This is a genomic window from Marinobacter sp. MIT930201 (assembly GCF_047122665.1).
Lineage (GTDB): Bacteria > Pseudomonadota > Gammaproteobacteria > Pseudomonadales > Oleiphilaceae > Marinobacter > Marinobacter salarius.
On sequence record NZ_CP138916.1, the window covers coordinates 1725606 to 1780658 of the forward strand.

Below are 55053 nucleotides of genomic sequence, written 5' to 3' on the forward strand. Positions count from 1 at the left end.
AAACCACTCATAAGTAAAGGCATCAACACGTTCTAGAAATCCTGTATTCCTATAGCCCGAAGAGGGTTTCCAGCCCGGCGTTGAGACAACCTCTGAACTAGCGACAACGCTACCTTTCAAGCGAGCACGGTAATTTCCGTCCATTTCACCTCCCAACTCGTGAGAGACTGTATACGCCAAAAAGTCGGCTCTTAGATCCAGATAGTGGACAACGACTATCCGATTCCCACCGTCCTCGGCGTAATCTCCTGCTTCAATTCCAAATTCGCCAAAACTGGTCATATGGGCAAATTTCGGATAATACTGAACACAATCCGGATCTGGATCCAGACTACTGTAGCATATGATTTTTAATTCAGTATTTGGTATGAGAGATTCTCCATTGACCTCCAACCATCTCTCCGCCGATAGTCTAAGCTCCACGCTCTCTGACTTGATGAAATCAACTGCAAGCACAGCTGACCCCATTGAGCTTGCCTGCGTATTAGAACTCAAGTTCGCGCCTAAAACCCCCCTCTCAGAAGCCGCTACTTCGACAGACAGCTTATTCACAACACTGACATAAACGTCATATTCATCGCCCCAGTTTGTGATCGTCGTTTCGACCCAGCGTACCGACTTAGCTGCCGTGCCTGCTTGATCAAAAAACCATCCCCCACTAATTTCTCCATTTTGAGGCTGGCTCAGTATTTCACGCCAGCCATCAGGGTTGGTCCCTGCGTCATATAAATCGGGTGAAGTGGAAAGAGTATTTGGGCGAACATAAAGTGTGTCGGTGTAAGATTCATTCACCATAGCCACAAGCCATTCGTCACCAACGCCATCTTCAATGATTGCGGCACCATGTACGTTCCCTGGTGCCACAGCAAACAACTTGCCGCCACTATAAATCTGGCTGGAAAAGCCCTCCTCTCCAAAATACCTTGAGGAAGGTCCATGCCAACTTAATATACGTGTGGGTGTACCGCCTACGTATTGTCCCTTCCAATCAATATTACCGAACGCCGCATTATCGGTATTTACCGCGTTCCAACTGCCATCATGAGTCAGAAACTTTGCCGCCGTTGCAGTTTGTGCAACCAGCCCATGGTCACCCTGTTCCTTGAGTTCAACCGTTTTAGCTTGGACTACCTGTCCTTTCGTGCCTATCGCCTGGATCGAAAGGAAGACCCGCTCATCGGATAAGCCGGATACCGTTGCCTCTCTTTGCGTACGCCCAAATTCCGCCAACTTCTCCCAGGCGTCATTTTCGTGTGTGTTTTCATCTTGCTGAGCCAAAACTGGGTCATCAGTGAGATACGCATCAAATCGCTGAATGAACGCTTCATCAGCCTGCTCAACCGACCACTCGATATCAGCGCTTGTAGGGTCGTTCGACTTCCGAAATGCCTTTACTATCTCGGGAGGAGATATCTTTTTCGGGACCACGCTCACATCGATTCTTCGAATCGGTACTGCAACCCCAGGTGACGTATTCCCTACCTGAGAAATCTGGACGACATCTCTATATTCCCTAACTTCTCTTGAGCCCTGGTTATTGAACGTCATCGAGAGTGTTTGAGTCTCACCCGGCTCCAATTCACCTCTGTCCGGATACACCATCAGGTAACTGTCGGCCTGGTAATCCGCTCTCCAGCTCAGTGACTGCCCGCCCACATTTTTGACGGAAATAGTTCGAACAATATTCTCACTGCTTCCCTCTTCAATAATTTCGGATATGCCACTACCGTTGACAAGCATGGCTGCAGGAGCAGGGCCGCACATATTTAGTTTATTCTCAAAAATCTTGCCTTCTTTCGAACCGATTTTGACTTGAAGGCCCGGAGGCGTAATCCCAACAACCTCAAAAAACTTTTTTCCGCCTGTGGTTTCCCACTTTAAGACGCTTTCCAGCCCCGCATAAATGCCATATGTGAGCGATTCATTACACGCTGATGTTAAGTCGTACGATGATCGCATCTCGGAATAGCCCTGAATATCAATCGCGGGGCCCATTAAGTCGTATATCTGAACCGTAGGTTGCGCGCCCACATACATCCGGAATCTTGCCTGGCTTTCAACAACGGGTTCTCCGGGGCTCCAGTCACTGCTGTAGCCGCTCGAATACTCAAACCCCACCCCTTTTGAGTAGTAGATGCCAGCGAAAACCGACGATGTCAGGTTGGATTCAAGTCCCAACTGTCCCGTCACCTCACCATTCGCACCCAGGTATACGTCAACATAGGGATTCAAATAAACGGGCACAAAACCTATTAAGAAACTCGTTCTAGCAAAATTTATACGACCGAGCTTTCTCCGTACAACGTCATTTCCACCTGCACCCTTCTGAGTCTTCAAAGACCCACTGGCCATAAGCGTAATGTTTGCCTCATTACTGATGGAGGGAGAGACCTTAAAGAACTTAAGCCCCTCCTCATATTCGAATGAGGCGCTCACATCGAGCTCAAACTTCACATCAAGGCTGCCAGAGAGTTCCAGCAATTGGCCATCGACGTCCCAGGTTCCACTGTCTTGTAGCGTTGATTTAGTATTGGCTTCGGCTGGCTCTACCGACAAACTAATAACAGACGGGTCATTGCTTGACTGGGCCAATAATTTATAGGGCTTTATAGTTATTGATTGAGAGGCGGGAGAGGTTGGGTATTCAATCGACTCTATATCGTCCGCAGAGAACGCCTTACTGAACGTACCCGTTCCTTTTTGAATGACATCAGTAAGTTTCGCCTGCTGATATCCAAACTCGACCGAGTCCCCATGGCTGATAACATCCTGCACACTGACCAAGAGCGGCTTATCGTTGACTACGAGGGATACCTGGTCACCCGACGACAGGTTGATCAATCGGTTTTTCAGGGTCTCATCAGCAGGCAGGTCAACCGTTATTCTATCTGGCGAGACTTGGCCAGTGAGTCCTTCCCCGAGGCCTACATAGTTAGCCGAAATGGCTACTTCTGTGTATCCAAAGTTGATTTCCACGACCCGATCGCGCAGAAAGCTCTTTATTTCACAGCGAGTCCCATCTGCACTGACTTTATCGCAGCCATCCCATCCCAGCATTCTGCTCCCGGAGTCCGGGTAGGCAGTTAGATAGTAACTATTGGAACGACTTTTGGAGACATGAAAGCGTGTTTTTATTTGCTCCGGGTCGTATACCCTTTCACCATTTTCATCCAGCACGTACCCGGCACCGAAACCAACCACGGTAATACCCGCGTGGCTGGAGATTGTTTCATCCTGAGCTAACGAAACGCTTCCACCAAACAGATTTTTGATTTCCACATCGATCTCGTCGGTGGAAGCGCCCGAAAGAACGAGTTCAACATACGTCTGCATGTCACAACATACGGTTGAAAAATCAAAAGCCAGACTGGCCGTGTGCTGAGGATCATTCGGATTAAAATCGAGAACGTCTTGATGGTTAACCGCCCCATCCCCATTCAAGTCTTCCTTGAGAAATAGGCCTGCGAGGTAGTTTAAATAGTTAACAGAGTCAGACCGTTCCGACCTTTGTAGGTATGCGCTCGAAACTCGCCACACCAGGTCAGATAAAGGACTTACATTGATTCCGTTACGAACATCTTCGACAGCGGCTACTGCAAACACTTCTGCATTTTCAGAAATCGCCAATGATTGGCCGCTAACGTCGGCACCGCCGGTCACCCTCACAACAACCAGTTCCTCGGACTGAGGTGCCGTAAGATCCACTGCCCACTGACTTACCTTCAAGCCATCAGAACCATCACTCACTGATGTGTGGGCGTAGGTTTCCGAGCCTAAAAGATCAGTAACAGCAACATCACCTCCCGCATTTTGCAAGAAGTAGGCGTGGCCGATTTCAGGAGGCGCATTCGTGTCTGAAGATGAGTTTCCGCGACAACCAAGGAGAGTTAAAAACAGTGCGAGCAGTACGAAAAACTTCGAAGATAATCGTAGCATTATGATCAATCCTTTAATCCACAACAAAAAGCATTTCCTTTTGACGCTGCGACCTTAACATAATTTAATGTAAACAAACATGAAACAGCTTGCGACTCCTTCTGCCCGGCGGAGGTGATGAAAAAGGTCAACGACAACATCATATCCTGGGGCGAAATCGGCGAACTGTGCACCCGTGGCTACAGCGTAATGCTGAAGTACTGGAACAACGACGAGAAAACCCGCGAAGCCATCGACGACGCCGGCTGGATGCACACCGGCGACCTGGCCACCATGGACGAAGACGGCTACATCCAGATTGTCGGCCGCATCAAGGACATGGTCATCCGCGGCGGCGAGAACATCTACCCGAAAGAAATCGAGGAATTCCTCTACACCCACCCCGCCATCGAGGAAGTGCAGGTGACCGGCATTCCCGACGACAAGTACGGTGAAGAGCTCATCGCCTGGGTGAAACTACGCCCCGACGCAGACCCGGTCACCGGCGACGAGCTGCGGGAATTCTGCAAAGGCAAAATAGCCCACTTCAAGATCCCCAGGAACTACAAGTTCGTGGACGAATTCCCGATGACCGTCACCGGGAAGATCCAGAAGTTCAAGATGCGGGAGATTTCGATTGAGGAGATGGGGTTGAAGAAGTAACGCCCCTCCTCCAGTCCGCTCTTACCTCAGACCCCAGCCATGTGCTGGGGTTTGTGCCTGGTGTATTCTGTGTATACGCTTTTGGAAATGTCGGAATCATGCGGGGGGCCTGTAGCAGTCTGGAGTTATACGAACCGGATCGAAAAACTCCGGCGGTAGCCGTTTTGGACTCCGATTACCATTTGATTTTAAATAGTTTTCTGGGTCAGAAAGGGACGGCTACAATTGGAATTATACGAATGCGTGTTATGCGAACGCGTTCGTGTAACACGCTGTTAAATTCTTTTGCCGCACCCTCGCTAACTATGATGTAATACCTTGTAGTAATCCGCATTGAGGGTACAGTTATGAGTGTCACTACCGTTCGTCTTCAGGCAGAAGTTGAACAGCACCTGGAAGTAATTGCCGGCAGACTCCACCGAAGTAAAGGCTGGGTGATTAATCAGGCGCTATCAGAATACATTGAAAAGCAACAGCGTGAGCAGGAGCGTTGGCAGCAAACGCTAGAGGCAATGGAATCGGCCGCCCAAGGAAAGGTAGTTGATGCTAGCGAGGTCCATGGTTGGCTCAACAGTTGGGGAACCGAAAACGAGCAGGATGCGCCGAGGTCAGGTAAGTGAAACTGGTTTACACGGACGAAGCCATTGAAGATTTGAAGCGCCTCTGGGAGTTTATCGCAGTTCACAATCCTCCTACGGCAGGCAGGATAGCCGCAGAACTGGTTAGCAAAATCGAATTACTCCCAGACTTCCCCAGAATGGGAACACCGGTTGAATTGGCGCCGGTACCTGATTCCATCCGCGACATGGTTTTTGGCAAGTACGTTGTCCGCTATTCCGTACATGTGAGTACCATCATCATTCTAAGGGTATGGCACGAGCTAGAAGGCGAACGATAGCCATTTAACCAGTGGCTCTTGTCGGACGTGCCTACGCTGGCGCTCCGGCACGTCGCAAAGCCAAGGCGTTACAAAGCAAGGGAGAGTGTGCGGTTATGATCGCCAGGGAATGGAAGTGCCGAGTGCCTGAAGCCCACAGTGCGGGGTTCACGGGCTATCTTTACGAAACCGGCATCAAGGATTCGTCTGCAACACCAGGCTTTCTCGGTGCTCAAATCTTCCGTCGATCATTGCCCGCCAAAATAGAACTTACCCTCATCACTTACTGGGACAAGCTGGAGTCCATCAAGGCGTTTTCTGGCAACGATATTTCGCGGGCACGCTTGTACCCAGAGGATGAGGTTTATGAGCTTGAGCCTGACCTTTCGGTGCAGCACTATGAGGTCATTGAGCATCAGTTTTCGGCAGAGCAGCGGGGGTAAACGGCCGCTGTCCCGGTTTATAGGTGCGACACCGACCAGTGCCAGTGCTGCAATCTCTTTTCGGTTCAATGATCGGAGTTCCGGGAGCTCACTGAGGAGGGTGTAGGCGAGCACGCCGATGGCTTGGGCGTAGCGCATTGGAGAGCGATATCAAGGTTCGAGTTATCGCTTGAGAGTCATGCAGCGCTACGCACTTGTTACCGGTCTCTCGAATGAGGAGCCTGCCATCATCGAGCTGCTGCATGAAGGCCCCCAGCGGCCACTGGCATCAACAATCTCTACAATTCAAATACACTCAGGCGTTGAGGGTTCGCCCCGGTTCCCGAGCAGCACATTCCGCCAACGGCCCGGAAAACTGCTTCATTATCGCAGAATCGAAATCACCCATCCTGTGTGCCAGAGACTTGTCGGTTAACCCACATATTTCCTTCGAAGATTGCCCGCCGCTGGACTACCTCTTGGTTCCAGGTGGGCGGGGGACGCAGAAAGAAGTCTACAACGAAGCCCTAACAGGTTTTGTGCGACGGCAGGCTGAACACTGCCAGGCGCTGTTATCGGTGTGTACCGGGTCTTTCATTCTCCATGCTGCAGGCCAGTTGTCTGGTAAAAAAGCGACCACCCATTGGGCGTCACTTGAACGCCTGAGAGCCTTGGGTGATGTTGAGGTCATAGAAGAGCGCTTTGTTGAGGATGGCAGTATCTGGACATCGGCCGGTATCTCGGCGGGTATTGATCTCATGCTGGCGTTTATCGCGCGCACTTTCGGAGAGCAAATAGCGGGTGACGTGCAGTTCAGTTCTGAATATTTTCCTGCTACAACCCGTTATGGAAAGGTTGAGCAACACCCTGATGCGCCGACGTACTTGAGGCGTAGCAGACTCCATTGTCGTAACCACTAATGCTCGAAGCAGTTCGCGGGCGTCATACACAAAATGCATCAAGGACAGACGCGTGCTCATAACTGAAACACCCAGATTGTTACTGCGTGAGTTTTCATCCGGTGATGTGGACGCACTTGCGGAGATTATTGGTAACCCGAAGGTCATGGAGTTTTCGACCAATGGACCATGCACCGAGGATGATACCCGGCAGTTTATCGACTGGTGCCTGGACTCATACCGGGATAATGGTTTTGGTCAGTGGGCTGTTGTTGATCGTCTTTCCGGGGCGGTTATTGGTTTCTGCGGATTGAGCCACGTAGAGCTTGATGGCGCTCAGGAAATAGAGGTCGGCTATCGCCTTGCACCAAGCGTTTGGGGGCAAGGCCTGGCGTCAGAGGCTGCGGAGGCGGCGTTGGAGTACGGCTTCTCGCACTGTGGCATTGACTCGATCATAGCGATCATCGCAACCCGCCACGTCGTTTCTGCTGGTGTGGCGGAGAAGGTGGGGTTCAGAATTGATACCCGCACCAAATACCGTGGCTGGGACGTTATCATTTACCGCAAACGCCATGCGGCGAGTGCCTGAGCCACATAGCCCTTACCGGCCCTAAGGAAGCGAGCGCGCACAATGGAATTGGTGACGAGAAGGTTTGTTCTCCGCGATTTCGGGGATGGGGATACGGCCGCTTTTGAGGCATACCACAACGATCCTCGCTCTCAGGAATTCTATGGGGCCGAGCAAGCCAATCCCGAGCATGCTCGCGAGCTCATTGACCTATTCAAGGCATGGGCGGCTGAGCAGCCACGGCTGAACTATCAACTCGCCATCATTTTACGGGACGCCCCCCAAGTGCTTATTGGCTGCTGTGGGCTGCGATGTGCGAATGCGGAAGCAGGAACTGCGGAATTGGGAATCGAACTAGCGCCGGAATACTGGGGGCGATACACGTATGCCTTGGAGGTCATGCAAGCCTTGGCGGTGTTTGGCTTTAACTCGCTGCAACTGCATACAATCTATGGTGGCACGGTCGGCGCAAACTCACGCATAGCGAGGCTGGTAGAAGCGTTTGGCGCGACGGCCGTCACACGACCGGCCCCCGACTGGATGTCAAACAAGGGCTGGGCAAATGGTTGAGTTAGCTACCCACCAACTGGGCTTCTTGGGTATTGGATCGGCCTGAGAGAATCTGGGCATTACTGCGTCTTACTGGAAGAGCCTTGACCTGTACAAACTTTGACCACCCACCCTAAAGACCTAAACTAACTAGTGACTCTGATTCGAGCTGGAGAGTCTTGCCCCCGGAGATTCACAAGGCGGTGTTGCTGCGCTGGTCATCGTCGGTTTTTGCTGGATGCATACAGAACCGGGGCAGGTTCAGCGCTGGCCTCGTCTGGCGCTGGAAGCCATCGTTTAGCATTGAAAAAGGAACTTCAAAATGGCTAGCAAAGATAAAGCGAATGATGAATCACCTCTCTCTGCCTCCCAGGTTGCCGAACGTTTCGACAGAAGTCCGAAGGGCACAATACCGAAAGACCTGCAGTCCATGCTGCTGCCGGAACCAAAGCCCTACAAATATAAAGGGCTTGAAGCCAAACGAGACGCAAGGTCTGACGAAAAACCTACCGCGCCAATGATGCCCAAGTGGTTTGGGGCAAGCTCCGTACCTTGCAGGGACAAGCTGGCAAAACCGCCTCGTGTTCTTCTGAACGGAAAGGATCTTAGGCCTCTTACGGTTTTCAATCCGGAGGACCGCAGGATTTACAACGACATCAGCTACCCGTGGGGGACCATTTGCAAGGTTCTGACGTCGTCCGGCTCAGGATCGGGCGTCATTGTTGGCCCCAGGCATGTGCTGACGGCAAGCCATGTGGTCGACTGGCGCTCAAATGGCGCAGGTACCGTTGAGGTTCATCGATCCGGCGGTTCAGTCCGTGCTATCACCGCCATCACCCGGGTCTGGTTCTATACAAAAGTGACCGGCAGCGTTGGCTGGTTTGAACTTGACGAGGACTATGCCGTTCTGGTCACGGCTGATCGTATTGGCGATCTATTTGGATGGATGGGCACGCGAACGTACAACAGCTCATGGGATGACGAACCTTACTGGTTCAATATCGGCTATCCCGGCAGTATTGGTAGCGCTTTGCGCCCAACCTTTCAACGCGACAAGAAGCTGAATGAGCCCTGGCATGATCTCGGCCCCGCTCGATCCATGGAGACTCACGCGGACATAACGCCCGGAAATTCCGGCGGCCCGATGTTCGCTTTCTGGAGCGACGGTCCCTATGTTGTGGCGGTTGTATCTGCTGAAGATTCAGACGAAAACTGGTGCGCAGGAGGTTCCTGGTTAACCAAGCTTGTGCGCCATGCACGGGATCAGGATGCGTAACCAGTAACTGAAGACCATTTTCCGGAAACGGTACTAACAGAAGGGCCAGGTTTGGCCCTTCTGTTAGTTGTGGCTGTGGTGTATGGCCTCATACATTGCGTTGATGTAATATTTCCCGATAAACAACAAACAACGCACACCCTGGAAGCCAGTTCAAGGATGATATGCCATGACATGGAGCGATCTGCGTAGTCCTCCCGCAATTCCCTCGCACACTTCAAGCAGCCCAAAAGGAAAGAACGCCGAAACATCATTTGGCCTTCGAATGCTGCTATTTTTCTTCCGCTAAAAAGACACAAACCAAGGAACTTCAATGGCAGTCATCGGCATTGATTTGGGCACCACCAACAGTTTGGCAAGTGCCTGGAAAGAAGATGGACCTGTAATCATCCCGAACGCTCTTGGCGAATGGCTTACCCCTTCCGTGGTGAGTGTGGACCGCAGTGGTAATGTGCTGGTGGGCCGGCCTGCCAAGGACCGCCTGGTGACCCACCCTCACGCCACGGCGTCGCAATTCAAGCGGCTGATGGGCACGTCCGAACGCCTTGCCCTGAACGGGAACAGCTACTCCCCGGAAGAGCTTTCAGCGCTGGTTCTCAAGCAGATCAAAGCCGATGCAGAAGCCTTTCTCGGGGAACACGTCGAAGAAGCCATCATCAGTGTCCCTGCCTACTTCAACAATAACCAGCGTACCGCTACGCTCACTGCAGCACGGCTTGCCGGCCTGCACGTTGAACGCCTGATAAACGAGCCAACGGCCGCTGCCCTGGCGTATGGGTTGCGCGAGCAGCGGGACGAAAGCACCTTTATCGTGATCGATCTTGGTGGCGGCACCCTGGATGTCTCCATCCTGGAGAAATTCGATGACCTGCTGGAAGTACACGCTACCAGCGGCGACAGTTTCCTCGGCGGTGAGGACTTCACCCGGGCACTGGTGGCGGGGGTACTGGCAAAGTGGGAACTTGGCAGTCAGAAACTGAGCCGGGAAGAGCGGGCACATGTCTACCGCGTCTGCGACCAGGCCAAGGCCGCGCTTTGCGAGGACGTTCAGGTTGACGTGAAGGCATCCATCGGCGGCCAGTCGCTCGCAACTACCGTCACTCGGGATGACTTTCTGGGATATAGCGCCGGCCTGCTTGATCGTCTTCGCGCCCCACTCGAGCGAGCGGTGCGGGACTCCGGTTTGGGTCGCGAAGGATTTGATGAGGTCATCATTGTCGGCGGGGCATCCCGCATGCCCATGATCAAGAACGCTGTCGGGCGTATGTTTGGGCGCATCCCTTCTGCCAATCTCGACCCAGACCTTGTTGTTGCTATGGGCGCGGGCATCCAGGCGGCTCTTAAACAGCGTAACCAGGCTCTGCGGGATACCGTGCTGACGGATGTCTGCCCCTTCAGCCTGGGCATCGAATCGGCGCAGACGCTGGAACAGGGCACTCGCACTGGCTTTTTCTCCGTGCTCATTCCGCGCAATACCGTGATTCCCGCCAGTCGGGTCGACCGCTTCTACACGGTGTCTGACCATCAGAAACAGGTTCAGCTGCATGTCTACCAGGGCGAGCAGAGACTGGTCAAAAACAACATCAAGATTGGCGAGATGACCGTTCCCGTTCCACCCAAACCTGCTTCCGAGGAAGCCGTGGATGTCCGCTTTACCTACGACATCAACGGCATACTCGAAGTGCAGGCAGAGGTTCTGAGCACCGGGGTCAAGGATCGCCTCATCATTCGCAACACGGCGACCGAGCTCTCGGACGTCGATATCGAACGTGCCTTGAAGCGGCTGGACTCGCTCAAGTTTCATCCGCGGGAGGACAGCGCCAACATCGCGGTGATGATGGAAGCGGAACGAATGTTTTCTGAAGCCCTGGGGGAACAGAGACAATTGATCAGCGACCTGATCATGGAACTGGAAAACGCGATGGACTCTCAGGATTCGCAACGGGTGGACACGATACGTACTGCCGTTGAACAACGCCTGGATGCTATCCGCAAACAATGGGGAATGTGGTGAACGCCTGGGAATATCTCGGCATCGAGCCGAACAGCGACAAGCGCACGATCAAGCTCGCTTACGCACGACGAGCAAAAGAGTGCAATCCAGAGGACAAGCCTGACGAGTTCATGACGCTACGCCAGGCCTACGAGACAGCCCTGAAGGCTATTTCGGCACCGTCGCAGGCCGATCCTGCTTCCTCATTGGCGACGCCAGCAGCCTCAACCACACCCTCGCCGTCTTCCCAACTCGAGCCGCAACCGATCTCAGAGCCTCAGCCGGCGTTGGCCGAACGCCCGGCGGTTGATGCCCGAGAGGTCCGGCACCTGGCAGACGAAATCGCAGCCATGATTCAAAAAGCGGAGGACACATCAAACCTCGAAGCGATGGAAGCGCTCCTGAACAATCCGCTGCTCGAATTCCCGGGTATTCGAGATGACATCGGCCATTATGTTCTCAATGTGCTTTGGCAAAAAATCTCCGAAGCCTCCCCCCGATGCTGTCCACTGGACCGAACCGTACTTCTGACATTGGACCGCACATTCGGCTGGAGCAACGACTACCGGCACGTGCCGGGCCTGCCCATGGACAATATTTACCTGCTTCTGGACGCCGCCCATGCCAGCGAAATCAAGAACAGTGAACGTTTAGGCTGGAGATGGCTTGGCCGCTTGCTGGCGAATTCGAGGGGGCGTATCTCCCGGCTGGAGTGGCTGTTTGCTTTTCTGGTGCTGGTGTTAGGGACGAGCGCGACGCTAGGCCTTGTTCAGGGAGTGATGAATCTGCTGCCCGGGACCTCCTACCACGCAGATATTTTCCTGATCGTTGCTTTGCTGGCGGCCATCTCCTTCTTCTGCTTTACCGTAAAGCGCAGCGTGGATGCCGGGGTAAACCCGATTGCGACCCTGATTTTCGGCTTTCTTTTCCCAGTTACGCTGCTTTTCTTTATTGCGGGGGTACCCAAAGAACACGCACGGCACGAAGACCCGAGGATAAAATTCACAGACCCACTCGATATAGCATTCTGGGATGTCCGAGGAGACGAAAAGCGCTACGGCGTGGCGCAGCGGTTTGGTGTTTTCTTCAAGAAGCTCTCACCTCGGTTTCTCTGGGGTCTTGGAGGCTATCTGATTGTCGGCATAGGGGTTATACCGATACTGACGCTCTGACCGGACACGATCCAGCAATCAGATTCGGATCGCGAAGACAGAACAAGAGTGCGGAAATGCACCTGACTGATGCAGAAGTAGTTATGTTGAAAAACCATAAAACTAAAAGAGGATATAGGATGGTTACTATGCGACTTGGTGTACTTGGTTGTTCGTTGTTAGTCCTCTCGGGCTGCGGCGCATTACCACAGTCTATTGAGATGGAAGATAGCCGAAACAAGATATTCTCAAGTGAGATAGTTGTTGCCATCCAAGAAACGCCAGGCTTCCTTTTTACTACCCCTGACATCGCACTTTTCGACACATTGACGTGGTATTCCGAAAGGCCGGACAGCATGCCTAGCTGGAAAGGAATCACGTCATTCAATGAAATCCCGGATTTCACAGCTGAGGTGAGAGAGAAATTTATAACCGCAGTAGGCAGTGAGAGGCCCTATTCCTTCAGGCTTGCCAACAAGGTGGAGCCGACGGTTGATTCTGATGATTTCAGCAGGCTGACCTCCCAGTATGATGCACCATACATTCTTGAGTTCAGGACTAAATACGGCTCTTTTGCACACGGCCCCCTGAGCTGGAATACTTTTTTCCTGAATTATATTAGCGATGCAACACTGGTGCGCACTAATGATGGGAAGGCGGTATGGCGTGCCACTTGCACAGTCAAAGCATCGGAGTCCGATTTGCTGGGTGTGCCCGCTGAGGATGTTCTTGATGGCTCTGGGGAAGACTTCAGGGCGGCCGCTGACTATGCGACATCCTCATGTGCCGAAAAACTGTCTGAGTCTTTCATCAACGGATAAAAGATTCACTTATCCCATTTTCCCGGTTCGACCTGTGTTTTGGTCGAACCGTTACGCACATCATTGGCAAACCGGGACAGGTTTATTTCCTTACCGCATCGAGAAAAATCGCTCGATTGTCGAAATCCGCGATGCCTGATCGACTACCCGATGAGCCTATTAAAGGTTTTTGATGAAACGACAATCGGGAGAAACACCATGAAATACATGCTGCTGGCCTACGGAAACGAAGAAAAATTCAACAAGATGAGCAAAGACGAGCTGGCCGAGATTGGGGAGAAGTGCAAGAGCTTTGACGCCGAGATGCAGGCGGCGGGCGAGGTCACATGGGGCGGGAGCCTGAGCTGGGACTCAAAGTCGATGCGCCTCAAGGACGGAAAACTGATAGTCACCGACGGGCCGTTCGCGGAAACCAAGGAAGTCGTGGGCGGTGTGGTGATCATCGAAGCGCCGGACTTCGATGCAGCGGTTAAGCTCGCCTCGCTGCACCCGGCAGCGCGCATGGGCGAGAAGTTGGGCTGGGGCATCGAGCTCCGCCCGATAAACTTCTGCCTCGCGATCCGCGAGGCAGCTTCTAACGTCCGTCGTCAGGAGTAAGGCTCATTCAGTTATGGCAGAATTATTGGAATTTCAGACCGAACGACTACGTTTGCGCCAATGGCGCGAGAGTGATCTCGAGCCGTTCGCCGTTCTAAACGCCGACCCAAAGGTTATGGAGTTCTTCCCCGAGCCGCTGGGTGGGCATGCAAGCAACGAGATGGCGGAGACAATTCGTTCGCTCATCAAACAACGTGGCTGGGGGTTCTGGGCGGTAGAAGTCAAGGGCGCCGAGCCCTTTATTGGCTTTTGCGGGCTACACGTCCCCGTTGCGGCGATGCCGTTTTCTCCGTGTGTGGAGATTGGTTGGCGCCTATCGTTCGCCCACTGGGGGAATGGCTATGCGTCAGAAGCTGCTCGCGGTGCCCTGGATATGGGGTTTCAACAGCTGGGGCTTTCTGAAATTGTCTCCTTTGCCACCGTTGGCAATCTGCGATCACGCGGTGTCATGGAGCGCATCGGCATGACGTACAGTGGCGAGTTTGAACATCCCAGTTTGCCCGAGAGTAGCCCGTTGCGGCCACATGTGCTTTACCGGTTGCAACGAGAGCAGTGGGAAGTAGAAAAGCCTAACCATTAGCCCCAGTTTGTACTGGACTTACCCTGGAGCACGCCATGTCAGAAATCACCAACACCCCCACTCCGCCCTACTATGCTGTCATTTTCACCAGCCACCGCACCGAGGGCGACAACGGCTACGGCGAAATGGCCGAGCGAATGGCCGAATTGGCGGCACAACAACCCGGCTACCTGGGTATGGAATCCGCCCGGGAGGGGCTGGGCATTACGGTGTCCTACTGGGAAAGCCTTGAGGCCATTCGCAACTGGAAGCAGAACGCGGAGCATCAGGAGGCCCAGCGGCGCGGCCATCAGCAATGGTATTCCAGTTTCCGGGTGCGGGTTGCGAAGGTTGAGCGGGAGTACGGTATTTGACCGGCGCCCCCCTCATACACCACTCTCAATCGCCACACTGGAACGCATCACGGCCTTGTCCCGGCCCGGTGGCGCGCCAAACAGTTTGCGGTAATCGCGGCTGAACTGGGACGGACTTTCATAGCCGACCTGGTAGCCAACACTCGCCACTTCCTGATCGCTTAACAACAGCCGCCGGGCTTCCTGCAGGCGCACCAACTTTTGGAACTGCACAGGCGTTAAACGGGTGATGCTCTTGAAATGCCGGTGGAAGGTCGCCGGGCTCATACTCGCCATTGCCGCCAGCTCGGCCACCCGGAAGGGCTGTTGGTAGTTCGCCTGCATCCAGGCCGTTACCCGGCCAATGCGGGCGGTGTCGCTGTCCTTCAGGCCGATCTGCTGCAGAGCCGGCCCCAGCGGCGAACGCAATATACGCCAACAGATTTCCCGACGGACAAGCGGCTCCAGAACTTCACGATCGTCCGGTTGATCAAGCAACCGGAGCAGGCGAATGACAGGATCGTACAGGTCATCCGGCATCCCGGCCGTGACCAGTGCCGGTTGTTTTGGGCCCCGATACGCCATTTCCGGATGGGTCACCAGCAGCTCGGAAATCATCGCCGGATCAATCGACAGGCTCAGCGCCAGATACGGCTTATCGGGGGAGGCCTGCACGATCCGGGAGTTCACTGGCACATTGACGGACGCCAGCAGGCACTCGCCCTGGCGATAATGAAAAGCCGACTCCCCAACCGCCGTTACCTTGGCCCCCTGCAATACGATGCAGAACGAGGTCTGATAAAGGGCTCGGATGGTGCCGCTGGGTTCCAGGGCGTGGGTCAGGCGTAAACCGTCGATCGCGCTCTCCGGGCCATGGGTCTGCCATTGCTGCTCGACAAGATCACGGAGCCGGCTCAGGGATGGGTTGTCCGGTTGCATTGGTATGACGTTGGGCTGGGCGGTCATGGCGGTCTCCTGTTCTGATGGGATCATAGACTGTCCGGCGCCGCACTTCAGCAGGGGCATCCCCAGGCTGATATCAGGTTGCGAGGATTGTGCAATCCTCTGAGAGTTTCCGCCAGCTCGATTGGCCGTGCGTCGCCTAGTATGAACCCACGGCCCTGCTCCGGCAGGTTCATCCATAACGAAGAGGTGATCGGCTATGACAACTCCCAACTTACCCCAATCCACCCATGACGCACCCCTGCGCCTGCGGACGCTAGGCAACTCGGGGCTGTTTGTATCGGAACTGTGCCTGGGCACCATGACCTTCGGCGGCGGGGACGACATGTGGGGGCTGATCGGCCAGTTGCAGCAGGAACAGGCCGATCAGCTGATGAAGACGGCCTTGGAGGCGGGCATCAACTTTATCGATACCGCCAACGTGTACGGTGGTGGTGCCAGTGAACGCATCGTGGGGCAGTCCCTGAAGAATCTGAACGTTCGCCGCGAAGATGTCGTACTGGCCACCAAGGTGCTCGGCCCTATGGGTGAAGGCCCCAACGCCCGTGGTGCCTCCCGTGGCCACATCATGAGCGAGTGCAAGGCCAGCCTGCAGCGACTGCAAACCGACTACATCGACCTGTATCAGATCCACGGCTTCGACCCGGCCACGCCGATAGAGGAGACCCTGGAGGCGCTGAATTCCCTGGTGCAACACGGCCACGTCCGTTACGTCGGCCTGTCGAACTGGGCCGCCTGGCAGGTGATGAAAGCCGTTGGCATTACACGCACCCGCCGCCTGTGCCCGATTCTGTCACTGCAGGCTTACTACACCCTCGTGGGCCGGGATCTCGAACGGGAAGTGATCCCCATGCTGGAGTCCGAAAACATCGGCCTGATGGTGTGGAGCCCACTGGCGGGCGGCTACCTCTCCGGCAAGTACGAGGGGCCGGACGTCTCCGAGGAGAGCCGGCGCGCCAAGTTTGATTTCCCGCCTGTCAACCGGGAGCGTGGCAGTGCTGTCATCGCCGTGATGCGGGAGATCGCCATCAGCAAGAAGGTCGACGACCAGCCCGTCAGTGTGGCTCAGATTGCGCTTGCCTGGCTGCTGCACCAGAACGCCGTAACCAGTGTGATTGTCGGGGCCAAGCGGGTAGACCAGTTGCGGGACAATCTCCTGGCGGCACAGGTCCGGTTCTCAGCCGACGAACTGGCAGCCCTGGATGAGGTCAGCCGCCTACCGACGGAGTATCCGGGCTGGATGCTGGAGCGACAGGGGGAGTATCGGGCGCATATGAAGGCGTGATATGCGGCGCTGCCCCGGCGTTACAGGTCGGGGCAGGCTGTTTTACTTGAAAGCAGTTAGACTCCGCCTATTCAGCCACCTCGACCCCACTACCACCCATTTCCGAAGGCACATCCTTCAGTTTCGGAAGGCCATCGCGGATTCGCAGCACAGCCTCCTGATAGTGAACATGCACACCGGGCTCATAGGGGAACTCCGGAATGATCCCAGCGTAGACATCCGTCAGCCCCATGGAAGGGTGCTCGGTGAACAGGTGACCGCCACAGGTTTTGCACCATTTACGGCTGCTTCCCGGTGTCTTGTTGTAGGTGCCAATGTTGTCTGAGCCCTGTTGGATGGAAACAGCGTCCGGCTTCCATAGGGTGAATGCGTTCACCGGGCTGGCCGACCAGTGCCGGCAGGATTCGCAATGGCAGTAGCCCATGGCTTCCGGATTACCCCTGACGGTTAACTGGACCGCCCCGCAAAAACAGCTTCCGTGGTAGACCTTTTCTTCGTTCATGACACATCCCCCTCATTGATTCCGTCACTTGTCTCCCTATTCATTGAAGCTGACCGGCCTTTGCGGCCGGGTGTTCACTTGCAGTGAGAAGATGTCCGGCCGGGCGTAGTGGCCGACGATATCAAGGCTGCGCCTTGCCGCGTTCACTTCGGTGACATCAATGTCTGCCAGCAGGAGGCCGGTCTCCTTTCGCAGGGGGCCGGCTACGATTTCCCCGGCGGGCGAAATGACCACGGAATCACCACAGTTAATCCATTCTTCCTTGTCCGGATACAGGCGGTCAACCTCCGGAAAGTCATCGGGCAGATCGCTCGTGCGTAGCACATTACCGGCGCCGAGCACCCAGCACCCGCCTTCCCTGGCAATGTGCTGAAGGGTGCGAACCCAGCGGTCGCCGCTGTCGTAGGTGGGGGCGATGTATATATCGATGCCCTGGGCGAACAGTGCGTAGCGCGCCAGTGGCATGTAGTTTTCCCAGCACACCAGTGACCCGACCCGGCCAACGGGGGTGTCGGTGACTTTCATCCCGCTGGCATCGCCGAAGCCCCATACCATGCGTTCCGGGTTGGTGGGCATGAGTTTGCGGTGGCAGTTCTGCACCGTGCCCTCGGGGCTGATGGTGATTACCGAGTTGTAGAGGGTGGCGCGGCTGGTGTCTTCGTCGCGTTCGTCGATGCCGCACACGATGGTCACCTGCATTTCCTTGGCGACCTCCAGCAGGGGCCGCAACTGGTCAGAACCAAGCTGGACAGCGTTGTCCAGCAGTCGCCGGTGCAACTGCTCCGAGAGCCCCCAATCACCGCCCGGTTTCAGCCGCCATATCCAGACGGGATAACCGGGGATGAAGGCTTCCGAGAAAACGATCAGCCGGGCTCCCTGGTTGGCGGCGTCCTGCACCAATTGCACTGCCCTTGCGATGGTCTTTTCCCGGTCCAGAAAGACCGGTGGTTCCTGAATGATGGCGAGCTTGATCATGGTATTCCCCTTTCCCGTGGTGTCTGAAATCACTATCCCCCCGGCCGGGTGCAGGCGATAGTCCAGAAAATGGAGCGCCAGCCATGCGAAAAAGGGCTAGGATGAAAGTTCGGGGCACTCACGCCGCCCAGGGAGCCAAAGCCCATGACCAACTATGGACAGTTCTGCACCGTTGCCCGGGGTTCGGAAATACTCGGGGAACGCTGGACACCGCTGGTGGTGAGGGAGCTGCTGTGTGGCAGCACACACTTCAATGAAATCCGGCGGGGGTTGCCAAGAATGTCGGCAACGCTCCTGGCTCAGCGCCTGAAAAAGCTGGAGGAAGTGGGGGTGCTTCGACGCGTGCAGGAGGGCAACAACCAGGAGTATGTGCTTACACCGGCGGGTGAGGAGCTGCGCCCGATCATCCTGGCCATTGGTCACTGGGGAGCGAGATGGATTGGCAGCCGCTTGCAGGCAAACCAGCTCGATGCCGGTTTCCTGATGTGGGATATCCGCCGTTTCGCACACATTGACGAATTCCCTTCCGATCGCAAAGTGGTCATCCACTTTTTCCTGAACGATGCCCGGCACCGGGAACGGCACTGGTGGCTGGTGGTTGCCAACGGCGAGATCGATCTGTGCCGTGAAGACCCGGGCCACGAACTGACCCTGGTAGTGGAGGCCAGCGTCGCCAGCCTGACCGAAATCTGGACCGGCGACAGTGACCCGGATGCCGAGCAGCAGTCGCACCGGCTACTTGTGCGTGGCGGCAGGCGGGATACCCTGGACCTATGGCGGTGGTTGGGGCGGAGTGTGTTTGCGTCCAGTAAAGCCCCGGTAAAATAACCCCAGCGCGTCCCGAGCCATGGCGATAGCTGGCAGTAGCTTGTCATTGCACCATCGCCATGCTTCACTTTCCGGGTTCGCACCTATGCCCCAACCGGAGACGACCCTATGTCCACCCCAGTCACTGTCAGTTCAATAATGCCATCCATGACACGGCGGCTTTGGCTGGTGTTACTTAGTGTCGCGCTGCTGGGCGGTTGTTCCTCGCTGTACTACAACACCATGGAAAAGCTCGGCTTTGAAAAGCGCGACATCCTGGTGGACCGGGTGGAAAACGCGCGGGACAGCCAGAACGATGCCCAGGAGACGTTCCGCTCGTCCCTTGAACGTTTCCAGAGCGTGGTGGACACGCCGGATACCGATCTCAAGGAGCGCTACGCCGAGATCAGCGATGCCTACGAAGACAGCAAGTCCAGCGCGGAAGATGTCCGTGACCGTATCGACAAGGTGGAAGACGTTGCAGAAGCCCTCTTCGATGAATGGGAAGACGAACTCGGTGAATACGAAAGCGACTCCCTGCGCCGCAGCAGCGAACAACAGCTTGATGAAACCCGCACCCAGTACAGCCAGTTGATCAGCCGCATGCACGATGCCGAGGAGCGCATGGACCCGGTACTGGAGGCATTTCAGGATCAGGTGCTGTATCTCAAGCACAATCTGAACGCCCAGGCGATCGGCTCGCTGGAGAATGAGCTGGTGGGTATCCGCCAGGACGTGGATGCGCTGATTCGCAATATGGAGCAGTCGATTGCGGAATCCGAGGCGTTTATCCGGCGTTTTCGTCAGTAAGTCAGAGCGACGAAGCCCTATAGCAAATGCCCCTCGGGCAACATGCGCTTATGAAGGATCCGGATAATTTCAGTTGTACCGTCTGCAGCTAACCGATAAAAAATGATATGGCTGCTCTGAGGGTATTGCTGATAGCCAGGGCTGATTTCGTGGCAGGCCCGCCCCAGGTTCGGGTTTTCGCCCAGGAGGTGGAAACACTGGTCGAACTGAAGGAGGTAATGATTTCGTTGATCTCGACCCCATTTACGTTCCGTGTAAAGTGCAATCGATCTAAGATCAGCTTTGGCCTTCCTGGAAAGCTTGAAGTTTGGCATTACCGTTTTTCGCTATCCAGCTCCTGAATGAATGAATCGTAGGAGTAGTCTTCAAAACCACTGTCCTCTCCTTCCTTAAGTAGTTTTCGGAGTGTTGTCAGACGGGTTTCAGACTCTTCAAGCAGGCGCAACCCTGCACGTACAACTTCGCTGGTCGAGCTGTATCGGCCATTTTTGAGCTGTTCTGTAATGAACGCATCAAAGTGTTGGCCTAAAGTGATGCTGGTATTCTTTTGCATCGTGACACCTCACTGGTACCAATAATTGGTATATTTTGATCTAGACTGGGGTGCATTTCAATCCGTGCGATGCCTCCCTTATCACCGCCACCCGCAGAGTCAGAGCGACAAAGTGTCGAAGGTGCCTTCGACGGCCTCCACAAAGCTGCGCTCCTATATTGAAAGGGGGCAAGTTCGTGTCTGATGCCGGGAACGCCCCGCTACGCCAAGAGCCCGGTGCGGGACGAGGAAACCTACCGTAAGAAACTGGCGATCACTCAGGGATACTTCCGGCCAGACTGGTCGGTTCTGGATCGGTTTTCCTAATCGCCCGGAAGTGACTCGTTAACTTCAATCATTGCTCAAAGGTAAAATTACAATGTGATGTCGATTTCACATGCTCCGGTTCGACTTAATTAAGAACCCATCGAACAAACGGTGCCCACGCATCGGAGGAGCAGGAAATGCTGAAATTATACGGAACACCCCCAACCCGCGCCTTGCGCGTTGTCTGGCTGCTTAACGAACTGGGCCTTGAGCACGAACTGCACCCGGTAGACCTTATGCAGGATGAGCATCACCAACAGAACTTTCTTTCTCTCAACCCTGCCGCCAAGGTGCCGGTATTGGTGGATGGGGACCTTGTGTTAACTGAATCGGCCGCAATTCAGCTCTACCTGGCCGAAAAATACCCTCAGGCCGGATTCATTCCCGAGACATTGGAAGACAGGGCACAGATGTACCGCTGGATGTTCTTCCTTGTGACCGAGGTCGAACAACCTTTGTGGCGCATCGCCCGCCACACGTTCGTTTACCCGGACGAGAAGCGAATACCTCAGGATGTCGAGCTGGCGAGACAGGAATGCCTGGAAATGATAGAGGTGCTTGAACGGCACATGTCGGAACGCGAGTTCATGGTTGGCGACCGGCTAAGCGTGGCGGATTTCAACGCGGCATATACACTGGACTGGGCCAACACAGAGGAGATGCTTGCGGGCGCTCCGCGGTTGCGGGACTATCTCAAGGCAATGTACGCCCGCCCCACAGCTCCGCCAACCATCGCTGAAGCGTTCGCTGCGATGGAAAGCAGCGGCTGAGGGTTAACAGGGGTATTGTCCACGGTCTTCGGAAACCGCTTCGCCACAATCACACCTCACTCCAGCGTGCCGCACCCAACCAGCGGCACAAGGCTGTGGCGCCTTTCGCAGTCACTTTCAATTCCCGACCTGCTTCACGCCGTCGCAGATAGTCGTTATCGAGCAGGTGGTTGCAAATCTGCTGTCCCAAAGGGCCGGCTATGTGAAACCGGCGCTCACTCCAGTCGAGACATGGGCGACACAAAGGCACGGAGTTAACAGATTGGGGCTGGCCGAACGACAAACCAATGGGCGCCAATGCTGTCTGTAGCCGGTCTGTTAGAGCGCCCCCATCAGGTTCGAGCACAATGGCTTGCTCTGCCATCAAATAGTCTGCAACGGCGACACCCAGGCGACCACCAAGATGGTCGTAACACATCCTTGCCCGCCTCATGCCGGGATCGCGTGGACCGGTATCGACCCTGGCCGGTTTCCGGCCCAACGCGGCGACCTGCATGATGCCCTCCAGCATTGTCGCTACCTCTCTTGATGCCAGGCGATGGTAGCGATGCCGCCCTTGTTTCAGCAACACCAACAACTCCGCCTCAATCAGAAGCGACAGATGTCCGCTGGCGGTCTGAGGAGAAACCCCTCCTATTCTCGCCAACTCATGCGCGGTATACGCACGGCCATCCATGAGTGCCAGCAACATGGTAGCGCGGGCAGGAACTCCCACTAGTGACGCTATTCGGGCAATTTCGTTCGTGTTCACGAGTTATGATGAGCCTTTGAATCGTTAGGCGCTGCTGATCGATCAGAAAGCCCATAATCCCGGACAACGTCCGCCACTCTCAACCGATAGTCGGAAAAGATCTCACTCCGCCCTTTGGCCTGGGCGTGACGATGGGCTTCCATGTTCCGCCATTGCGCAATAGCGGCTTCATCCCGCCAGAGCGACAGGGACAGTATCCGGCCAGGGTGCGTGAGGCTCTCGAAACGCTCAATGGATATGAAGCCGTCTATTTGTTCTAAAAGCGGCGCCAACGCGGCTGCTTCATCGAGATATTCGGCGGTTTTACCCGGGCGTGGTTCCAACTCAAATATCACTGCCAACATTTTAGATCTCCTCCACAGAGTCAGAGCAACGACGTGTTGAAGGTACATTCACGGTGCCTTCGGCGGCTTCCACAAAGCTGCGCTCTTCCCGTAGTATAAAGCGCTGGGATTCAGCGAGCGCAAAGTTCCTTTTTCCGGCCTCATCCGCCTTCAGGCGACACCGATACGATTCGTAGCTTGCAAGAGAACCAAACCCGATAAGGCCCCAGGCGATGTCGTTGGTTCCTTCCGAGGGCAGGAAGTAGCCGATCAAGTCACCGCCGCAACGCGGAATGATGTCACCCCAGTTTTTGGCGTAAACTTTAAACTGCTCTTTCTGGAAGGGGTCTATCTGATAGCGAATGACGCAAACGATGGGCATTGAAAGCCTCCTGAACCGTTAGTTTAGGCGCCTATTGTGCAACTTAATTCAATGCGAATGTTTCGCTGTGGACCGAAGTGAATCCGGGACAGATTTTACTGACAGCCTGCTTACAGGAGCGTTTGCACGATGAAGGCCTCAAAGGAATTCTGGGACAAGAGCGCACCCCGATATGCGAAAAGCCCGGTGCGGGACGAGGAAACCTACCGGAAAAAACTCGACATCACCCAAGGATATTTCCGGCCAGACTGGTCGGTACTGGAGTTCGGCTGTGGAACCGGCAGCACTGCCCTGGTTCATGCGCCCTATGTAAAAGAAATTCTTGCGACCGACATATCCGGCAAAATGCTGGACATCGCCACGCAGAAAGCCCGCGATGCTGGTGTCGAGAACGTGCGCTTTCAGCAGGGCACCCTGGAAAGCCTGGCGCTGGAGGCGGAAACCTTTGATGCGGTGCTGGGGCTCAATATTCTCCATCTGCTGGACAACCCCGAAACGGCGATTGCCCGGGTTCATGAACTGCTGAAACCCGGTGGCGTTTTTGTTTCCAGCACTGCTCTGGTGGGTGAACTGATGGTGCTCTGGCGGCTGTTGATTCCAGCCATACAGGCGGTGGGGTTGGCGCCGTTCGTGAACCGCTTTAGCCGGCAATCACTGGTAGCGATGCTGGCCAAGGCAGGGTTCAGCATCGATTATGAATGGCAGCCGGGTAAGTCGTCAGTGTTTTTGGTGGCCCGGAAGTGACCCCGTCAACAGAGAACCCTGTTGGCTCAACGAGGATTTAGTATGGCAGAAGTACCTCAAAAACAGTCCGGAACCAGCGGCTACTCCTGGAAACTGTCTGCCGTTGCAGCCGTGGCGTCTGTCATCGGCGCGGTAGTCTCGTTCGGGGAGGTATCACCAATTATTACCGGGTTGATTCTCCTTGCCGCCGTTGGCTGGGGCTTTACCGCACGGGACAACAAACGAGCGGCGGAACAGGCAAAAGACGCACAATAAACGACATCCCTGAAATTTTTTCTTCCCCTGTCGATTTCGTCCCGCCCCACGCGACTAACCAGTGAAACCACCAACAATCACTGGAGAACGACAACATGAAATACATGCTGATGCGCAAGGCCGATGTGGACACCGAGAATGGCGTAATGCCTACGGATGACCTCTTGCAGGCGATGGCGGACTATAACGAGCGGATGACGCAGGCAGGGGTGTTTACCGGTGGCGACGGTTTGTGGCCCACCCGGGAAGGCTGCCGCATTCAGTTCCGCAACGGTGAGCCCACTGTTGTCAACGGGCCCTTCGAGCAGACCAGCGAGCTGCTGGCCGGCTACAGTGTGCTTGAGGTGGATTCCTTCGAAGACGCCATCGCCTGGGCAAAGCAATGGCCAAAGGAAGATGCTGGCGGCAATGTCACCCTTGAGTTACGCCGCTACTTCACGCTGGAGGATTTCGCGCCCAGCCCCGCACTTGAGAAGCATCGTTCGCAGGAAAAACTGCCACGGGAGATGAACATGCACGTGGCGTTTGGCGGCAACTGCCGGGAAGCCATGGAATTCTATGCGGAGGTCACCGCCGGCACTCTGGAAGCCGTGATTACCTACGGCGAAACGCCAGCGGCAGAGGATGTGCCGAAGGAAATGCACGACCGCGTTGTTCATTCCTCCCTTAACATCCGTGGCCGTCGGCTGATGGGGGCGGATATGGCGGGAGACTGTTATCAGGCGCCGCAGGGTACGCAGATTCACCTTGAATACGATGATACCAAGCAGGCGGAGCGGGTTTTCCGGGCATTGTCCGAAGGAGGCGCAGAGATCATGCCGTTCGAACAGACCTTCTGGGCGCATCGTTTCGGAATGACCAAGGATCGATTTGGGGTCCAGTGGATGATCAGCAGCGGGCTTGAGCAGTGCCAGTAAATGACAACAACCAGGAGCCATGCAATGACCAAGCGAGCGAAAAATACCATTTGCCTCTGGTACAACGGCGATGCTGAGGAAGCGGCAAACTTCTACGCCAGAACCTTCCCGGATTCGTCCGTGGATGCTGTAAATCATGCGCCGGCAGACTACCCGTCAGGTTCGGAAGGGGATGTACTGACGGTGGAGTTTACCGTGCTGGGCATTCCCTGCCTCGGGCTCAATGGTGGCCCCATCTTCACGCACAGCGAAGCGTTTTCATTCCAGGTGGCCACCGCGGATCAGGAGGAAACCGATCGCTACTGGAACGCGATTGTGGGCAACGGCGGTGAGGAAAGTGCCTGCGGCTGGTGCCGGGACAAGTGGGGTATTTCCTGGCAGATTACGCCGCAGGTGCTGTCGGACGCCATTGCCGACCCGGACCGCGCAACCGCGAAACGGGTGTTCGAGGCGATGATGACGATGGGTAAAATCGATGTTGCGGCTATTGAGGCGGCACGGCGAGGGTAGAAACACAGCTACGCCTACACAACCTCCGGAAACGCCGACACCAGGAAATCCACCAGCGCCCTCACCTTGGGCGTGACGAACTTGCGGGTGGGATAGACCGCGTAAACACCCAGTTCGTCTGAGCGGTAATCCGGCATCAGTTCCACCAACCGGCCTGCGTCCAGGTCATCCTGCACCAGGAAACTGGGCTGGTGGATCACCCCCTGACCGGCCAGGGCGGCGGCACAGCAGGTTTCGCCGTTGTTGGCATGCATCCAGGGGCGTATCCGTGTGCTCACTGATCCATCGGGGCCGTCAAAATGCCAGTCGTTACCCGTGGCCAGGTTGCTGTAGGCGATGATCTTATGATGGATCAGATCCTCGGGATGTTCTGGCGTGCCGTGGGCGCTGAGGTATCCGGGAGAGGCGCATACAACAAGCCGCGTGGTGGTGAGACGCCGGCTGACCAGGGTGGAATTTCTCAAGCTGGCAATTCGGATCGCCAGATCAAAGCCTTCCTCAACAATATCCACAATGCGGTCGGACAGGTCGATGTTGAGTTCCACATCCGGATATTCACTATGAAACTGCCCCCACAAGGGCGCAAGGTGGCGAATGCCAAAACTCACCGGGGCATTAATGCGCAACACACCCTTGGCGATGCCGCTGCGTGAGGTCAGTTCTGCCTCCGCCTCTTCCACTCCCGCCAGCAGTTCCCGGCATCGCACGTAGAACACTTCCCCTTCCGCGGTCAGCGACAGTCGCCGGGTGGTGCGGTGAAGAAGTCGCACCCCAAGCCGGGATTCAAGTTCACCGATGTAGCGGGATACTGCGGCTTTCGACATCCCCATTGCCTCCGAGGCGGCCACAAAGCTGCTCTCATCCACAACGGCGCAGAAGGTCTGCATCTCCAGCAATCTATCCATTCTATTGTTCCGTTTTTTGAGACAGTTAATCCAATAAAAGCATGTTTATCCCAAAATAAGATATTCGTAAAGTATTCCCATGCTCAACACACATCTCATACACAAGGAAACAGGATCATGAACAATACATTCCTCAACAAACTGCTCGACACCAACGCTGGCTGGGGCGCCCTTGCCCTGCGCATTCCCGTTGGCATCATCTTCGTAGCTCATGGCGCCCAGAAGCTGTTTGGCTGGTTCGGTGGCTACGGTCTGGAAGGCACCGGGCAATGGATGGATTCCATCGGCCTGAGCCCGGGTTACCTCATGGCTCTTCTGGCCGGTGGCACCGAGTTCCTGGGCGGCCTGGCGCTGATCATCGGGCTACTGGTTCGCCCCGCCAGTGCAGCGCTGGCCTTCGCCATGTTGATTGCCATCTTCAGCGTGCATTTCCAGAATGGCCTGTTCATGAGCAACAACGGCTATGAATTCGGGTTGGCATTACTGGCGGCGTCGGTGTCCCTGATGTTTAGCGGTGCCGGGCACGCTTCGGTAGACCGTTTGGCAACGAAATAAACAGGAGTATCGCGCCATGACCAGTCTGTTCGTATCCCACGGCGCTCCCACCTTTGCACTGGAGCCGGGCCAAGCAGGCCCGGCCCTCTCGCAGCTTGGAACGGAACTGCCCCGACCAACTGCGGTGCTGGTGGTGTCGCCCCACTGGATGACACAGAAAGTACAGGTGGGTCTGTCGGAGGTACCGCCCACCATCCATGACTTTCGAGGCTTTGAGCCCGCCATGTACGAACTGGAGTACCCGGCGCATGGTCATCCCTCGCTCGCAAGTAAGGCTCTATCTCTGCTGGACAATGCCGGATGGAAGCCCGTCGCCGATGCCCAACGCGGTCTTGACCATGGTGCCTGGGTGCCACTGACGTACCTGTACCCGGGCGCGTCGGTGCCGGTGTTCCAGGTGTCTCTGCCAGCGAACCTCGACAGCCAGTCCGCCTACCAACTGGGCCAGGTGCTGGCGCCGCTGCAGGAGGAAGGTGTGCTGATCGTCGGTTCGGGCAGTCTGACCCATAACCTCTACGAGGTACGCTGGAGGGATAACAACAGTGCAGAGTACGCAAAGGCCTTTAGCCAATGGGTTCGTGAAGCGGTTCTGGAAAATGACCAGGCACGCCTGATAAACACTCTGGCGCTCGCGCCCCATGCCCGGCGCGCGCACCCCACCACGGAGCACTTTCTGCCGTTGCTGGTTGCACTGGGTGCCGCTGGCCCCGACGCACGCGGCTCGGTCATTGAAGGCGGCATTGAGCATGGTGTGCTGTCGATGGATTCCTTTATCTTTCGCAATGCCTGAAACCCGGAACCTTTGCTGCCGCACAAAGCGAACAAGCGACCTCCGAATACAGTTGACAATCTCCTGCGCCCTGTGATGTTATCACCGGTAACAATGTTATCGGTGATAACTTATGACTGTTAGTTCCACCTCACTCAAAACCAATTACCACCATGGTGACCTGCCCCAACAGGCGCATCAGTTAGCCCTGGAAATTCTGCGGGAACATGGCGATGCGGCGATTAGCCTGCGGGCCCTGGCCAAGCAGATCGGGGTCAGTGCACCTGCGCTGTATCGACACTTCGTTGACCGGGACAGCCTGCTCGCAGAGCTCGCCATTACCGGTTTCAGTGCACTACGGGAACGACTGCTCGCCGTTGATCAAAGCGACCCCAGGCGGGCACTGATTGATATCGGCCTGGTTTACGTGTCGTTCGCCCGGGACGAACCCAATTTGTACCGGCTGATGTTTGGCGGGCGGGTGCTGCCAAAAGGTATTCACCCGCGCCTGGACACTGCCGGAAAGGGAGCTTTCCAGGTCCTGGAAGACACCATTGCACAAGCGCAGGCGGTCGGTTACGTCAAACCGATTCCGTTGTCACTGATGACAGCTGCCGCCTGGTCCCTGGTACATGGCCTGTCCCAGTTGTCTATCGACGGGCACCTGCCCAGCACGAAGGCGGAACCTCACCTGGCCGAAGGTGTTGTCACACTCCTGCTCGATGGCTCAATTGCCGAAAACAAACAACACAATAAGGACACCACATCATGAGTAGCCCCAAACCCAGTACTATCCGTGTCGGGCGCCGTTATCGCGCCAATCGTCTTGATGGCCACTACGACGCCATTGTCATCGGCTCCGGTATTGGCGGGCTCACCACCGCCGCCTGTATGAGCAAAATGGGTAAAAAAGTGGTGGTGTTCGAGCAGCATTACACCGCCGGGGGCTTTACACACAGCTACGATCGCAACGGCTACGAATGGGATGTAGGTGTGCATTACATTGGGGATGTGGGCGCGGACCACACCCTGAGCAAACGCCTGTTCGACCACATTACCGACGGCCAGTTGAAGTGGGCGCCTATGGACAGCCACTTTGACCGCATCTTTATTGGTAACCGCCATGTGGATCTTGTCGCCGGCCCGGACGCCTTCAAAGCAGAGTTGAAGAAAGAGTTTCCCGGCGAGGAGCAGGCCATAGACACCTACCTGAGTTATCTGCGGCAAGTGGCCAAAGCCATGCCGGGGCTGGTGATCGGCAAGGTACTTCCGGACCTGGCCGCCGGGCCCCTGCGCAAGCTGGTCGACCGCACCGCACCTGCATTCCTCAACAAGCCCACTCGAGAAGTTCTGGAAGGCCTGACCAACAACCAGGAACTGATCGCGGTGCTCACTGGCCAGTGGGGCGACAACGGCCTGCCGCCAGCAGAATCCAGCTTCATCATCCACGCCCTGATTGCCCGCCACTACCTGTACGGCGGCTACTACCCCATCGGCGGTGCCTCTGAAATGGCGAAGACCATTATTCCGGTCATCCAGCAGAGTGGCGGGGAAGTGTTCACCTATGCCGACGTAAAAGAAATTCTGATCGAAAAAGGCAAGGCCGTGGGTGTGCGCATGGCCGACGGCGAGGACGTTCGTGCCCCGCTGGTGATCAGCAATGCCGGCGTGTTCAACACGTTCGACAAACTGCTGCCGGAAACCGCACCCCACCGGGACTATTACCAGGAAAAGCTGAAAACCGTGGAACGTTCCATGGCCAGCAACTGCCTCTACATCGGCCTGGAAGATACCGCTGAGAACCTGAAGTTGCCGAAAACCAACTACTGGATCTATCCGGGCACCAACTACGAGAAGCAGGTCAGCGACTTTGTGGCCGCGCCGGACGAACACGACATTCCGCTGACGTACATCTCGTTCCCTTCCGCCAAAGACCCAAGCTTTGCCGAGCGCTATCCCGGCCGCGCCACGATCGAGATCGTCGCCCCCGGGCCTTATGACTGGTACGAGGACTGGGCGGACGAGACCTGGGGTAAACGTGGCGACGAGTATGAGGCAAAGAAAGAAGCCTACGCCCAGCGGCTAATGGCGAAGCTGTATGAGAAGTTCCCGCACCTGGAAGGCAAGGTGGATTACTACGAGCTCTCGACGCCGCTGTCTACCGATTACTTCTGCCGCTACAGCAAGGGCGAGATCTATGGCCTGAACCATTCGCCCAGCCGCTTTGAACAGGACTGGCTGAAGCCCAAGACCCGCATCCCCGGCCTGTACCTGACCGGCCAGGATGTGATGACCTGCGGTGTGGCCGGGGCAATGATCGGCGGCCTGCTCGCCACGGTGGCGGTCAGTGGCCTGAAGGGGTTGCCATTGGCGAAGAGAATGTTTGTGGGGTAAATCCTCACTCACAACATTCCAGCAACCGCGTGGCATGCTCCCGCAACGCATCCTTGAGCCCATCCGGCTTGAGGATGGTAAACCGGAACGGGAGCTGTGCCAGCCACCAGGAAAACCACTCAAAGCTGTCGGTTTGGGTGGTTAGCAACAAGCCATCTTCACGCTGTTCGAATCCCTCCGCACAGGAGGAATGAAAACCAAACACGGCTGAGGCCGACTCACGGTCCGTATGGAGCACCAGCGACACCTCGTGGGTACGCCCCCAGGACAGGAAACTCTCACTCAGGAAATCCGCCGCATCAAAATCCGGTGGCCGCTGAAAAGTGGCCATTAACAGGTGGACATGGCTGATGCGGTCCAGCCGGAACGAGCGCATCGCCTGGCGGAGATGGCAAAAGCCGGTGAGATACCAGCGCCCCTGACGGAACACCAGGCCGTAGGGATCCACGCTGCGGTCGATCCCGCCGTGGTCCGGGGAGTGGTAGGTAAACCCCACCGAGCGCATCGCTTCCGTGGCAACGGTCAGGGTTTGAAGGGCGCGGTCGTCCAGGCTGGGTTCGCCCCGGGGAAGGATCACCCGAGTGGTGTCGCTGACACCGCGTACCCGCTTTTTCAGGTTGGCCGGCATCACCCGTTCCAGCTTCGCCTGCACGCTGGCAATGGCCGGCGCAGCATCCGCCAGCCCAAGCTGTCGGGCGGCCAGCAGCCCGAGGGAGACCGCCAGGGTTTCCTCGTCGGTAAACATCATCGGCGGCAACTTAAAGCCGGCCACCAGCCGGTATCCACCATAGCGCCCCTGCTCGGTCATCACGGGAATGCCCAGCTCTTCGAGCACTGTGATGTAGCGTCGGATGGTTCGCCGATCCACGCCCAGCCGCTCCGCCAGTTCGGCACCGCCGATCTGGCCGTGGGTCTGCAACAATTCCAACACGGTTAACACGCGGGTCGTGGGACCAGACATCGTGGCCTACCTCCTGCCAGCTTTTCGGCTTTTCTACATTAAAAATGCATCTTCCCATTTATCTAGGACAGATATTCGCCTAATTCCACATTAATCTGATCTCGCAGTAACCCATACCCTTGAAAAAACAGGCTCGAAAAGGAGATCAGCATGTCGGAACTCACCTTTTACACCCACCCCATGTCACGTGGCCGCGTTGTACGCTGGATGTTGGAAGAAGTCGGTATCCCCTACACGGTAGAGACGATGGATTTCGGCCCGGACATGAAAACCCCGGAATACCTGGCCATCAATCCCATGGGCAAGGTGCCCGCCATCAAACACGGCAGCACCATTGTGACCGAGGTGGCGGCCATCTGCGCTTACCTGGCGGACCAGTTCCCGGACAAGAAGCTTGCCCCACCGGCTGCCTCTCCGGAACGTGGCGCCTATTACCGCTGGCTGTTTTTCATGGCGGGCCCTTTCGAGATGGCTACCAGTGCGCTGGCCCACGGCTGGAAGATCGACAGCACAAACGTGCAGGCCGTCGGTTGCGGCCGGGTGGAAGACAGTATCAACACGCTGGAGAAAGTGTTGGGCAAGAGTCCCTACATTTGCGGTGACACGTTTACCGCAGCGGATGTGCTGGTCAGCAGTTACCTGTGGTGGGGAACCATGCAGAAAAACATTCCGCCGAACAAGGTATTCCAGGAGTACATTCAACGCACGGAAAGCCGGCCAGCGGCCAAGCGTGCCAATGAGCTGGATGATGCCCTGGTGGAGTCGATGAAAGCTGTCACAGCCTGACGATCAGGCGGGAGCAGCCGGCGATACTGGGCACAATCCTCCGGGTACATTCAGTACCCAATCGCGGATAGCCAGTATCGTCGGGTCCTGCCGGCGGCTTTCCGGGTACACCAGGTAAAATGGTTTGCCTTCCAGCTCCGGTCCGAAGGGCTGCACCAGCCGTCCTTCGGCCAACTCATCCTCAATCAACGGCCGGCTCATCAACGCCACGCCCTGGCCACCTACCGCAGCGGAGATGGCGTGGGTTTCATCCGAAAACACCAACCCGGCACTGACATCCAACCCCGATATTTCCGCCTGTTTCTGCCAACCCGCCCAATCTATCGGGTTGACTATGGTCTGCTGGGGACGAAAGTGAATCAACGGATGGTTGGGCAGATCTTCAGGCCGTTTCAGCCCGAGGTAGGGGCTGCAAGCCGGTATAAACGTGTTATCGAACAGCTTCTCCGCGACCAAACCCGGCCAATGACCATCACCGTAGCGAACGGCGAGATCCGCCGTAACCCCGTCCAGGGCCACTGGTTCGTGTGAGGCGTGAATGCGCAGGTCAATGTCCGGATGGCTGTCCCGCAACATACACACCCAGGACAACAACCAGCGCACCGCCACAGCCGGCGTGGTCGACAGGGTCACCGCCTGTCGCGACGGCACTGCCTTCAATCGCTCGATGGCATTGCCGATGTTGTCGAAGGCGGTTTCCAGCACTTCCTGTAAGTCCCGCCCCTTAGTCGTCAGCACCAGTTGCCGGGGTTTACGAACGAACAGCTCCACCCCAAGCGCCTCTTCAAGCCCGCGAATCTGATGACTGATCGCCGTGGCGGTCACCGAAAGTTCCTGGGCAGCCTGTTTGGCACTCTCATGGCGGGCGGCGGCCTCAAAGGCTCGCAGGGCGGACAGCGAAGGCAAGCGGCGGGGATTCATGAATGAGCTCACCTCATCTATAGGCGAAAGAAATCATCGTTTGTGGCCCTCTAAGTATGACTTTAGGCTTAATTCACCGTCAACAACAGATGAATTTTCCTACAACCGAATGGAGCTCCACATGACTCATATCCTGCAACTCGACGCCTCTGCCCGCCCTGGCCGCGCCGGCATCCATGAACACGGTTCCCACAGCCGCAGCCTGACACACCAGTTTGTTTCCCGGTGGCAGGCCCAACGCCCTGGCGATACCGTGACCTACCGCGATATCGGTGGCACGCCCCCATCCTTCATTGATCAGCAATGGATACAGGCGGCCTTTGCTCCACCCGAAAAGCACGAGCCCTGGATGGACGACACACTGGCAGAAAGTGACCAACTGATCGATGAACTGGTCGCCGCGGACATCCTGGTCATTGGCGCGCCACTCTATAATTTTGGTATGCCAGCGGCTCTGAAAGCATGGGTGGACCTGGTTGTTCGTATGGGCAGAACCGTAGAGTATGACCCATCCACCCCAGAAGCCCCCTTCACAGCACTGCTAGCAGACCGCCCCCGCCACGCGGTTATCCTGTCTTCCCGTGGCGGGGCTGGATTCGAGCCTGGAGGGGAGCTGGCACATATGAATCACCTTGAGCCAGGCCTGACCACGGTGCTTGAGTTTATCGGCATCACCAATGTACATAGCATTGCCATTGAAAATCAGGAGGAAGGCGGCGAGGTGTTGGCGCAATCCGTTGCCGAGGCAGAACAACAGGTGGATGAACTGGTGCTGGCGTTGCAGGGAACACTCACCAAGGCGACACCTGCAATGACGTCATCATCACTGGTAGGCTCGGTGTAATCGCCAACAAGGACATTGCATGCTCTGCTTCAGCTATGGCTCCAACATGTCGCAACGACGACTCCAGGCCCGGGTTCCATCAGCCCGGTTCATAGCTGTCGCAGAGCTTCCAGCTCACCGGCTTCGCTTCCACAAATCCGCCAGCGACGGCTCCGCCAAATGCGACGCGGAAGAGACCGGCAACCCGGGGGACTGGGTGACCGGCGTGGTTTACGAGATTGATGATTCAGAGAAACCAGACCTGGACCGACATGAAGCTCTGGGGTTTGGCTACGATGAGAAGCAGGTTGAGCTGAAAACCGAACAAGGCACCCTGCGCGCCTGGATGTATTATGCCACCCGCATCAACAACTCACTTAAACCCTTCCACTGGTACAAGGACCACGTGCTCATCGGCGCCCGGGAAAACGGCTTGCCGGCGGACTACATTGCGCAGATTGAAGCCGTGGAGTCCATTGATGACCCCAAACCAGAGCGGCACGCCCGGGAGCTGTCGATTTACAGCAACACATAGGCTGCCGGCTTCTTTACACCCCCAACCGATCCCGCAACGCGTAATACCAGGCCCCTATTGCCGTCAAAGGTATCCGAAACGCCCGCCCTCCCGGAAACGGGTAATGCGGCAGGCTGGCGAAGGCGTCGAAACGCTCGGCCTGGCCCTGGATGGCCATTGCCAACGCCTTGCCCGCAACATGGGTAAAGGTTACGCCATGGCCGGAGCAGCCCTGGGAATAAAACACGTTGTTCTGCAGCCGGCCCATTTGCGGCAGGCGTGACAGGGTGAGCAAGAAGCTGCCGGTCCAGGCGTAGTCGATCTTCACATCGGCCAACTGCGGGAACGTTTTCAGCATGTTGGGGCGAATCAGCCGTTCGATGTTGGCCGGGTCTCGGGCGCCGTAGACCACACCACCGCCGTAGATCAGCCGCTTGTCGCCGGACAGGCGGAAGTAATCCAGCAGGTAGTTGCAGTCTTCCACGCAGTTGTCCTGCGGCAACAGGCGTTTAGCGACCTCATCGTCAAGCGGCTCGGTAGCGACGATCTGAGAGCCGCAGGGCATGGACTTGGCGCCCAGTTCCGGCACCAGTCCGCCGAGATAGGCATTGCCCGCCAGCACCACAAACGCTGCCCGCACTTCGCCTTGATCGGTTTTCACCGTGGCAGGTTGGCCATGAACAATGTCAGTAACGGCTGAATGTTCGTGGATCACGCCACCGAGGGATTCCAGGGCAGCCGCCTCGCCCAGGGCCAGGTTCAGGGGATGAATGTGGCCCCCGGTGTGATCAACCGCGCCGCCGACGTAGCGCTCGGTGCCAACCCGGGCACGAATTCCTTCCCGGTCCAGCAGTTCCAGATTCCCGTACCCGAACCGCCGCCAGAGCGCCTGTTGATCCTCCAGATGGCTGAGCTGCCGTGCGTTCAGGGCCGCGAAAATGCCACCCTCTTTAAGGTCGCACTGGATGCCGTAATCCCGTACCCGTTGACGAATGATCTGGCTGCCTTCAAACGCCATGGACGCCAAGTGGGTCAGGTGATCCGCTGTGGTCTGGCGTTCGATTGCGTCGAGGTCACGGCTGAAGCTGTTGACGATCTGCCCGCCATTGCGACCGGAGGCACCCCAGCCTACGGTAACTGCTTCGAGCACCACCACCCTGAAACCGGCTTCGGCCAGGAACAATGCGGTCGACAACCCGGTGTAACCAGCACCGACCACGCACACATCAGCCTCGCAAACGCCCTTAAGCGCCGGCCGTGTAGGGGCCGGATTGGCCGATGCCGCGTAAAAGGATGGAACAGGGGAATACTGGATCATGGAGTTGTGCCAAACGGGTTATCAAAAAGGGTTCTTTGGCAGGCAATGAAAAGGGCAATCCTGTTGCCCGCCGAACTCAGTCTATGCCGGCTTTCAGCCCACGGGAAGACACGTTCTTGTACCTATATGGAAGGCCGTCGACGCGGCTCAAACACCTGCTATGATGGCGCCATTCCTTTGCCTTCGAGGCCGCCATGTCTGACCCTGTATCCACCAATGCCATTTCCGGAACACCCACTAGCCAGCCCGAGTGGCAGGCAATGGCCGACACCCTCGCCATAGAGGGCCGCGCCTATGTAAAGGGCAGTTATCGCTGGGCGGTAAACGGTGAGACCTTCCCGTCCGTCAGCCCGATGGATGGCCGCGAGCTGGCTCAGGTGGCCAGCTGCGACAAGGCTGATGCGGACAAGGCCGTAGCCATCGCGCGAAAAGTCTTTGAGCGCGGCGACTGGCGGGAACTGGCACCGGCCAAACGCAAGGCAGTGCTGATTCGCTTTGCCGAATTGATCGAAGCCCACGGCGACGAACTGGCCCTGCTGGATACCCTCGACATGGGAAAACCCATCAGCCATGCCCGCACGGTGGACGTACCGGCCACCGCCCGTGCCATACGCTGGACCGCCGAAGCCATCGACAAGGTGTATGGGGAGCTCGCCCCCACACCCCACAACCAGATCGGCATGATTTCCAGGGAACCCATGGGCGTGGTGGCCGCCATCGTGCCCTGGAACTTCCCGATGATCATGGCGGCCTGGAAAATCGCGCCGGCGCTGGCCACCGGAAATTCAGTGATCCTCAAACCCTCGGAGAAATCGCCGCTCACCGCCATTCGCCTGGCGGCACTGGCCACCGAAGCCGGCATACCCGACGGCGTGTTCAACGTACTCCCCGGTTTCGGCCATACCGTGGGTAAGGCCCTGGCCTTGCACATGGACGTGGACTGCCTGGTGTTCACCGGTTCCACCAACGTGGCCAAGCAACTGATGGTTTACGCCGGCCAGTCCAACATGAAACGGGTGTGGCTGGAGGCCGGCGGCAAGAGCCCCAACATCGTGTTTGCGGATGCCCCGGACCTGAAAAAAGCCGCCGCCGAAGCCGCCAGCGCCATTGCCTTCAACCAGGGCGAAGTCTGCACCGCTGGTAGTCGGTTATTGGTGGAGGAAAGCATTCGCGCTGAATTCGTCGGGCTGATCCGCGAGGCCCTGACAACCTGGCGCCCTGGCCATCCACTGGACCCGGCCACAACCTGCGGCGCCATCGTCGACCAGGCCCAGCTTGATCGCATCATCGACTACATTGGCATCGGCCGGTCCGAAGGGGCGACCCTGGTGGAAGGCGGGCAGCGGGTGATGGCAGAGACCGGAGGGCTGTTCGTGCAGCCTACGGTGTTCGATGGGGTGAACAACCGCATGCGCATTGCCTCGGAGGAAATCTTCGGGCCGGTGCTCTCGGTGATCGGCTTCACCACCGCCGAGGAGGCCATCGAGATTGCCAACGATTCCATCTATGGGCTCGCTGCCGCCGTGTGGACCTCCAATATCAATACCGCCCACAAAGTGGCCAAGGCACTGCGGGCCGGCAGTGTGTGGATCAACCACTACGACGGCGGCGACATGACCGCACCGTTCGGCGGTTTCAAGCAGTCCGGCAACGGGCGCGACAAGTCCCTGCATGCATTCGACAAGTACACGGAACTGAAGGCCACCTGGCTGGTGCTTGAATAGTTCCCACGAAAAACGGCGCCCTGTGGCGCCGTTATCGGATGACGGGAAGCCATTAAACCGTATGCAGGTACCAGAGGTATTCGAGATCCGAAATGGTCATCTCGAACTCGTTCAGTTCGTTCTCTTTGCAGGCGACGAACACATCCAGAAACTCCCTGCCCAGATACTCCGCCATCACCGGCGACTGACCGAGCTCCCGCAACGCATCCCGCAGGTTATTCACCAGACTGGCTTCGTGCTGTTCGTGGGCATTGCCCACGGTCACGGGCGGTGGCTCGATGCGGTTGGAAATACCGTAGTGAATGCCCGCCAACACCGCCGCCATCAGCAGGTACGGGTTGGCATCAGCACCCGCAACGCGGTGCTCAATCCTCAGCGCCTCGGGATCTCCACCCGGCAGGCGCAGGCTGGCCGTGCGGTTATCCACGCCCCAGGTCGCCGCACTGGGCACGTAATACTCCGGGCTAAACCGGCGGTAGGAGTTGATGTTGGGGCAGAACAGCGCCATGGCGTCGTTCATGGTGGCCACAAGCCCACCAACGGCCCAGCGCAGCATGTCGTTAGGTTGCTCGGCGTCGCCGGCAAATACATTGCGCCCTTCCCCATCAATCAGGCTGACATGCAGGTGCATGCCGCTACCCGCCTGGTTGTGATACGGCTTGGCCATGAAGGTGGTGTCCATCTCATGGTCGTAGGCCATATTCTTGATCAGGCGTTTGAGCAGGGTGGCGTGGTCGCAGGCCTGCACGGCGTCATCCACGTAATGCAGGTTCACCTCAAACTGGCCAGGGGCGGATTCCGCCACCAGGGCGTCCGCCGGCAACTCTTGTTCATGGGCCGCATCCAGCACATCCGCCAGAAATTCCGCGTATTCATCCAGGTCGTCAATGGAGTAGGCCTGGGTGCCCGCCGGGCGCTTGCCGGAAATGGGCGACTTGGGAGGCTGGGGTCGGCCGGCGAGGTTTTCCTGGTCGATCAGGTAGAACTCCAGCTCATAGGCCGCCACCGGCGTCAGGCCCAGTTCTTCAAACCGCTTGACGATGTTCTGCAGCACCACGCGCGGGTCCGCAAAAAACGGGGTTTCGCGATCCAGTTCATACATCGTCAGCAGCAGTTGGCCAGTCGGCCGCTTCTGCCAGGGCTCCACGGTGAGCGTACCGTCGATGGGCAGGCACACACGGTCCGCCTCACCGATATCCAGGCCCAGACCGGTCTCTTCCACGGTAGTGCCCTGGATATTCAGGGCAAAGATGGACGCCGGCATCGCGATGCCCCGCTCAAACACCTTGGGCAGGGTTGAAGGGTCCACGCGTTTACCGCGGACAATGCCGTTCATATCCGGGATCAGCAGGTCAATAAACTGCAGCTCGGGGTGTGCCTGAAGGAATGCGTCAGCGCTCGCAAAACCAGAACCCATAAGGTCAGCCTTTCAAAACTCAAACAGGCCTGTGGCGAGGGGCCGGCACAGGAGATTTTCAAGGCTCCTTTATCCTGCTTTCCGGGGCAATTTGCAAGATAGGGACATACCACAGCGCGCCTAGTCATCCTGCTCCCGAATCTTGCCTTCGCGAATGTTCTCACGGGCTTCCTGGTGCTCGTCGCGGTCCGCTTCCGGAGCTTCGTGCTCATCCGCTCTTGAGGGGCGGAAGCACAGCGTGGTCAGTATCGGGAAGTGGTCGGAACCAAAGGGGGCGAGTCTTTCAATTCTGCCCAGCGTAAAATGCTCGGTGGTGAAGACGTGGTCCAGCGGCCAGCGCAGGTACCAGCGTTCGGCGTGAAAGCTGTTGAACATGCCCCGCCCCCGACGCGGGTCCAGCATGCCGCTGACGCGGCAAAACAGCCGCGTGGTGCGGGACCAGGCCACATCGTTCAGGTCACCGGCGACAATGGCGGGGTAACCATCTTTATGAATCTGTTGGCCGATCAGTAGCAGTTCGGCATCCCGCCACAGGGACTCCTCACTTTCACTGGGTGCCGGTGGGCGCGGATGCACCGCGTGCAGTTTCACACGATCACCCGAGGGTAACCTCAGCCAGCCGTGGATCGAAGGGATATCGTCCTGAATCAGGTAGCTCACCTCGGCCTCTTCCAACGGCAGCCTCGAATACAGATGCATGCCATAGAGGTTGTCCAGCGGCACGCGAATAATGGTCGGCCAGTCACCAAAAGCCGCATCCAGCTGATCGCCCCACCACTGATCCGATTCCAGAGTCAGCAACACATCCGGCCGGTGTTCCTGGACCTGGCGAATCAGCCCCTCGCTGTTGCGGTTGGGCGTCAGTACGTTGGCAATCATCAATGTGACACAGCGGTCTTCCTGGCCGGGCTCCGCTGATTGCACCTGCAGGGGCCATAACCGTGTCCACGGCAAAATGCGATACAGCTGCAACGCAAGCACCACCGCCAATATCGCAAGCACCCACTTTTGCAGGCCATCGTTCTCCAGCCATAGCGCTGCGAACGCCACCAATACCGCCAGGCTGACAATCTGAACACGGGGGAACTCACAGGCACGGATCCACCAGTCATGAAGGCGCACTTTGCCGAGGACGGTCACCGCGAGCAGGGCGATGGCCAATGTCAGCAGGGTATAGTCGATCAAACAGGCCTCCGAGACAGAGTCGTATATCTGTACCTACACCATAAACGATTGACACAACTTCTGCTGGACGACCTGATCATCGCCAGCTTTGTCTCTGGCCCGGGGCCGACTACACTGCCAGTGACGGAGCGAGGAAAAACGAAAAAAGGAGTTAACCCTTGGATCTTGCCCAGGCTTCATTGCAATTCGATGCCGCTCTGGCAGACTTTGCCCGCGCCCGCAGCGCGTCACCACAAGCCTCCAGCCTGGGGCTGCTGGAGCGTGCGCGCCTTCTAATGACGCTGCCGGGAGGTTTCGATGTCCTGTACCGTCGGGTTCGCGCTCTGGAATCCGCCGGTATATTCGGCACCAGTGACTGGTCTAAACCTGCCACCCTGCAACCTGCCCTGGCCAAGCACTCACTGCGGGAAGCCGGTGCGGTTACCACCGTTGTCGAGGCGATCAGCGAAATACGGCTGCTGGCGGTGGTGCGCGGTGACTATTTTCACCCTGGCATTTCCTCCGAGCAGGCCCGGCATTTCCTCACCCAGGTGATGGCCCTGAACCTGGACCTGCTGTCTGGCACTCTCACCGAAGCGGACCGCGAACGGCCCAAACAACTCGGCCCCCTCGTTCTGGGGCTATACCAATACCTGATATCCCACCTTGGCTACGAAAACCTGATGGACAGCCTGGTGGCTGAGGTGTGGCGCCTGCTGGAACAAGGGCCCGTGCAGGTGGACAGCATCTGCGACATGATTGGCCAGATCGCCAAATGCCTGTATGACCCGGAACTCAACACCACCGGCACCGCCGACGCCACCCGCCTGGTGAGAGCTCTGTTTGCACCCACTCCCGGTAGCCGTGAAGATCCCGGATTGGACCTGTACCAGCTACGCCTGGCCAAAATGGACGACGTTGAGCTCTCCGCGGAAGCCAGTGCGTTTGCCCGCAATATGCACGATACCGGGCTGGCGTCGCCCTATCACGCGGTGTTTTTGCGGTTTCTGCGCACCAGCGACGAGGAAGATCTCATCCCCACCGCCCTGGGGCTGACGATGACCGGGCTGGATGATTTTTATTGTTACAACCAACTTGTGGATGCGCTGATTGATGAAGCCATCCATCCGGAAACCTGCCAGGCTGTCTATGGACTGACCATGATGCTGGAGCGGGGTTCGCTCTTCACCCCACCGGTTGCGCAGGCCCTCTGGCGGCAGATCAAACTCAGATTATCGACGGAAACGAAACAGGTCCTGTCGGAGGCCTTTGGTGATGCAGTACCACCGGGAGTATTTCTGCTCGCTGGTGTACTCAACCTGTTGGGCCAGCCACTGGGCGTGGGCCAGGGCAACAATCCCAGTTGCCAGTCCGCTATAGGACTGTCCATGTGGGCCGCCAACGAGGCCGATTACCTGCTCCAGGTACTCACCTGGGCAGCCCGCGACAACGAGGTACTGAGTCGGTTTGAAGGTTGGGAAGTGTCATCCAAGAACCTGGAGCCGGGCCTGGTCAAAGATACTCCGGTGGATGTGGATCCGGTTTCACTGATCCTGATTCCCCATCTGGACCGGATATACGGTGAGATGTGGCGGCGCTGCGAAGACCGTAACGACGACGCCCATCGCTGGATCAACCCGGAATTCTATGGTTGGTGGGTAAGCCACGGCTTCAAGGTGGTGGCCGATATCCACACTGGGGAAGTCACTGACTACGACGATTTCATCCGACACTTCTACGCCAGCTATCACCCCTACTACAACGGCAACATTCCGGTGATTCACCACCAGCCTGCCGGTATCGCCGTTACCGACAGCGCCGCCCGCTTCGTCGGCCGACATGCCATTACTATCCTGCGAGTGGCCCTGAGCCCCAGAAACGAAATGCGGGTGTACTTCTTCAACCCCAATAACGACAGCGGCCAGGACTGGGGCCAGGGCATCACCTGCTCAACCCGGGGAAACGGAGAGATTCGGGGTGAGGCATCCCTGCCGGTGGCGGAATTCACATCCCGCCTCTATGTGTTTCACTACGACACCCTGGAACTGGGCGACCTGGCAGCCATACCCGAGGCCGAAGTGGCCCGGGTCATGGCGTTGGGGTATGGCAGTTGGGCGGCCAGCGACGATTAGCTCATGTTCTTGCGCATGAAGTTCTGGATCTCACCCACAATACCCGAGCGGAAAGCCATCACCGTCAGCACGAAGATACCGCCAAGAATGGGATCTACCCAGTCACCCAGCGGCCCCTGGGCCAGCTGATATTCCAGGTTCACCACGAAAGTGGCGCCGACCACCGGGCCCAGCAACGTGCCGGTACCACCCAACAGAGTCATCAGGATGACTTCGCCGGACATGTGCCAATGAGCGTCGTTGAGAGACGCAAGCTGGAACACCACGGTTTTCACCGATCCGGCCAGGCCGGCCAGGCCTGCGGAGATCACGAATGCGAGGAGCTTGTAGCGATCCACGTTGTAGCCAAGGGACACCGCCCTGGGCTCGTTCTGCTTGATCGCCTTGAGCACCTGCCCGAAGGGCGAGCCGACAATGCGCTGCACCGCCAGATAGCCTCCCAGGAAGACCGCCAGCACGAAATAGTACATGGCGTAGTTGTTACTCAGGTCAACAAAGCCGAACAGGTGGCCGCGGGGTACGCCGTGCATACCGTCCTCACCACCGGTAAACGGGGCCTGTACGAAGAAGAAGTAGACCAGTTGCGCCAACGCCAGGGTGATCATCGCGAAATAGATTCCCTGGCGGCGAATGGCCACAACCCCGAAGCCGAGCCCCAACACCGTTGCCGCCGCTGTGCCCACCAGAATCCCCATTTCGGTCGTCAGACCGGAGAAATTCGAGAGCAGGTAACCGGTGGTGTATGAGCCCGCCGCCAGGAACGCAGCGTGCCCGAAAGACAGCAGGCCGGTGTAACCCAGCAGGAGGTTGAACGCCACTGCGAACAGGGCGAAGCACAGGATTTTCATCAGGAACACGGGGTACATCACCGCCGGTGCCAATAGGAGCAGCGCCAGCAGCACAAGATTCAAAATCTGCTTCTTGCGTTGCTCGGATTTCTGCTGCTGAATAATGCTTTGCTGGATATCTGTCTGCGTGGTTGCGTTCGCCATGACTATGCCTCCTTACCAAACAGGCCCGACGGGCGAATCAACAGAACAACCACCATCACCAGGAAGATCACGGCTGCCGACCCTTCCGGGTAGAACACTTTGGTGAACCCTTCTACTACCCCCATCATCAGGCCGGTAACGACGGCTCCGGCGATAGAACCCATGCCGCCGATGACGACCACAGCAAACACCACGATGAGTATGTTGGAGCCCATTACCGGCGATACCGAATATATGGGTGCGGCAAGCGCACCGGCGAAGGCGGCGAGCATGACACCAAAACCGTAAGTGAGGCTGATCAGCAGTGGCACATTGATGCCAAACCCCTGCATCAGCTGGGAATCTTCCGTGCCGGCCCGCAGGTAGGAGCCAAGCCGGGTTTTCTCAATCATGAACCAGGTTGCGAAGCACACCAGCAAGGCAGCGACGATCACCCAGGCTCGATAGTAGGGAAGGAACATGAACCCGAGGTTCATACCACCTCTGAACACCTCCGGCATGGAATAACGCAGGCCAGAAACGCCGTAAATATTGGTCAGAACACCTTGAAGGATCAGTGCAATCCCGAAGGTCAACAACAGGCTGTAGATGTGATCCTGGCCCGCGATGCGGCGCAACAGGAAGTACTCCAGCAGAATGCCGAAACAGCCAACAATCACGGGCGCGACGAAAAGCGCTACCCAGTAGTTGACGCCGAAGGCATCAAAAATCAGTACGGTACACATGGCACCGAGCATGTACATGGCGCCATGGGCGAAATTAATGATTTTCAGCAGGCCAAATATAACCGCCAGGCCGAGGCTCAGCAGAGCATAAAAGGCGCCATTGATCACCCCGAGCATCAACTGGCCAGACAGCACGGCCACGGGGACTCCCAGAATCTCGGTCATGTTACAAACTCCAAAAGCAGCGCAACTGATCATTCACAAGTTGCGTGTCTGCAGGTCAGTGGCCGCCCCGCGCCAGTACTGTTGGATAGCGCGGGACGGCCCAGTCGGTCAGAACATCAGTTTTGGGTTACGAGCTTGCATTTGCTCTCGGACAGCGGGCGATAGGCCTCGTCCCCTGGGATGGTCCGTACGATGTCATACAGGTCCCACTCGCTCTTGGACTCCTCGGGGGTTTTCACTTCTGCCAGGTACATGTCGTGGACCATGCGGCCGTCCTCACGAATGATGCCGTTCTTGGCAAACATGTCGTTGATCGGCGTATCCATCATCTGCTTGCGTACCGTTTGGGCGGCATCCGAACCGGTGGCCTTCACAGCGTTCAGGTACTGGATGGCGCTGGAGTAAATACCGGCGTGAACCATGGTGGGACGAACGCCGGTTTTTTCCATGAAACGGTCAGACCAGGCACGGGTTTCGTCGTTCATGTCCCAGTACCAGCCGGTGGTGAGCTGAATGCCCTGGGCAGACTGAGCACCCAGTGCATGAACGTCGGTCAGGAACAACAGCAGCGCTGCCAGGGTCTGGCCGGACTGGGTCAGGCCGAATTCACCGGCGGTGGTGATGGCATTGGTGGTGTCTGCACCTGCGTTTGCCAGAGCCACCACGTCAGCGCCTGAGGACTGCGCCTGCAGGATAAAGGAGGAGAAGTCAGAGGTCGGGAACGGATGACGCACCGCCTGCATCACTTCGCCGCCATTTTCTTCCACCACGCGGGTTACGTCCCCTTCCAGGGCGTGCCCAAAGGCGTAGTCAGCGGTCAGGATGAACCAGCTCTTGCCACCTTCTTTAACCACCGCGCTTGCCGTACCGTTGGCCAGCGGGTAGGTGTCGTACACGTAGTGGATATGGTTCGGCGTGCAGTGCTCGTTGGTGATGCTGGACGCGGCAGAACCGGAGACAATGCCCAGCTTGTCGTTTTCTTCCAGGATGTTGCTGACGGCAATGGTGACCGAAGAGGCAACCAGGCCGGCAATCAAATCAACGTTCTCGTTCTCCACCCAGCGCCGGGCAGTGCTGGAGGCGGAATCCGGGCTGTTACGATCATCCGCGCTGACCACTTCGATCTTGGCGCCATTGACCGTGCCACCGAAGTCGGCAATGGCCATTTCCAGGGCTGTCTGGCCATTGGGGCCGGCCAGGTCACGATAGGTGCCGGACATGTCGGCCAGGTAACCGATTTTAACGGTGTTGTCGGATATCTCAGCCTGGGCAGCACCCACAAACATGGCTGATGCAATCGCTGATGTCAGAAGCTTTTTGGTGATTGTCATTGTTGTTTCTCCGCTACTGTCTTTGCGTTGGTTTTCGGGTTTCGTTCTTATTGCTCTTGTTGCACTCTTTATTTCACTCTCATCCCCAGGCCTTACACACCCAGGTACTTGTCCAGCATCGACTGCTTGGCCTCAAGCTCGTCGGCGCTGATCTCCTCCACAATCTGGCCGTGTTCCATCACATAGTGACGGTCCGCCAGGGGTGCGGCGAAATGGAAATTTTGCTCAACCAGGACAATGGTCAGGCCTTTTTCCTTCAGCTTGACCAACACCTCGCCTAGTGTTTCAACGATGACCGGAGCCAGGCCTTCGGTGATTTCATCCAGCAACAGCATGTTGGCGCCCGTTCTCAGAATCCGGGCCATGGCCAGCATCTGCTGCTCACCACCCGATAGTTTGGTGCCAGGGCTGGTACGGCGTTCGTACAGGTTGGGGAACATGGAGAAAATTTCCTCCAACCCCATGCCGCCACTTCGGACGACCGGCGGAAGCGTCAGGTTTTCCATGACATTGAGTCCGGAAAAAATGCCCCGGTGTTCGGGGCAATACCCTACTCCCAACCTTGCAATGTGGTGAGGCGCACACGTCATGGTCTCCTCACCGTTAATCATGATCGAGCCGGTGCGGCGGCCCACCATATTCATAATCGCTTTCAGGGTTGTGCTGCGCCCGGCCCCGTTGCGGCCCAGAAGGGTGACCAGTTCCCCGCGCTGAACCTCCAGATCAATGCCATGGAGAATGTGGGACTCGCCATAGAACGCGTGAAGCCCGGAGATTCGTAGCTGTTCGTAGTCTTTCGAGTGGGCCTGGGTCATTCCGCCGCCTCCTGCTTCTTGGTGGCCGTGCCGCCCATATACACCTCACGCACACGGGGGTCATCGGACACCTGTTGGTAGTCGCCTTCGGTGAGCACGGCCCCCTGTGCCAGCACGGTGACCCGGTCGCACAGTTTGCTGACCACACCCAGGTTGTGTTCCACCATCAGCACCGTGCGGCCTTGAGCGGCCTTGCGCACCAGTTCAACGACCCGCTCCACGTCTTCACTGCCCATTCCCTGTGTGGGCTCATCCAGCAACAGCAGCTCCGGCTCCATGGCCAGAGTGGTGGCCAGCTCCAGGGCGCGTTTACGACCGTAGGCGAGTTCGACGGTGGTGGTATTGGCGAATTCAGTCAGCCCCACACTGTCCAGCAGTTCCATGCAACGCTCATTGAGCTTGTTCAGGGACTCGCCGGATTTCCAGAAGCGGAAGGAGTTTCCTTCAAAGCTCTGAAGAGCGACGCGAATGTTCTCAAGCGCCGTCATATGGGGAAAAACCGCAGAAATCTGAAAGGAACGGACCACCCCTTTGCGGGCAATGGCCGCCGATTTCATTGAAGTGATGTCCTCACCCTTGAACAGGATTTTGCCTCGGGTAGGAATCAGGAATTTGGTGAGCAGGTTGAATACCGTGGTCTTGCCCGCGCCATTAGGGCCGATCAGGGCATGTATGTGGCCACGCTGCACCTTCAGGTTAACGTCATCGACCGCCACAAAGCCCTTGAACTCTTTGACGAGGCTTTGGGTCTCCAGAACGAACGGGTCACTCATGAGCCATTCTACCTTTGTTATTGTTGTGCGTTTATACTGTGTACAGAGTAGATTGACGTCTACGTAAACGTCAACCTAAAATCGTACTTTTTTGGCCAATCGCCATTCGCAAAAAATCACTGACCAACGTCAGCGCCTGGGCAGGCTGCTGCAAGTGGGGCGAATGCCCCGTGCCAGCCATGAACACCGGTTCAGCCCAATGCCCGATACCCTCCACAATCCGGGTCACCTGCTCTGGAACGCCATATTCATCATCGTCCCCTTGAATGATCATAGCCGGGCAACGAATGGCGTCCAGCCAAGGGCCAAAGTCCATGGACTCTTGAAATCCCTCATCCAGCCAGACGTCCTGCCAGGCGTAGAACAACGCATCAGTGCGTTCGCCGTGATGGCGCAGTAACTTCTCGCGAATACCTTCTTCCAGGTAGCGACGGCGCATGTCGCGGATACCAGCCAGGGTGAGGTGATCGGCCCAGGTATGGGCGGCCATGGTGACCAACCCTTTTACCCGCCCTTCCAACGCTGCTGCGGCAATCAGGGCAATGGAGCCGCCATCGCTGTGGCCCACCAGAATCACCTCATCAATCGCCAGTGCATCCAGCAGCCGGGGCAACCACACGGTGCCTTCCTGCTCCAGATAATCGTAGGGACGGGGCAACGGCTCGTCACTGGAGGCACCGTAACCACGGCGTTCATAAATCAGCGCATCGAGGCCCGTGGCCTCCGCCAACTGGCGCGGAAACTGCTTCCACAAGGCAATGTTGCCCAGGGATTCATGCAGGAACACCAACACAGGCCCGGTACGGTCACCGTGGCTCAGGCGCTGGGCCTGAACCCTGACGCCCTCACCCAGGGAAACCGAAAGATTGCTGACGTTCATGCCGTCACCGCTGCGCCGGAATCGCGTAGGTGATGGTGGCATGGGCAACCGGGTCTTCCAGGCCGTCGGAGAGAATGTAGACCTCACCCACTCCGCTGGTCTTGCCGACTCTCAGCATGCTGGCCCGCGCCCGGATCGGGCTGTGGGCCACGGGCTTGCGCAGGAAGTTGATGTTGAGGTTACTGGTCACCGCCAGCGGCACCAGGCCGATTTTTCCCAGCAGTGCGGCATACAGGGCCACGTCCGCCAACGCCATCATGGCGGGGCCGGACACCGTGCCGCCGGGGCGCAGATGCTCTTCAGCAACCTCCAGCTTCATTTCGGCCCAACCGTCGCCCAGTTCCTGCAGGGTGCCGTAGCGGGCACCCTGGGGAAACTGTTCGGCGAGGAAGGCCTGCAACTCCTCGAAGGTGACAATCATCCCTGTTTCTCTTCCTTCGCCTGGTTACGCAGAACAAAGCGCTGGATCTTGCCACTGGGGGTTTTCGGCAGCTCATCCACGAATTCAATTTCACGGGGATAGGCGTGAGCGGAAAGGCGATGGCGAACCAGCTCCTGCAGCTCGTCCTTCAGGGCCTCTTCGCTTTCAGGCTCCTGGTCACCCTTGATAACCACATAAGCCTTGATAATAGAGCCCCGCTTTTCGTCGGGCTTCGCCACCACACCAGACTCGGCCACCGCCTTGTGCTCCAGCAGGGTGCTTTCCACATCGGCCGGGCCCACACGGTAACCAGCAGTGGTGATAATGTCATCGTCACGGCCGCTGAATGAGAAGCAGCCACCGCCGTGATTCACCACCATATCGCCGGTGAGGTAGTAGCCATTCACGAACGGGTCTTTTTCGCCCCAGGTGTAGCCGTCGAAATGGAACAATGGCGAGGCCTTCACATCCACTGCCAACTGGCCGATCTCACCTTCGCCCACAACTTCATTCTTTTCATTAAGGGCAACGACTTTGTGGCCAGGAGAGGAATAGCCCATGGAGCCCTGGCGTACCGGGTGATCAAGGCCATGGAAGTTACAGCAGGTCATACCCGTTTCGGTCTGGCCATAGTGGTCCTTGACCGGGCAGAAATGACGCCGCTCAATCCAGTTCACCACTTCCGGGTTCAGCGGCTCGCCGGCACTGCTCGCCACCCGCAGACCAAGGTTCTCACCTTCCGGAAGAACGTGGTCATTGGCTTTCAGCAACCGATAGGCAGTCGGGGCCGCCGCCAGGTTGGTGATCTTGTACTTGCGGATCATGTCGTAGGTGGTTTCCGGGGTAAACGCGCCCGGGTTGAAATGGGTGGCATGCCCCATCAGCAACGGGCCCACCACGGCGTAGTAAAGACCGTAGGCCCAGCCCGGATCAGCCACGTTCCAGAACACATCATCGTCCCGCAGGTCGATGGCATATTTCATGTACACGTAAAACGCCAGCAACGCCTTGGCAGGAACCGCAACACCCTTGGACTTACCAACCGTACCCGAGGTAAACATCTGCAGGAACGGATCACCACCCTTGATCAGTACCGGTTCAAACTGGCCAGACTGCTCTGCCAGTGTCTTTTCAAAGTCCGGGATATCGCCACTGACTTCGGCCGCGCTCACGCACACCACAGGTGCGCAGTCCTTAACCTCGGTAAGTTTCGGGTAGTTGACGGGGTCAGTGACCACCAGCTTGGTGCTGGCGCGCTCGAAACGATACTCGATGGCACCAGGGCCAAAGGCGGTGAACAGCGGCTGGTAAACGGCACCGGCGCGCAGGGCACCGGCAATCACAATCAACAGTTCCGGGCTGCGGGGCAGCAGGGCGGCCACTCGGTCGCCCTTGCCGATCCCGCGGGAGGCTAGGTAGTTCGCAAAACGGGCGGACTTCTCTTTCAGCTCGGCAAAGGTCAGTTTGCCGGAACCGCCGTCGGCTTTCTCGTAATACAACGCGACCCGCTGGGGGTCGTCGGCCCACTTGTCGCAGATTTCCGTACAGACGTTCAGGCCGTCACTCAGGCTGCCCTCCAGGATCTCGGCTTCGAGGCTGGCGGGATCGAAATTGTCATAGACCGATTGGTACTCCGGGAGGCTCATAATCCAGTCCTTTTGTTGTTGTAGCGAATTCTGATCTCAATGTGTAGCACAGGCTATAGTTTACGTAAAGGTAAACTTTAAGCTAAAAATAAACGCCTCCAAAACTCAAAGATATGAGCGTAAAGCCCCAGCCCTGACCGTTCTGGAGGCGCTGCCTGCTCAGCTCTGCTCGCGGTAATAGAACTTCTGGATACTGGAGAAATCCAGCCCGCCGTTACCCTCGTTGGCATGGAGTGCAAACAGGTTCCGGGCCAGTGACCCCATGGGAATGGGGGCCTGATTCTTGACGGCGTTATCGAAGGCCAGGCCCAGGTCCTTGTTCATCAGGTTTACCAGAAAGCCACCTTCGTAGTTGCGGGACGCCGGCACACCTTCCATCACACCCGGCCAGGGGTTGTAGACATTCAGCGCCCAGTTGCCGCCAGAACTCTGCTTCATGATTTCCGACAGTACCGCAGGGTCCAGGCCGTTCTTCACACCCAGGGCCAGGGCTTCGCTGGTGCCGCTCATGAGAATGGCCAGCAGCATGTTGTTGCAGATCTTGGCAATCTGCCCGGCACCGTGAGGGCCAGCGTGGAAGATGTTCTTGCCCATACCTTCAAGAATGGGTTTGGCGCGCTCGAACGCGTCCGCCTCACCACCACAGATAAAGGTCAGCGTGCCCGCCTTGGCGCCACCAACACCGCCGGAGACCGGCGCATCCATAAAGGTGATACCGGCCGCCACAGCTGCTTCGGCCACACCTTTCGCGGTTTCCGGTGCGATGGTGGAGGAGTCGATCACCAATGTGGTGGACGGCAGGTTTTTCAGCAGGCCGTTGTCGCCCAGATAAACCGCTTCCACGTGCTGGCCCGCAGGCAGCATGGAAATCACCACCTCGGCACCCTCCACTGCTTCCTGAATCGTCGCTGCAGATTTCGCACCTTCGCTGGTGAGCGCCTTGACCGCCTCGGAAGACAGATCAAACACCGTCAGGTCGTGTCCCGCCTTAACGAGGTTGGCGGCCATAGGGCCACCCATGTTGCCAAGACCGATAAATGTGATAGTCGCCATATTGTTGTTCTCCATTTTTGATCAGTGTTGGTCTGTTCGGTTTTGTTCAGGGCTCGATAAAGAATCGGTCGATCCATTCCGGGTCCACGCTCTTCAGTGTCGGGAAATGCCAGCGTGGCTTCAGGTCCTTGTCGATCAACAGTGCCCGGACGCCCTCGGCAAACTCACCCATCTTCAGGCAGCGTTTCGATATTTGAAGCTCCTTGTCGAAAACCTGGGACAGGCTGTCGTGCAAGGTGTCGTGATAGTGTTGCCAGGTCAGAGTCAGGGACGCCGGCGACGCCGCCGCGACCGTCTTGACCGCCTTGATCAGCCAGGGATCTTCGCCGGCGTACTGGCTCAGGTTATCCACCACATCTACCAGCGAATCGCCGTCGGTAAGGGCCTGGATCACATCAAAGTGCTCGCGCACCACGGCCTGCGGCATTGCCTCGCGGGAGCCCTCCTCGAATCTGCGCAACACTTTGCTGACAGCGGCATGGGCGCCACCCTCAAGGCCGGCAAAGCCCGACTGCTGCAAGGCCTGCTTGACCTCCTCGCGCATGTCGTGGCGAATAAACCGATCGGCCAACCCGGTAAACAGCGCATCAGCGCCGTTCATCCGCGCCCCGGTCAGCCCCAGGAACAAACCGATCCGGCCCGGCATTTTGTTGAGGAACCAGCCAGCGCCGACATCCGGGTACAGGCCGATACTCACTTCCGGCATCGCCACACGTGAATGCTCCGTCACCACGCGATGGGAGCCGCCAGACATCAGGCCGATGCCGCCGCCCATCACCACGCCATTGCCCCAGACAATAAAAGGCTTGGGATAGGTGTGAATCTGGTAGTCCAGTTCGTATTCGTCGGTGAAGAATCTATCCCCTTCACTGACGGCACGACTGTCAGAGCGCGGCTCTGTCATGTCGCGATACAGAGCCACAATGTCCCCGCCGGCGCACAGGGCCTTGTCGCCCTCGCCTTCCAGCCACACGGCGCCGATGGTGTCGTCCGCGGCCCACTGGTCCAGCTTTGCCTTCAACAGGTGGATCATCTCCAGCGACAATGCGTTCATGGCGCGCGGAGCGTTCAGCCGTGCCACACCAATGCGGCTACCGCCAGCGGCTTCCAGTTCCTCAAAAATGACTACTTGATCGCTCATACCATTCACTCAGTAATCCGGCCCGATTTATCGATGCTTTTAACGGTTTTTCCATTCCGGCGTGCGCTTTTCAAGGAACGCATTCACGCCTTCGCGCTGGTCTTCGGTGCTGAACAGTTCGATAAACAGTTCCCGCTCCATTCTCCAGCCATCGTCGTGGCTGCGACCGTCACGGGCGCTCATCACCAGGGTCTTGCAGCGGGCAACAGACGACGGGCTCTGCTTGCCGGCCATCTCCGCCAGCTCCAGCGCCTTGTCGAGGGCTGCGCCCTGCGGCACCACTTCCTCCACCAGCCCGATGCTCTGGGCCTTGTCGGCCTTGATACGCTCACCACACAGGATCATGCGCTTGGCCCAGCCTTCGCCGACCAGCCAGGGCAGGTTCTGGGTGCCACCGGCACAGGGCAACAGGCCAACGGTGGCCTCTGGCAATGCCATCTGGGCATGCTCCTCGGCAATGCGGATGTCACAGGCCAGGGCACACTCCAGGCCACCCCCCATGGCATAGCCGTTCACGGCCGCAATTGACACGCCACGGAAGCGAACCAGGGCATCGAATGCCTGACCAAACGCCTGCGCCATGACACTTGCGTTACCAATGTCGCCATCGGCGAAGGCCTTGAGGTCGGCACCGGCGGAGAAAAACTTTTCGCCCTGGCCAGTGACCACCAGCGCAAAGATATTGCGATCGGCGTTGAGCGCCTCAATCGTCTCTTCCAGCGCTTTCAAAGAAGCCTTGGTCCAGGTATTGGCCGGTGGATTGTTAATGGTGATGATCGCGGTGTGACCGCGTTTTTCCAGCTGAATCAGTTCGCTCATGTAAATTCTCGCCTTTTGTTAGTTGGCAGAAGCGTTTATTGAATAGCTTCAGCGACACCAGGCTCCAGTAGCCGGCGGGCTACGATCAGCCGCATGATTTCGTTGGTGCCTTCCAGAATCTGATGCACCCGCAGGTCGCGTACGTAGCGCTCCAGCGGATACTCGCGGATATAGCCGTAACCACCGTGGAGCTGAAGTGCCTCATTGCACACCTCGAAACACGCATCGGTGGCGAAGCGTTTGGCCATGGCGCAATGCAGGGTGGCTTCGGTATCGCCCTGATCAAGCCGGTAGGCCGCCAACCGAACCATCTGGCGCGCGGCCACCAGGTTGGTTGCCATGTCCGCCAGCTTGAACTGCAGCGCCTGGAAGCCCGCCAGGGCCTGGCCGAACTGCTCGCGTTCGTGCATGTAATTGCGCGCGCGCAGCAGCGCCGCCTGGGCACCACCCATGGAGCAGGTGGCAATGTTAAGGCGCCCACCATCCAGGCCTTTCATGGCGATCATGAAGCCCTGACCTTCTTCGCCCAGCCGGTTATTTGCCGGCACGCGCACGTTCTCGAAGGTAATCTGGCGGGTGGGCTGGCTGTTCCAACCCATTTTTTCCTCGGCCTTGCCGTAGTGGATACCGTCGCTGTCAGCGGGCACCACAAAGGCACTGATCCCTTTTGGGCCACTGCCGGGTTCGCCGGTACGAGCCATCACCACCAGCATCTGGGTGGCGCCGGCGCCGGAAATAAACACCTTGCTGCCATTCAGTACATAGCTGTCGCCGTCCCGTGTGGCCTTGGTGCGCAGGTTACCGGCGTCAGAGCCGGCACCCGGTTCCGTCAGGCAGTAGGAACCCAACCATTCACCACTGGCCATTTTCGGGGCGATCTGTTTCTGGATATCGGCATTGCCAAACTGCGCCACCATCCAGGTCGCCATGTTGTGGATGGTGATGTAGGCGGCCGTGGAAGGACAGGCAGCCGCCAGTTCTTCCACGATCACGCTGGTATCCAGCCGCGACAGCCCCATGCCGCCCTGGGCTTCCGGCGTGTAAATACCGCAAAAGCCCATCTCACCGGCCTCGCGAATCACTTCCACCGGGAACACATGCTCGGCATCCCATTTGGCAGCGTGAGGCGCCATGGCCTTTTCCGCGAAGGCCCTGGCGGCCTCGCGGAAGGCCAGCTGATCTTCAGTCAGATCAAAGTTCATGGGCTCCCCTTACCGCATGCGGATGGAGAAGTTGGTTTCAGCCACCGCATCGCTGCTGAACCAGCGACAGGTAATGGTCTTGGTCTCGGTGTAGAACTTCACCGCCTGCTTGCCGTAGGCGTGCTGGTCACCGTAGAAGGAGCCTTTCCAGCCAGTGAAGGAGAAGAACGGCAGGGGCACCGGAATGGGCACGTTGATACCCACCTGACCCACTTCGATCTCATGCTGGTAGCGACGTGCTGCTCCACCGGAGCTGGTGAAGATGGAAGTACCGTTACCGTAAGGGCTGTCGTTGACCAGGTTGATGGCATCTTCCAGGGTGTCCACTTCCATGCAGGCCAGAACCGGGCCAAAGATCTCTTCCTTGTAGACATCCATCTCCGGCTTGACCCCGGCGAACAGCGTCGGCCCTACCCAGTTGCCGTCAGGCAGACCATCAACGGTGCAGTTGCGGCCATCCAGCAGCAGCTTGGCGCCTTCTTCCTCACCGCGGGTAATCAGCGATTCCACGCGCTGCTTCGCCTGCTTGCTGATAATCGGCCCATAGTTGGCTCCCTTGTCGTTCCAGGCACCGGGTCTGACCGCAGCCAGGGCTTCCTTCACTTCCGGAATCCACTCCTGGGCCTCGCCCACGAACACGGCCACGGAAATCGCCATGCAACGCTGGCCGGCAGCACCAACCGATGCGCCTACCAGAGCTTTGACCACCTGATTCTTGTCCGCGTCCGGCAGGATCACCATGTGGTTCTTGGCGCCGGCAAAACTCTGTACACGCTTCATGTTACGGGTGCCGGTTTCGTAGATGTAACGGCCCACCGGTACGGAGCCAACGAAGGACACAGCCTTGATGGCCGGATCGGTCAGCAGCACGTCTACCTGTTCTTTACCGCCGTGGACAACCTGCAACACACCCTTGGGGGCGCCTGCTTCTTCAAACAGCTCCGCCAGACGCATCGGGGTCAGCGGGTCCTGCTCGGACGGCTTGAGAATGAAGGTGTTACCGGAGGCAATGGCCATCGGGAACATCCACAGCGGGATCATGGCCGGGAAGTTGAACGGCGTGATACCGGCACAGACACCCAGCGGCTGGGTGTAGGAATATGTGTCGATCTCGCGGGCCACGTTCTCAACGGTTTCACCCATCATCAGTGAGGGGATGTTGGCTGCGTGTTCCACAACCTCGATACCACGCCATACGTCGCCTTTGGCAT

General features: G+C 57.4%; 59 protein-coding genes and 2 pseudogenes (2 of these 61 running past the window's edge). 32 read left to right on the top strand and 29 right to left on the bottom strand.

The window, feature by feature from the left end:
• A protein-coding gene (locus SIC19_RS08020; RefSeq protein ID WP_127402280.1) for a hypothetical protein crosses the window boundary here: on the bottom strand, nt 1-3963 show its 5' portion. 189 nt of this gene lie to the left of the window's left edge; 3963 of the gene's 4152 nt are visible here — the first part of the coding sequence; its start codon is at nt 3961-3963; its stop codon lies off the left edge, out of view.
• A gap of 108 nt (nt 3964-4071) precedes the next feature.
• On the opposite strand from SIC19_RS08020, the pseudogene SIC19_RS08025 reads away from it, so the two are divergent.
• The 4 genes and pseudogenes from SIC19_RS08025 to SIC19_RS08040 all read left to right on the top strand — a co-directional run.
• Nucleotides 4072-4578: pseudogene (locus SIC19_RS08025) on the top strand (AMP-binding enzyme); the annotation flags it as partial.
• A 347-nt stretch (nt 4579-4925) separates the two neighbouring features.
• Nucleotides 4926-5198: a CopG family ribbon-helix-helix protein gene (locus tag SIC19_RS08030; RefSeq protein ID WP_075195372.1), complete on the top strand. Its 273-nt coding sequence runs from the start codon at nt 4926-4928 to the stop codon at nt 5196-5198.
• A complete protein-coding gene (locus SIC19_RS08035) occupies nt 5195-5476 on the top strand; it encodes a type II toxin-antitoxin system RelE/ParE family toxin (RefSeq protein WP_127402281.1) in 282 nt (93 codons plus the stop codon). The genes SIC19_RS08030 and SIC19_RS08035 overlap by 4 nt, the downstream gene beginning before the upstream one ends.
• A 95-nt stretch (nt 5477-5571) precedes the next feature.
• Nucleotides 5572-5898 carry an antibiotic biosynthesis monooxygenase family protein gene (locus tag SIC19_RS08040; RefSeq protein ID WP_075195374.1) on the top strand — a complete coding sequence of 109 codons (327 nt, stop codon included), beginning with the start codon at nt 5572-5574 and terminating at the stop codon, nt 5896-5898.
• Nucleotides 5899-5901: 3 nt separating this feature from the next.
• Here the strand turns inward: SIC19_RS08040 and SIC19_RS08045 are convergent.
• Nucleotides 5902-5997 (bottom strand): annotated as a pseudogene (locus SIC19_RS08045) (IS110 family transposase); the annotation flags it as partial.
• A 143-nt stretch (nt 5998-6140) separates the two neighbouring features.
• Between SIC19_RS08045 and SIC19_RS08050 the strand changes: the two are divergent.
• The 10 genes from SIC19_RS08050 (at nt 6141) to SIC19_RS08095 (ending at nt 14664) form a co-directional block, all read left to right on the top strand.
• Nucleotides 6141-6797, top strand: coding sequence for a DJ-1/PfpI family protein (locus tag SIC19_RS08050; RefSeq protein WP_083637187.1), 657 nt, complete (start codon nt 6141-6143; stop codon nt 6795-6797).
• Between the two features lie 52 nt (nt 6798-6849).
• Nucleotides 6850-7365 (top strand): GNAT family N-acetyltransferase, encoded by a 516-nt coding sequence (locus SIC19_RS08055; protein ID WP_075195375.1) that lies wholly within the window; start codon nt 6850-6852, stop codon nt 7363-7365.
• 42 nt (nt 7366-7407) lie between these two features.
• On the top strand, nt 7408-7914 hold the full coding sequence (locus SIC19_RS08060) for a GNAT family N-acetyltransferase (protein ID WP_075195376.1): 507 nt from the start codon (nt 7408-7410) through the stop codon (nt 7912-7914).
• A 301-nt stretch (nt 7915-8215) separates the two neighbouring features.
• Nucleotides 8216-9169, top strand: coding sequence for a trypsin-like serine peptidase (locus SIC19_RS08065; protein ID WP_075195377.1), 954 nt, complete (start codon nt 8216-8218; stop codon nt 9167-9169).
• A 313-nt stretch (nt 9170-9482) separates the two neighbouring features.
• The gene (locus tag SIC19_RS08070; RefSeq protein WP_075195378.1) at nt 9483-11183 is read left to right on the top strand and encodes an Hsp70 family protein; all 1701 of its coding nucleotides are present in this window, start codon (nt 9483-9485) and stop codon (nt 11181-11183) included.
• Nucleotides 11180-12334, top strand: a complete 1155-nt coding sequence (locus SIC19_RS08075) for a hypothetical protein (protein ID WP_127402282.1) — start codon at nt 11180-11182, stop codon at nt 12332-12334. The genes SIC19_RS08070 and SIC19_RS08075 overlap by 4 nt, the downstream gene beginning before the upstream one ends.
• Nucleotides 12335-12390: 56 nt before the next feature.
• Nucleotides 12391-13134, top strand: a complete 744-nt coding sequence (locus tag SIC19_RS08080; RefSeq protein ID WP_075195380.1) for a hypothetical protein — start codon at nt 12391-12393, stop codon at nt 13132-13134.
• A 198-nt stretch (nt 13135-13332) separates the two neighbouring features.
• Nucleotides 13333-13731 (top strand): YciI family protein, encoded by a 399-nt coding sequence (locus tag SIC19_RS08085; RefSeq protein ID WP_075195381.1) that lies wholly within the window; start codon nt 13333-13335, stop codon nt 13729-13731.
• Between the two features lie 13 nt (nt 13732-13744).
• Nucleotides 13745-14311: a GNAT family N-acetyltransferase gene (locus SIC19_RS08090; protein WP_075195382.1), complete on the top strand. Its 567-nt coding sequence runs from the start codon at nt 13745-13747 to the stop codon at nt 14309-14311.
• 35 nt (nt 14312-14346) lie between these two features.
• Complete coding sequence (locus SIC19_RS08095; RefSeq protein WP_075195383.1) at nt 14347-14664, top strand: antibiotic biosynthesis monooxygenase family protein; 318 nt, start codon at nt 14347-14349, stop codon at nt 14662-14664.
• A gap of 12 nt (nt 14665-14676) precedes the next feature.
• Here the strand turns inward: SIC19_RS08095 and SIC19_RS08100 are convergent, their stop codons facing one another.
• Nucleotides 14677-15636 (bottom strand): AraC family transcriptional regulator, encoded by a 960-nt coding sequence (locus SIC19_RS08100; RefSeq protein WP_228712284.1) that lies wholly within the window; start codon nt 15634-15636, stop codon nt 14677-14679.
• A 169-nt stretch (nt 15637-15805) separates the two neighbouring features.
• On the opposite strand from SIC19_RS08100, the gene SIC19_RS08105 reads away from it, so the two are divergent.
• Nucleotides 15806-16891 carry an aldo/keto reductase gene (locus SIC19_RS08105; protein ID WP_075195384.1) on the top strand — a complete coding sequence of 362 codons (1086 nt, stop codon included), beginning with the start codon at nt 15806-15808 and terminating at the stop codon, nt 16889-16891.
• A 67-nt stretch (nt 16892-16958) separates the two neighbouring features.
• Here SIC19_RS08105 and SIC19_RS08110 read toward each other — a convergent pair whose 3' ends face one another.
• Together SIC19_RS08110 and SIC19_RS08115 are read right to left on the bottom strand one after the other, a co-directional pair.
• Entirely contained in the window at nt 16959-17393 is a 435-nt protein-coding gene (locus SIC19_RS08110) for a GFA family protein (protein WP_075195385.1), read from the bottom strand.
• A gap of 36 nt (nt 17394-17429) precedes the next feature.
• A complete protein-coding gene (locus tag SIC19_RS08115) occupies nt 17430-18368 on the bottom strand; it encodes a carbon-nitrogen hydrolase family protein (protein WP_075195386.1) in 939 nt (312 codons plus the stop codon).
• A 144-nt stretch (nt 18369-18512) separates the two neighbouring features.
• On the opposite strand from SIC19_RS08115, the gene SIC19_RS08120 reads away from it, so the two are divergent.
• Together SIC19_RS08120 and SIC19_RS08125 are read left to right on the top strand one after the other, a co-directional pair.
• The gene (locus SIC19_RS08120) at nt 18513-19196 is read left to right on the top strand and encodes a winged helix-turn-helix transcriptional regulator (protein WP_075195387.1); all 684 of its coding nucleotides are present in this window, start codon (nt 18513-18515) and stop codon (nt 19194-19196) included.
• A 147-nt stretch (nt 19197-19343) separates the two neighbouring features.
• Nucleotides 19344-19985, top strand: coding sequence for a DUF2959 domain-containing protein (locus SIC19_RS08125; RefSeq protein WP_075195555.1), 642 nt, complete (start codon nt 19344-19346; stop codon nt 19983-19985).
• A 17-nt stretch (nt 19986-20002) separates the two neighbouring features.
• Here SIC19_RS08125 and SIC19_RS08130 read toward each other — a convergent pair whose 3' ends face one another.
• Complete coding sequence (locus SIC19_RS08130) at nt 20003-20299, bottom strand: type II toxin-antitoxin system RelE/ParE family toxin (RefSeq protein WP_075195388.1); 297 nt, start codon at nt 20297-20299, stop codon at nt 20003-20005.
• Complete coding sequence (locus tag SIC19_RS08135; protein ID WP_041334363.1) at nt 20299-20538, bottom strand: type II toxin-antitoxin system ParD family antitoxin; 240 nt, start codon at nt 20536-20538, stop codon at nt 20299-20301. Before SIC19_RS08135 ends, SIC19_RS08130 begins: the two co-directional genes overlap by 1 nt.
• 183 nt (nt 20539-20721) lie before the next feature.
• Between SIC19_RS08135 and SIC19_RS08140 the strand changes: the two genes are divergently transcribed.
• Together SIC19_RS08140 and SIC19_RS08145 are read left to right on the top strand one after the other, a co-directional pair.
• Nucleotides 20722-20844 carry a hypothetical protein gene (locus SIC19_RS08140; RefSeq protein ID WP_256713578.1) on the top strand — a complete coding sequence of 41 codons (123 nt, stop codon included), beginning with the start codon at nt 20722-20724 and terminating at the stop codon, nt 20842-20844.
• A gap of 137 nt (nt 20845-20981) precedes the next feature.
• A complete protein-coding gene (locus SIC19_RS08145; protein ID WP_075195389.1) occupies nt 20982-21614 on the top strand; it encodes a glutathione S-transferase family protein in 633 nt (210 codons plus the stop codon).
• A gap of 49 nt (nt 21615-21663) precedes the next feature.
• Here SIC19_RS08145 and SIC19_RS08150 read toward each other — a convergent pair whose 3' ends face one another.
• Genes SIC19_RS08150 through SIC19_RS08160 form a run of 3 tightly spaced genes read right to left on the bottom strand, consistent with a single transcriptional unit; the run spans nt 21664 to nt 23070 of the window.
• Nucleotides 21664-22365, bottom strand: coding sequence for an ArsR/SmtB family transcription factor (locus SIC19_RS08150; protein WP_075195390.1), 702 nt, complete (start codon nt 22363-22365; stop codon nt 21664-21666).
• On the bottom strand, nt 22362-22709 hold the full coding sequence (locus tag SIC19_RS08155; protein ID WP_036202549.1) for an antibiotic biosynthesis monooxygenase family protein: 348 nt from the start codon (nt 22707-22709) through the stop codon (nt 22362-22364). The genes SIC19_RS08150 and SIC19_RS08155 overlap by 4 nt, the downstream gene beginning before the upstream one ends.
• Nucleotide 22710: 1 nt before the next feature.
• A complete protein-coding gene (locus SIC19_RS08160) occupies nt 22711-23070 on the bottom strand; it encodes an NIPSNAP family protein (protein WP_127402284.1) in 360 nt (119 codons plus the stop codon).
• 129 nt (nt 23071-23199) lie between these two features.
• Here SIC19_RS08160 and SIC19_RS08165 point away from each other — a divergent pair, with 129 nt between their 5' ends.
• From SIC19_RS08165 to SIC19_RS08180, 4 genes are all read left to right on the top strand, one after another.
• Nucleotides 23200-23814 carry a class I SAM-dependent methyltransferase gene (locus SIC19_RS08165; RefSeq protein ID WP_127402285.1) on the top strand — a complete coding sequence of 205 codons (615 nt, stop codon included), beginning with the start codon at nt 23200-23202 and terminating at the stop codon, nt 23812-23814.
• 42 nt (nt 23815-23856) lie between these two features.
• Nucleotides 23857-24069, top strand: coding sequence for a hypothetical protein (locus SIC19_RS08170; protein ID WP_036202542.1), 213 nt, complete (start codon nt 23857-23859; stop codon nt 24067-24069).
• Nucleotides 24070-24164: 95 nt separating this feature from the next.
• Nucleotides 24165-24986 (top strand): YciI family protein, encoded by an 822-nt coding sequence (locus SIC19_RS08175; protein ID WP_127402286.1) that lies wholly within the window; start codon nt 24165-24167, stop codon nt 24984-24986.
• Nucleotides 24987-25010: 24 nt separating this feature from the next.
• Nucleotides 25011-25496: a VOC family protein gene (locus SIC19_RS08180; protein ID WP_036202538.1), complete on the top strand. Its 486-nt coding sequence runs from the start codon at nt 25011-25013 to the stop codon at nt 25494-25496.
• Nucleotides 25497-25510: 14 nt separating this feature from the next.
• Here the strand turns inward: SIC19_RS08180 and SIC19_RS08185 are convergent, their stop codons facing one another.
• On the bottom strand, nt 25511-26401 hold the full coding sequence (locus tag SIC19_RS08185; protein WP_127402287.1) for a LysR family transcriptional regulator: 891 nt from the start codon (nt 26399-26401) through the stop codon (nt 25511-25513).
• Between the two features lie 117 nt (nt 26402-26518).
• On the opposite strand from SIC19_RS08185, the gene SIC19_RS08190 reads away from it, so the two are divergent.
• From SIC19_RS08190 to SIC19_RS08205, 4 genes are all read left to right on the top strand, one after another.
• Complete coding sequence (locus tag SIC19_RS08190; protein WP_127402288.1) at nt 26519-26956, top strand: DoxX family protein; 438 nt, start codon at nt 26519-26521, stop codon at nt 26954-26956.
• A gap of 16 nt (nt 26957-26972) precedes the next feature.
• Nucleotides 26973-27746, top strand: coding sequence for a DODA-type extradiol aromatic ring-opening family dioxygenase (locus SIC19_RS08195; RefSeq protein ID WP_127402289.1), 774 nt, complete (start codon nt 26973-26975; stop codon nt 27744-27746).
• Between the two features lie 112 nt (nt 27747-27858).
• Nucleotides 27859-28497, top strand: coding sequence for a TetR/AcrR family transcriptional regulator (locus tag SIC19_RS08200; RefSeq protein WP_127402290.1), 639 nt, complete (start codon nt 27859-27861; stop codon nt 28495-28497).
• The gene (locus SIC19_RS08205) at nt 28494-30119 is read left to right on the top strand and encodes a phytoene desaturase family protein (RefSeq protein WP_127402291.1); all 1626 of its coding nucleotides are present in this window, start codon (nt 28494-28496) and stop codon (nt 30117-30119) included. Before SIC19_RS08200 ends, SIC19_RS08205 begins: the two co-directional genes overlap by 4 nt.
• A 4-nt stretch (nt 30120-30123) precedes the next feature.
• Here SIC19_RS08205 and SIC19_RS08210 read toward each other — a convergent pair whose 3' ends face one another.
• A complete protein-coding gene (locus tag SIC19_RS08210; RefSeq protein WP_127402292.1) occupies nt 30124-31080 on the bottom strand; it encodes a helix-turn-helix transcriptional regulator in 957 nt (318 codons plus the stop codon).
• A 150-nt stretch (nt 31081-31230) separates the two neighbouring features.
• Between SIC19_RS08210 and SIC19_RS08215 the strand changes: the two genes are divergently transcribed.
• On the top strand, nt 31231-31866 hold the full coding sequence (locus SIC19_RS08215; protein WP_127402293.1) for a glutathione S-transferase family protein: 636 nt from the start codon (nt 31231-31233) through the stop codon (nt 31864-31866).
• Nucleotides 31867-31869: 3 nt separating this feature from the next.
• Here the strand turns inward: SIC19_RS08215 and gcvA are convergent, their stop codons facing one another.
• Complete coding sequence (gcvA, locus tag SIC19_RS08220; protein WP_127402294.1) at nt 31870-32787, bottom strand: transcriptional regulator GcvA; 918 nt, start codon at nt 32785-32787, stop codon at nt 31870-31872.
• Between the two features lie 121 nt (nt 32788-32908).
• Here gcvA and SIC19_RS08225 point away from each other — a divergent pair, with 121 nt between their 5' ends.
• Together SIC19_RS08225 and SIC19_RS08230 are read left to right on the top strand one after the other, a co-directional pair.
• Nucleotides 32909-33631: an FMN-dependent NADH-azoreductase gene (locus tag SIC19_RS08225; protein WP_127402295.1), complete on the top strand. Its 723-nt coding sequence runs from the start codon at nt 32909-32911 to the stop codon at nt 33629-33631.
• A gap of 19 nt (nt 33632-33650) precedes the next feature.
• Nucleotides 33651-34145: a gamma-glutamylcyclotransferase family protein gene (locus tag SIC19_RS08230; RefSeq protein WP_127402296.1), complete on the top strand. Its 495-nt coding sequence runs from the start codon at nt 33651-33653 to the stop codon at nt 34143-34145.
• 13 nt (nt 34146-34158) lie between these two features.
• Here the strand turns inward: SIC19_RS08230 and SIC19_RS08235 are convergent, their stop codons facing one another.
• Nucleotides 34159-35442: an NAD(P)/FAD-dependent oxidoreductase gene (locus tag SIC19_RS08235; protein ID WP_127402297.1), complete on the bottom strand. Its 1284-nt coding sequence runs from the start codon at nt 35440-35442 to the stop codon at nt 34159-34161.
• A gap of 260 nt (nt 35443-35702) precedes the next feature.
• Here SIC19_RS08235 and SIC19_RS08240 point away from each other — a divergent pair, with 260 nt between their 5' ends.
• Nucleotides 35703-37166, top strand: a complete 1464-nt coding sequence (locus tag SIC19_RS08240) for an aldehyde dehydrogenase (RefSeq protein ID WP_412535606.1) — start codon at nt 35703-35705, stop codon at nt 37164-37166.
• Nucleotides 37167-37218: 52 nt separating this feature from the next.
• Here SIC19_RS08240 and SIC19_RS08245 read toward each other — a convergent pair whose 3' ends face one another.
• Nucleotides 37219-38583 (bottom strand): glutamine synthetase family protein, encoded by a 1365-nt coding sequence (locus tag SIC19_RS08245; protein ID WP_127402299.1) that lies wholly within the window; start codon nt 38581-38583, stop codon nt 37219-37221.
• A 120-nt stretch (nt 38584-38703) separates the two neighbouring features.
• On the bottom strand, nt 38704-39768 hold the full coding sequence (locus tag SIC19_RS08250) for an endonuclease/exonuclease/phosphatase family protein (protein WP_127402300.1): 1065 nt from the start codon (nt 39766-39768) through the stop codon (nt 38704-38706).
• A 158-nt stretch (nt 39769-39926) separates the two neighbouring features.
• Between SIC19_RS08250 and SIC19_RS08255 the strand changes: the two genes are divergently transcribed.
• Nucleotides 39927-41879 (top strand): hypothetical protein, encoded by a 1953-nt coding sequence (locus SIC19_RS08255; protein ID WP_127402301.1) that lies wholly within the window; start codon nt 39927-39929, stop codon nt 41877-41879.
• On the opposite strand, the gene SIC19_RS08260 is transcribed toward SIC19_RS08255, so the two are convergent.
• The 13 genes from SIC19_RS08260 to SIC19_RS08320 form a co-directional block, all read right to left on the bottom strand.
• On the bottom strand, nt 41876-42871 hold the full coding sequence (locus SIC19_RS08260; protein WP_041333636.1) for a branched-chain amino acid ABC transporter permease: 996 nt from the start codon (nt 42869-42871) through the stop codon (nt 41876-41878). The two genes, SIC19_RS08255 and SIC19_RS08260, sit on opposite strands and share 4 nt — an antisense overlap.
• 2 nt (nt 42872-42873) lie before the next feature.
• Nucleotides 42874-43761: a branched-chain amino acid ABC transporter permease gene (locus SIC19_RS08265; RefSeq protein WP_075195407.1), complete on the bottom strand. Its 888-nt coding sequence runs from the start codon at nt 43759-43761 to the stop codon at nt 42874-42876.
• 116 nt (nt 43762-43877) lie between these two features.
• Nucleotides 43878-45092: an ABC transporter substrate-binding protein gene (locus tag SIC19_RS08270; protein ID WP_036202482.1), complete on the bottom strand. Its 1215-nt coding sequence runs from the start codon at nt 45090-45092 to the stop codon at nt 43878-43880.
• A gap of 92 nt (nt 45093-45184) precedes the next feature.
• Entirely contained in the window at nt 45185-45907 is a 723-nt protein-coding gene (locus SIC19_RS08275) for an ABC transporter ATP-binding protein (RefSeq protein ID WP_036202479.1), read from the bottom strand.
• Complete coding sequence (locus SIC19_RS08280; RefSeq protein WP_036202477.1) at nt 45904-46680, bottom strand: ABC transporter ATP-binding protein; 777 nt, start codon at nt 46678-46680, stop codon at nt 45904-45906. The genes SIC19_RS08275 and SIC19_RS08280 overlap by 4 nt, the downstream gene beginning before the upstream one ends.
• 70 nt (nt 46681-46750) lie before the next feature.
• Nucleotides 46751-47560, bottom strand: coding sequence for an alpha/beta fold hydrolase (locus SIC19_RS08285; RefSeq protein ID WP_127402302.1), 810 nt, complete (start codon nt 47558-47560; stop codon nt 46751-46753).
• Nucleotides 47561-47564: 4 nt separating this feature from the next.
• Nucleotides 47565-47981, bottom strand: coding sequence for a PaaI family thioesterase (locus SIC19_RS08290; protein ID WP_036202471.1), 417 nt, complete (start codon nt 47979-47981; stop codon nt 47565-47567).
• Nucleotides 47978-49627, bottom strand: coding sequence for an AMP-binding protein (locus tag SIC19_RS08295; protein WP_036202470.1), 1650 nt, complete (start codon nt 49625-49627; stop codon nt 47978-47980). Before SIC19_RS08295 ends, SIC19_RS08290 begins: the two co-directional genes overlap by 4 nt.
• Nucleotides 49628-49786: 159 nt before the next feature.
• Nucleotides 49787-50680 (bottom strand): 3-hydroxyisobutyrate dehydrogenase, encoded by an 894-nt coding sequence (gene mmsB / locus SIC19_RS08300; RefSeq protein ID WP_036205549.1) that lies wholly within the window; start codon nt 50678-50680, stop codon nt 49787-49789.
• A 46-nt stretch (nt 50681-50726) separates the two neighbouring features.
• A complete protein-coding gene (locus SIC19_RS08305) occupies nt 50727-51821 on the bottom strand; it encodes an enoyl-CoA hydratase/isomerase family protein (RefSeq protein WP_036202467.1) in 1095 nt (364 codons plus the stop codon).
• Nucleotides 51822-51860: 39 nt separating this feature from the next.
• On the bottom strand, nt 51861-52640 hold the full coding sequence (locus SIC19_RS08310; protein ID WP_127402303.1) for an enoyl-CoA hydratase: 780 nt from the start codon (nt 52638-52640) through the stop codon (nt 51861-51863).
• 35 nt (nt 52641-52675) lie between these two features.
• Nucleotides 52676-53842, bottom strand: a complete 1167-nt coding sequence (locus SIC19_RS08315; protein WP_041333630.1) for an acyl-CoA dehydrogenase family protein — start codon at nt 53840-53842, stop codon at nt 52676-52678.
• Nucleotides 53843-53851: 9 nt separating this feature from the next.
• Nucleotides 53852-55053 carry the 3' portion of a CoA-acylating methylmalonate-semialdehyde dehydrogenase gene (locus SIC19_RS08320; protein ID WP_075195413.1) on the bottom strand. Its footprint extends 289 nt past the window's final position, so 1202 of the gene's 1491 nt are visible here — the last part of the coding sequence; its start codon lies off the right edge, out of view; the stop codon is at nt 53852-53854.

Excerpts from the sequence above, each read along its gene's own strand:
- SIC19_RS08280 (WP_036202477.1), bottom strand. The coding sequence starts at position 46,680 with ATGAGTGACCCGTTCGTTCTGGAGACCCAAAGCCTCGTCAAAGAGTTC.
- SIC19_RS08155 (WP_036202549.1), bottom strand. The coding sequence starts at position 22,709 with ATGTTGGCAGTGATATTTGAGTTGGAACCACGCCCGGGTAAAACCGCC.
- SIC19_RS08170 (WP_036202542.1), top strand. The coding sequence starts at position 23,857 with ATGGCAGAAGTACCTCAAAAACAGTCCGGAACCAGCGGCTACTCCTGG.
- SIC19_RS08185 (WP_127402287.1), bottom strand. The coding sequence starts at position 26,401 with ATGGATAGATTGCTGGAGATGCAGACCTTCTGCGCCGTTGTGGATGAG.
- SIC19_RS08060 (WP_075195376.1), top strand. The coding sequence starts at position 7,408 with ATGGAATTGGTGACGAGAAGGTTTGTTCTCCGCGATTTCGGGGATGGG.
- SIC19_RS08190 (WP_127402288.1), top strand. The coding sequence starts at position 26,519 with ATGAACAATACATTCCTCAACAAACTGCTCGACACCAACGCTGGCTGG.
- SIC19_RS08180 (WP_036202538.1), top strand. The coding sequence starts at position 25,011 with ATGACCAAGCGAGCGAAAAATACCATTTGCCTCTGGTACAACGGCGAT.
- SIC19_RS08115 (WP_075195386.1), bottom strand. The coding sequence starts at position 18,368 with ATGATCAAGCTCGCCATCATTCAGGAACCACCGGTCTTTCTGGACCGG.
- SIC19_RS08050 (WP_083637187.1), top strand. The coding sequence starts at position 6,141 with ATGAAGGCCCCCAGCGGCCACTGGCATCAACAATCTCTACAATTCAAA.
- SIC19_RS08100 (WP_228712284.1), bottom strand. The coding sequence starts at position 15,636 with ATGATCCCATCAGAACAGGAGACCGCCATGACCGCCCAGCCCAACGTC.
- SIC19_RS08160 (WP_127402284.1), bottom strand. The coding sequence starts at position 23,070 with ATGCCCATCGTTTGCGTCATTCGCTATCAGATAGACCCCTTCCAGAAA.
- SIC19_RS08195 (WP_127402289.1), top strand. The coding sequence starts at position 26,973 with ATGACCAGTCTGTTCGTATCCCACGGCGCTCCCACCTTTGCACTGGAG.
- SIC19_RS08290 (WP_036202471.1), bottom strand. The coding sequence starts at position 47,981 with ATGATTGTCACCTTCGAGGAGTTGCAGGCCTTCCTCGCCGAACAGTTT.
- SIC19_RS08110 (WP_075195385.1), bottom strand. The coding sequence starts at position 17,393 with ATGAACGAAGAAAAGGTCTACCACGGAAGCTGTTTTTGCGGGGCGGTC.
- SIC19_RS08105 (WP_075195384.1), top strand. The coding sequence starts at position 15,806 with ATGACAACTCCCAACTTACCCCAATCCACCCATGACGCACCCCTGCGC.
- SIC19_RS08305 (WP_036202467.1), bottom strand. The coding sequence starts at position 51,821 with ATGAGCGATCAAGTAGTCATTTTTGAGGAACTGGAAGCCGCTGGCGGT.
- gcvA (WP_127402294.1), bottom strand. The coding sequence starts at position 32,787 with ATGAATCCCCGCCGCTTGCCTTCGCTGTCCGCCCTGCGAGCCTTTGAG.
- SIC19_RS08225 (WP_127402295.1), top strand. The coding sequence starts at position 32,909 with ATGACTCATATCCTGCAACTCGACGCCTCTGCCCGCCCTGGCCGCGCC.
- SIC19_RS08315 (WP_041333630.1), bottom strand. The coding sequence starts at position 53,842 with ATGAACTTTGATCTGACTGAAGATCAGCTGGCCTTCCGCGAGGCCGCC.
- SIC19_RS08275 (WP_036202479.1), bottom strand. The coding sequence starts at position 45,907 with ATGACCCAGGCCCACTCGAAAGACTACGAACAGCTACGAATCTCCGGG.
- SIC19_RS08030 (WP_075195372.1), top strand. The coding sequence starts at position 4,926 with ATGAGTGTCACTACCGTTCGTCTTCAGGCAGAAGTTGAACAGCACCTG.
- SIC19_RS08295 (WP_036202470.1), bottom strand. The coding sequence starts at position 49,627 with ATGAGCCTCCCGGAGTACCAATCGGTCTATGACAATTTCGATCCCGCC.
- SIC19_RS08285 (WP_127402302.1), bottom strand. The coding sequence starts at position 47,560 with ATGAACGTCAGCAATCTTTCGGTTTCCCTGGGTGAGGGCGTCAGGGTT.
- SIC19_RS08070 (WP_075195378.1), top strand. The coding sequence starts at position 9,483 with ATGGCAGTCATCGGCATTGATTTGGGCACCACCAACAGTTTGGCAAGT.
- SIC19_RS08080 (WP_075195380.1), top strand. The coding sequence starts at position 12,391 with ATGCACCTGACTGATGCAGAAGTAGTTATGTTGAAAAACCATAAAACT.
- SIC19_RS08240 (WP_412535606.1), top strand. The coding sequence starts at position 35,703 with ATGGCCGACACCCTCGCCATAGAGGGCCGCGCCTATGTAAAGGGCAGT.
- SIC19_RS08235 (WP_127402297.1), bottom strand. The coding sequence starts at position 35,442 with ATGATCCAGTATTCCCCTGTTCCATCCTTTTACGCGGCATCGGCCAAT.
- mmsB (WP_036205549.1), bottom strand. The coding sequence starts at position 50,680 with ATGGCGACTATCACATTTATCGGTCTTGGCAACATGGGTGGCCCTATG.
- SIC19_RS08065 (WP_075195377.1), top strand. The coding sequence starts at position 8,216 with ATGGCTAGCAAAGATAAAGCGAATGATGAATCACCTCTCTCTGCCTCC.
- SIC19_RS08125 (WP_075195555.1), top strand. The coding sequence starts at position 19,344 with ATGACACGGCGGCTTTGGCTGGTGTTACTTAGTGTCGCGCTGCTGGGC.
- SIC19_RS08040 (WP_075195374.1), top strand. The coding sequence starts at position 5,572 with ATGATCGCCAGGGAATGGAAGTGCCGAGTGCCTGAAGCCCACAGTGCG.
- SIC19_RS08205 (WP_127402291.1), top strand. The coding sequence starts at position 28,494 with ATGAGTAGCCCCAAACCCAGTACTATCCGTGTCGGGCGCCGTTATCGC.
- SIC19_RS08230 (WP_127402296.1), top strand. The coding sequence starts at position 33,651 with ATGCTCTGCTTCAGCTATGGCTCCAACATGTCGCAACGACGACTCCAG.
- SIC19_RS08215 (WP_127402293.1), top strand. The coding sequence starts at position 31,231 with ATGTCGGAACTCACCTTTTACACCCACCCCATGTCACGTGGCCGCGTT.
- SIC19_RS08165 (WP_127402285.1), top strand. The coding sequence starts at position 23,200 with ATGAAGGCCTCAAAGGAATTCTGGGACAAGAGCGCACCCCGATATGCG.
- SIC19_RS08270 (WP_036202482.1), bottom strand. The coding sequence starts at position 45,092 with ATGACAATCACCAAAAAGCTTCTGACATCAGCGATTGCATCAGCCATG.
- SIC19_RS08310 (WP_127402303.1), bottom strand. The coding sequence starts at position 52,640 with ATGAGCGAACTGATTCAGCTGGAAAAACGCGGTCACACCGCGATCATC.
- SIC19_RS08265 (WP_075195407.1), bottom strand. The coding sequence starts at position 43,761 with ATGACCGAGATTCTGGGAGTCCCCGTGGCCGTGCTGTCTGGCCAGTTG.
- SIC19_RS08140 (WP_256713578.1), top strand. The coding sequence starts at position 20,722 with ATGCCGGGAACGCCCCGCTACGCCAAGAGCCCGGTGCGGGACGAGGAA.
- SIC19_RS08245 (WP_127402299.1), bottom strand. The coding sequence starts at position 38,583 with ATGGGTTCTGGTTTTGCGAGCGCTGACGCATTCCTTCAGGCACACCCC.
- SIC19_RS08145 (WP_075195389.1), top strand. The coding sequence starts at position 20,982 with ATGCTGAAATTATACGGAACACCCCCAACCCGCGCCTTGCGCGTTGTC.
- SIC19_RS08175 (WP_127402286.1), top strand. The coding sequence starts at position 24,165 with ATGAAATACATGCTGATGCGCAAGGCCGATGTGGACACCGAGAATGGC.
- SIC19_RS08130 (WP_075195388.1), bottom strand. The coding sequence starts at position 20,299 with ATGCCAAACTTCAAGCTTTCCAGGAAGGCCAAAGCTGATCTTAGATCG.
- SIC19_RS08095 (WP_075195383.1), top strand. The coding sequence starts at position 14,347 with ATGTCAGAAATCACCAACACCCCCACTCCGCCCTACTATGCTGTCATT.
- SIC19_RS08210 (WP_127402292.1), bottom strand. The coding sequence starts at position 31,080 with ATGTCTGGTCCCACGACCCGCGTGTTAACCGTGTTGGAATTGTTGCAG.
- SIC19_RS08120 (WP_075195387.1), top strand. The coding sequence starts at position 18,513 with ATGACCAACTATGGACAGTTCTGCACCGTTGCCCGGGGTTCGGAAATA.
- SIC19_RS08200 (WP_127402290.1), top strand. The coding sequence starts at position 27,859 with ATGACTGTTAGTTCCACCTCACTCAAAACCAATTACCACCATGGTGAC.
- SIC19_RS08090 (WP_075195382.1), top strand. The coding sequence starts at position 13,745 with ATGGCAGAATTATTGGAATTTCAGACCGAACGACTACGTTTGCGCCAA.
- SIC19_RS08260 (WP_041333636.1), bottom strand. The coding sequence starts at position 42,871 with ATGGCGAACGCAACCACGCAGACAGATATCCAGCAAAGCATTATTCAG.
- SIC19_RS08135 (WP_041334363.1), bottom strand. The coding sequence starts at position 20,538 with ATGCAAAAGAATACCAGCATCACTTTAGGCCAACACTTTGATGCGTTC.
- SIC19_RS08085 (WP_075195381.1), top strand. The coding sequence starts at position 13,333 with ATGAAATACATGCTGCTGGCCTACGGAAACGAAGAAAAATTCAACAAG.